The sequence below is a fragment of the Roseicella aerolata genome, assembly GCF_020523605.1.
GTDB classification, from domain to species: domain Bacteria; phylum Pseudomonadota; class Alphaproteobacteria; order Acetobacterales; family Acetobacteraceae; genus Paracraurococcus; species Paracraurococcus aerolatus.
This window is the reverse complement of sequence record NZ_JAJAQI010000011.1, coordinates 1-55,103: the sequence shown is the minus strand read 5'-3', so window position 1 is coordinate 55,103 and position 55,103 is coordinate 1. Positions and strand designations below refer to the sequence as shown.

The 55,103-nt window shown below is 72.7% G+C and carries 52 protein-coding genes; 30 read left to right on the top strand and 22 right to left on the bottom strand.

Annotated elements, in window-relative coordinates; translation table 11 throughout:
• Nucleotides 1-35 precede the first annotated feature (35 nt).
• The 3 genes from LHA35_RS09270 to LHA35_RS09260 all read left to right on the top strand — a co-directional run bounded on the left by LHA35_RS09270 (nt 36) and on the right by LHA35_RS09260 (nt 2,328).
• Entirely contained in the window at nt 36-836 is an 801-nt protein-coding gene (locus tag LHA35_RS09270) for a DUF2272 domain-containing protein (RefSeq protein ID WP_226607400.1), read from the top strand.
• The gene (locus LHA35_RS09265; RefSeq protein ID WP_226607396.1) at nt 833-1,951 is read left to right on the top strand and encodes an NADH:flavin oxidoreductase/NADH oxidase; all 1,119 of its coding nucleotides are present in this window, start codon (nt 833-835) and stop codon (nt 1,949-1,951) included. The genes LHA35_RS09270 and LHA35_RS09265 overlap by 4 nt, the downstream gene beginning before the upstream one ends.
• A gap of 80 nt (nt 1,952-2,031) precedes the next feature.
• A complete protein-coding gene (locus LHA35_RS09260) occupies nt 2,032-2,328 on the top strand; it encodes a DUF1330 domain-containing protein (protein ID WP_226607392.1) in 297 nt (98 codons plus the stop codon).
• Between the two features lie 165 nt (nt 2,329-2,493).
• Here LHA35_RS09260 and LHA35_RS09255 read toward each other — a convergent pair whose 3' ends face one another.
• Nucleotides 2,494-3,237, bottom strand: coding sequence for an SDR family NAD(P)-dependent oxidoreductase (locus LHA35_RS09255; RefSeq protein ID WP_226607389.1), 744 nt, complete (start codon nt 3,235-3,237; stop codon nt 2,494-2,496).
• Nucleotides 3,238-3,410: 173 nt separating this feature from the next.
• Here LHA35_RS09255 and LHA35_RS09250 point away from each other — a divergent pair, with 173 nt between their 5' ends.
• Nucleotides 3,411-4,043, top strand: a complete 633-nt coding sequence (locus tag LHA35_RS09250; protein WP_226607386.1) for a hypothetical protein — start codon at nt 3,411-3,413, stop codon at nt 4,041-4,043.
• Between the two features lie 462 nt (nt 4,044-4,505).
• On the top strand, nt 4,506-5,315 hold the full coding sequence (locus tag LHA35_RS09245; RefSeq protein ID WP_226607384.1) for a S49 family peptidase: 810 nt from the start codon (nt 4,506-4,508) through the stop codon (nt 5,313-5,315).
• A 152-nt stretch (nt 5,316-5,467) separates the two neighbouring features.
• Here the strand turns inward: LHA35_RS09245 and LHA35_RS09240 are convergent, their stop codons facing one another.
• Nucleotides 5,468-5,932: a CAP domain-containing protein gene (locus tag LHA35_RS09240; protein ID WP_226607381.1), complete on the bottom strand. Its 465-nt coding sequence runs from the start codon at nt 5,930-5,932 to the stop codon at nt 5,468-5,470.
• Nucleotides 5,933-6,493: 561 nt separating this feature from the next.
• Nucleotides 6,494-6,898, bottom strand: a complete 405-nt coding sequence (locus LHA35_RS09235; protein WP_226607377.1) for a ketosteroid isomerase-related protein — start codon at nt 6,896-6,898, stop codon at nt 6,494-6,496.
• A gap of 104 nt (nt 6,899-7,002) precedes the next feature.
• On the opposite strand from LHA35_RS09235, the gene LHA35_RS09230 reads away from it, so the two are divergent.
• The 5 genes from LHA35_RS09230 (at nt 7,003) to LHA35_RS09210 (ending at nt 14,099) form a co-directional block, all read left to right on the top strand.
• On the top strand, nt 7,003-7,899 hold the full coding sequence (locus LHA35_RS09230) for a glycine--tRNA ligase subunit alpha (protein ID WP_226607374.1): 897 nt from the start codon (nt 7,003-7,005) through the stop codon (nt 7,897-7,899).
• A complete protein-coding gene (locus tag LHA35_RS09225; protein ID WP_226607371.1) occupies nt 7,899-8,039 on the top strand; it encodes a hypothetical protein in 141 nt (46 codons plus the stop codon). Before LHA35_RS09230 ends, LHA35_RS09225 begins: the two co-directional genes overlap by 1 nt.
• 3 nt (nt 8,040-8,042) lie before the next feature.
• Nucleotides 8,043-10,196 carry a glycine--tRNA ligase subunit beta gene (gene glyS, locus LHA35_RS09220; protein ID WP_226607368.1) on the top strand — a complete coding sequence of 718 codons (2,154 nt, stop codon included), beginning with the start codon at nt 8,043-8,045 and terminating at the stop codon, nt 10,194-10,196.
• An 83-nt stretch (nt 10,197-10,279) separates the two neighbouring features.
• The gene (gene ppdK, locus LHA35_RS09215) at nt 10,280-12,952 is read left to right on the top strand and encodes a pyruvate, phosphate dikinase (RefSeq protein WP_226607364.1); all 2,673 of its coding nucleotides are present in this window, start codon (nt 10,280-10,282) and stop codon (nt 12,950-12,952) included.
• 274 nt (nt 12,953-13,226) lie between these two features.
• Nucleotides 13,227-14,099, top strand: a complete 873-nt coding sequence (locus LHA35_RS09210; RefSeq protein ID WP_226607361.1) for an SDR family oxidoreductase — start codon at nt 13,227-13,229, stop codon at nt 14,097-14,099.
• A gap of 229 nt (nt 14,100-14,328) precedes the next feature.
• Here LHA35_RS09210 and LHA35_RS09205 read toward each other — a convergent pair whose 3' ends face one another.
• The 5 genes from LHA35_RS09205 to ygfZ form a co-directional block, all read right to left on the bottom strand.
• On the bottom strand, nt 14,329-14,703 hold the full coding sequence (locus tag LHA35_RS09205) for a response regulator (RefSeq protein WP_226607359.1): 375 nt from the start codon (nt 14,701-14,703) through the stop codon (nt 14,329-14,331).
• 20 nt (nt 14,704-14,723) lie between these two features.
• On the bottom strand, nt 14,724-15,149 hold the full coding sequence (locus tag LHA35_RS09200; protein WP_226607357.1) for a hypothetical protein: 426 nt from the start codon (nt 15,147-15,149) through the stop codon (nt 14,724-14,726).
• A 207-nt stretch (nt 15,150-15,356) separates the two neighbouring features.
• Entirely contained in the window at nt 15,357-16,082 is a 726-nt protein-coding gene (locus LHA35_RS09195; RefSeq protein ID WP_226607355.1) for a Crp/Fnr family transcriptional regulator, read from the bottom strand.
• Between the two features lie 237 nt (nt 16,083-16,319).
• Entirely contained in the window at nt 16,320-16,781 is a 462-nt protein-coding gene (locus LHA35_RS09190; RefSeq protein ID WP_226607353.1) for a methyltransferase family protein, read from the bottom strand.
• A complete protein-coding gene (ygfZ, locus tag LHA35_RS09185; protein WP_226607351.1) occupies nt 16,778-17,605 on the bottom strand; it encodes a CAF17-like 4Fe-4S cluster assembly/insertion protein YgfZ in 828 nt (275 codons plus the stop codon). The genes LHA35_RS09190 and ygfZ overlap by 4 nt, the downstream gene beginning before the upstream one ends.
• Nucleotides 17,606-17,682: 77 nt before the next feature.
• Between ygfZ and LHA35_RS09180 the strand changes: the two genes are divergently transcribed.
• The 6 genes from LHA35_RS09180 to LHA35_RS09155 all read left to right on the top strand — a co-directional run bounded on the left by LHA35_RS09180 (nt 17,683) and on the right by LHA35_RS09155 (nt 24,783).
• Nucleotides 17,683-18,603, top strand: coding sequence for a glycosyltransferase family 9 protein (locus tag LHA35_RS09180; protein WP_226607349.1), 921 nt, complete (start codon nt 17,683-17,685; stop codon nt 18,601-18,603).
• Entirely contained in the window at nt 18,600-19,433 is an 834-nt protein-coding gene (locus LHA35_RS09175; protein WP_338050854.1) for a glycosyltransferase family 2 protein, read from the top strand. The genes LHA35_RS09180 and LHA35_RS09175 overlap by 4 nt, the downstream gene beginning before the upstream one ends.
• 11 nt (nt 19,434-19,444) lie before the next feature.
• Nucleotides 19,445-20,464, top strand: coding sequence for a glycosyltransferase (locus LHA35_RS09170; RefSeq protein WP_226607347.1), 1,020 nt, complete (start codon nt 19,445-19,447; stop codon nt 20,462-20,464).
• Between the two features lie 35 nt (nt 20,465-20,499).
• On the top strand, nt 20,500-21,561 hold the full coding sequence (locus LHA35_RS09165) for a glycosyltransferase (protein ID WP_226607345.1): 1,062 nt from the start codon (nt 20,500-20,502) through the stop codon (nt 21,559-21,561).
• Nucleotides 21,561-23,333, top strand: coding sequence for an asparagine synthase (glutamine-hydrolyzing) (asnB, locus tag LHA35_RS09160; protein WP_226607341.1), 1,773 nt, complete (start codon nt 21,561-21,563; stop codon nt 23,331-23,333). The genes LHA35_RS09165 and asnB overlap by 1 nt, the downstream gene beginning before the upstream one ends.
• 118 nt (nt 23,334-23,451) lie before the next feature.
• Nucleotides 23,452-24,783: a dihydroorotase gene (locus LHA35_RS09155; protein ID WP_226607338.1), complete on the top strand. Its 1,332-nt coding sequence runs from the start codon at nt 23,452-23,454 to the stop codon at nt 24,781-24,783.
• Here LHA35_RS09155 and LHA35_RS09150 read toward each other — a convergent pair.
• Both LHA35_RS09150 and LHA35_RS09145 read right to left on the bottom strand, forming a co-directional pair.
• A complete protein-coding gene (locus tag LHA35_RS09150) occupies nt 24,683-25,507 on the bottom strand; it encodes a hypothetical protein (protein ID WP_226607335.1) in 825 nt (274 codons plus the stop codon). The genes LHA35_RS09155 and LHA35_RS09150 overlap by 101 nt on opposite strands.
• A 29-nt stretch (nt 25,508-25,536) precedes the next feature.
• Nucleotides 25,537-27,600, bottom strand: coding sequence for a 4Fe-4S dicluster domain-containing protein (locus tag LHA35_RS09145; protein ID WP_226607331.1), 2,064 nt, complete (start codon nt 27,598-27,600; stop codon nt 25,537-25,539).
• Between the two features lie 244 nt (nt 27,601-27,844).
• On the opposite strand from LHA35_RS09145, the gene LHA35_RS09140 reads away from it, so the two are divergent.
• From LHA35_RS09140 to LHA35_RS09085, 12 genes are all read left to right on the top strand, one after another.
• Entirely contained in the window at nt 27,845-28,528 is a 684-nt protein-coding gene (locus tag LHA35_RS09140; protein ID WP_226607329.1) for a biotin/lipoate--protein ligase family protein, read from the top strand.
• Nucleotides 28,525-29,082 carry a DUF6505 family protein gene (locus LHA35_RS09135; protein ID WP_226607327.1) on the top strand — a complete coding sequence of 186 codons (558 nt, stop codon included), beginning with the start codon at nt 28,525-28,527 and terminating at the stop codon, nt 29,080-29,082. The genes LHA35_RS09140 and LHA35_RS09135 overlap by 4 nt, the downstream gene beginning before the upstream one ends.
• Before the next feature lie 253 nt (nt 29,083-29,335).
• Nucleotides 29,336-30,373 (top strand): DUF6352 family protein, encoded by a 1,038-nt coding sequence (locus tag LHA35_RS09130; RefSeq protein WP_226607325.1) that lies wholly within the window; start codon nt 29,336-29,338, stop codon nt 30,371-30,373.
• On the top strand, nt 30,370-30,900 hold the full coding sequence (locus LHA35_RS09125; RefSeq protein WP_226607323.1) for a DUF3305 domain-containing protein: 531 nt from the start codon (nt 30,370-30,372) through the stop codon (nt 30,898-30,900). The genes LHA35_RS09130 and LHA35_RS09125 overlap by 4 nt, the downstream gene beginning before the upstream one ends.
• The gene (locus LHA35_RS09120) at nt 30,897-31,604 is read left to right on the top strand and encodes a DUF3306 domain-containing protein (RefSeq protein WP_226607322.1); all 708 of its coding nucleotides are present in this window, start codon (nt 30,897-30,899) and stop codon (nt 31,602-31,604) included. The genes LHA35_RS09125 and LHA35_RS09120 overlap by 4 nt, the downstream gene beginning before the upstream one ends.
• Before the next feature lie 453 nt (nt 31,605-32,057).
• Entirely contained in the window at nt 32,058-32,648 is a 591-nt protein-coding gene (locus LHA35_RS09115) for a TorD/DmsD family molecular chaperone (protein WP_226607320.1), read from the top strand.
• 13 nt (nt 32,649-32,661) lie between these two features.
• Nucleotides 32,662-32,904, top strand: a complete 243-nt coding sequence (locus LHA35_RS09110; protein WP_226607318.1) for a hypothetical protein — start codon at nt 32,662-32,664, stop codon at nt 32,902-32,904.
• A gap of 28 nt (nt 32,905-32,932) precedes the next feature.
• Nucleotides 32,933-35,869: a formate dehydrogenase subunit alpha gene (locus LHA35_RS09105; RefSeq protein WP_226607316.1), complete on the top strand. Its 2,937-nt coding sequence runs from the start codon at nt 32,933-32,935 to the stop codon at nt 35,867-35,869.
• Between the two features lie 2 nt (nt 35,870-35,871).
• A complete protein-coding gene (gene fdh3B / locus LHA35_RS09100; RefSeq protein ID WP_226607314.1) occupies nt 35,872-36,468 on the top strand; it encodes a formate dehydrogenase FDH3 subunit beta in 597 nt (198 codons plus the stop codon).
• Nucleotides 36,465-37,463, top strand: coding sequence for a formate dehydrogenase subunit gamma (locus LHA35_RS09095; protein WP_226607311.1), 999 nt, complete (start codon nt 36,465-36,467; stop codon nt 37,461-37,463). The genes fdh3B and LHA35_RS09095 overlap by 4 nt, the downstream gene beginning before the upstream one ends.
• A gap of 166 nt (nt 37,464-37,629) precedes the next feature.
• Nucleotides 37,630-38,142, top strand: a complete 513-nt coding sequence (gene mobB, locus LHA35_RS09090; RefSeq protein ID WP_226607309.1) for a molybdopterin-guanine dinucleotide biosynthesis protein B — start codon at nt 37,630-37,632, stop codon at nt 38,140-38,142.
• 6 nt (nt 38,143-38,148) lie between these two features.
• A complete protein-coding gene (locus LHA35_RS09085) occupies nt 38,149-39,396 on the top strand; it encodes a molybdopterin molybdotransferase MoeA (protein WP_226607306.1) in 1,248 nt (415 codons plus the stop codon).
• Between the two features lie 249 nt (nt 39,397-39,645).
• On the opposite strand, the gene LHA35_RS09080 is transcribed toward LHA35_RS09085, so the two are convergent.
• From LHA35_RS09080 to gpmI, 5 genes are all read right to left on the bottom strand, one after another.
• Nucleotides 39,646-40,128 (bottom strand): RNA pyrophosphohydrolase, encoded by a 483-nt coding sequence (locus tag LHA35_RS09080; protein WP_226607303.1) that lies wholly within the window; start codon nt 40,126-40,128, stop codon nt 39,646-39,648.
• A gap of 47 nt (nt 40,129-40,175) precedes the next feature.
• Nucleotides 40,176-41,318: a divergent polysaccharide deacetylase family protein gene (locus tag LHA35_RS09075; protein WP_226607300.1), complete on the bottom strand. Its 1,143-nt coding sequence runs from the start codon at nt 41,316-41,318 to the stop codon at nt 40,176-40,178.
• Nucleotides 41,319-41,453: 135 nt separating this feature from the next.
• On the bottom strand, nt 41,454-42,839 hold the full coding sequence (locus tag LHA35_RS09070; RefSeq protein WP_226607297.1) for a S41 family peptidase: 1,386 nt from the start codon (nt 42,837-42,839) through the stop codon (nt 41,454-41,456).
• Between the two features lie 75 nt (nt 42,840-42,914).
• Nucleotides 42,915-44,126, bottom strand: a complete 1,212-nt coding sequence (locus LHA35_RS09065; RefSeq protein ID WP_226607293.1) for a murein hydrolase activator EnvC family protein — start codon at nt 44,124-44,126, stop codon at nt 42,915-42,917.
• Nucleotides 44,127-44,310: 184 nt separating this feature from the next.
• Entirely contained in the window at nt 44,311-45,837 is a 1,527-nt protein-coding gene (gene gpmI, locus LHA35_RS09060; RefSeq protein ID WP_226607292.1) for a 2,3-bisphosphoglycerate-independent phosphoglycerate mutase, read from the bottom strand.
• A 138-nt stretch (nt 45,838-45,975) separates the two neighbouring features.
• On the opposite strand from gpmI, the gene LHA35_RS09055 reads away from it, so the two are divergent.
• On the top strand, nt 45,976-46,491 hold the full coding sequence (locus tag LHA35_RS09055; protein ID WP_226607289.1) for a pyridoxamine 5'-phosphate oxidase family protein: 516 nt from the start codon (nt 45,976-45,978) through the stop codon (nt 46,489-46,491).
• A 43-nt stretch (nt 46,492-46,534) separates the two neighbouring features.
• Here the strand turns inward: LHA35_RS09055 and LHA35_RS09050 are convergent, their stop codons facing one another.
• The 5 genes from LHA35_RS09050 to LHA35_RS09030 form a co-directional block, all read right to left on the bottom strand.
• Nucleotides 46,535-47,413, bottom strand: a complete 879-nt coding sequence (locus tag LHA35_RS09050) for a 3-hydroxybutyryl-CoA dehydrogenase (RefSeq protein WP_226607285.1) — start codon at nt 47,411-47,413, stop codon at nt 46,535-46,537.
• Between the two features lie 139 nt (nt 47,414-47,552).
• Nucleotides 47,553-48,482, bottom strand: a complete 930-nt coding sequence (locus tag LHA35_RS09045) for an electron transfer flavoprotein subunit alpha/FixB family protein (RefSeq protein ID WP_226607283.1) — start codon at nt 48,480-48,482, stop codon at nt 47,553-47,555.
• Between the two features lie 2 nt (nt 48,483-48,484).
• Entirely contained in the window at nt 48,485-49,234 is a 750-nt protein-coding gene (locus LHA35_RS09040) for an electron transfer flavoprotein subunit beta/FixA family protein (protein WP_226607279.1), read from the bottom strand.
• 169 nt (nt 49,235-49,403) lie between these two features.
• On the bottom strand, nt 49,404-49,598 hold the full coding sequence (locus LHA35_RS09035; RefSeq protein WP_226607276.1) for a twin transmembrane helix small protein: 195 nt from the start codon (nt 49,596-49,598) through the stop codon (nt 49,404-49,406).
• 151 nt (nt 49,599-49,749) lie between these two features.
• Complete coding sequence (locus LHA35_RS09030) at nt 49,750-50,943, bottom strand: MFS transporter (protein WP_226607273.1); 1,194 nt, start codon at nt 50,941-50,943, stop codon at nt 49,750-49,752.
• A gap of 142 nt (nt 50,944-51,085) precedes the next feature.
• Between LHA35_RS09030 and LHA35_RS09025 the strand changes: the two genes are divergently transcribed.
• On the top strand, nt 51,086-53,488 hold the full coding sequence (locus LHA35_RS09025) for a mechanosensitive ion channel family protein (protein WP_226607270.1): 2,403 nt from the start codon (nt 51,086-51,088) through the stop codon (nt 53,486-53,488).
• Between the two features lie 201 nt (nt 53,489-53,689).
• Here the strand turns inward: LHA35_RS09025 and LHA35_RS09020 are convergent, their stop codons facing one another.
• Together LHA35_RS09020 and LHA35_RS09015 are read right to left on the bottom strand one after the other, a co-directional pair.
• On the bottom strand, nt 53,690-54,118 hold the full coding sequence (locus LHA35_RS09020; RefSeq protein ID WP_226607267.1) for a BLUF domain-containing protein: 429 nt from the start codon (nt 54,116-54,118) through the stop codon (nt 53,690-53,692).
• Nucleotides 54,115-54,984, bottom strand: a complete 870-nt coding sequence (locus LHA35_RS09015) for a putative bifunctional diguanylate cyclase/phosphodiesterase (protein ID WP_226607264.1) — start codon at nt 54,982-54,984, stop codon at nt 54,115-54,117. The genes LHA35_RS09020 and LHA35_RS09015 overlap by 4 nt, the downstream gene beginning before the upstream one ends.
• Between the last annotated feature and the right edge of the window lie 119 nt (nt 54,985-55,103).

Below are 55,103 nucleotides of genomic sequence, written 5' to 3'. Positions count from 1 at the left end.
GCGCCTGCGCGACCGGCACGCTATTCCCTGACGGCATGTGCCGCGCCGGCCCCGCCCTGCTCCTCGCCCTCTCCCTGCTCGCCGCCTGTGCCGCCCCGCGGCCGCCGGAGCCGCCGCTGCCCTACCCGCCGGCCGCGCGTGACCGCATGCTGCGCATCGCGCTCAGCGAATGGGCGGAGTGGGGGCGGCTGGAAGTCACCGCCGGCCAACGCCCGCCCTCCAGCCGGGCCGAGAGCGACCCCGCCAATTTCCCCCGTGTCCTGGCCTATTGGCGCGCCCTGCCGGATGACGAGGGCGCCATCGCCAAGAACCGCCGCCGCTACGCCGCCGCCCTGGTGGGCCAGCCGGATGGCGAGACGCTCTGGCAGGAGCCCTTCTGGTCCGCCGCCTTCATCAGCTACGTGCTGCAGGCCGCCGGCATCGACCGCCGCGAATTCCCGCCCGCCCCGGCCCATGCCACCTATGTCGATGCGCTGATCCGCGACGCCGCGCTCTTCCCCGCGACCGCGCCCTTCCTGCCGCGCTCCCCCGCCGAGAGGCCGCCCCGTCCGGGCGACCTGCTCTGCGCCGACCGCAGCGCCACCCCCATCCGGGACTGGCGGGAGCGCCTGGCCGAGGCGGGCCGCTTCCGCCCCATGCATTGCGACATCGTGGTCGAGGCGGGGCCGGGCCATGTGGACGCCATCGGCGGCAACGTGCTGGATGCCGTCACCCGCACCCGTTTCCCAGCCGACGCATCGGGCTATCTTCTGCCCGAGCCGCCGGGCGCCCCCGTCTGGTTCGCCATCTTCGAGAACCGCCTCGGCCGCCTTCCCCCCTGGAGAGAGATCCCATGACCGACCTGTTCGAGCCGCTGGCGCTGCGCGGCGTCACCTTCAAGAACCGCATCGGCGTCTCGCCCATGTGCATGTATTGCTGCGCCGGCGACGGCAAGCCGACCGAGTGGCACCTGCAGCACCTGCTCTCCCGCGCCGTCGGCGGCGCCGGGATGGTGATGACCGAGGCCGCGGCGGTGACGGCCGAGGGCCGCATCTCCCCCGACGATCTCGGGATCTGGGAGGAGGCGCAGCTGCCCGGCCATGCACGGCTCGCGTCCGGCATCGCCGCCATGGGCGCGGTGCCGGCCATCCAGCTCGCCCATGCCGGCCGCAAGGCCAGCCGCAACGCACCGTGGGAGGGCGGGCCGGCCCCCGTCGCCCGTGGCTGGCAGCCGGTCGGGCCGAGCGCCGAGGCCTTCGACGACTACGTGACCCCGCGCGCCATGACCGAGGCCGAGATCCTGGCCACCATCGAGGCCTTCGCCCTGGCGGCGCGGCGCAGCGTCGAGGCCGGCTACCGCTTCATCGAACTGCATGCGGCGCATGGCTACCTGGCGCACCAATTCCTCTCGCCGCTCTCGAACCGCCGCAACGATGCCTGGGGCGGCGATTTCGACGGCCGCGCCCGCTTCGTGCTGGAGATGACCAGGGCGACCCGCGCCGCCATCCCGGACGAGATCCCGCTCTGTGTCCGCGTCTCCCACACCGACTGGGTGGAAGGCGGCTGGACGACGGAGGAGACGGTCGAGCTTTCCTGCCGGCTCAAGGCGCTGGGCGTGGACATGATCGACGTCTCCTCGGGTGGGCTGCACCCGGCGCAGAAGATCGCCCTCGGCCCCGGCTACCAGGTGCCGGGGGCGCAGGCGGTGAAGGCGGGCGCGGGCATCGCGGTGGCGGCGGTCGGCATGATCACCGAGCCGGAGCAGGCCCAGGCGATCCTGACGGAGGGGAAGGCGGACATGATCCTGCTGGCCCGCGCCGTGCTGCGCGACCCCTACTGGCCGCTGCACGCCGCGGCCAAGCTCGGCCGGACGGAGAAGCTGGGCGTGCCGCCGCAATACGAGCGGGGGTGGATGACGCTCGGGAAGATGCACAAGGACCCGGCGATCGCGGAGGCGATGGCGGCGCTGTAGCAGCGAGGGGCTCTGCCCCTCGCACACCCCCGCCAGGGGTCGTGCGACCCCTGGACCCGGCCACAGAAGGGGAGGACAGGATGCCCGCCTATCTCGTCGCCAATCTCCGGGTGAAGGACCCGGCGAAATTCGCGGAGTATCGCGAGAAGGTCACGCCCATGATCGCGCGTTTCGGCGGCCGCTATCTGGTGCGCGGCGGCGCGGTGACGCCGGTGGAGGGCAGTCCGAACCTCGAACGCGTCGTCATCATCGAATATCCGGACATGGCGTCGCTCAAGGCCTTCTATCACAGCGCCGAATACGCGCCGCTCATCGCCCTGCGCCAGGCGGCCTCGGAGGGCGATGTCGCCTTCGTCGAAGGCTACGTGCCCGGCTGAGGGCCAAAGGCGGCGCGCCCCGCGGCCGCCCGCGCCGGCCCATGCAAATGCCCGGATGCGTGACTGTATCCGGGCAAGGGCGCCGCACCTGCGGCAGGCGGCAGAAGCCGCCTCGGCGCGGGCTGCCACTCGCGCTGCAGGGGTCTCCGATAACGGCCGCTGGTATTACAGCATCTGCCCGCCATCGACGACGATGGTATGCCCCGTCACCCAGCGCGCGGCAGGGGAGGCGAGGAACAGCACCACATCCGCCACCTCCTCCGGCGTGCCGAGCCGGCCGAAGGGGATGCCCGCCAGGATGCCATTGTAGAGCTTCGGGTCGCTGGTCTTCCGCGCCTCCCAGGAGCCGCCGGGGAATTCGATCGAGCCGGGCGCCACGCCGTTCACCCGGATGCCCTTCGGCGCCAGCATCGCCGCCTGGCTCTGGGTGTAGTTGATCAGCAGCGCCTTCACCGCCGCATAGGCCGGCGTGCGGGTGGAGGCCATGTAGCCCGAGATGGAGGAGAGATTGACGATGCTGCCCTTGCTCTGCTCGAGGAAGGGCAGGGCCGCGCGGCTGGCGCGCACCGTCGCCATGACATCCACCGAGAGCCCGGCCTGCCAGCCTTCCTCGGTGTCCGGCCCGCCGAAGCCGGAGGCGTTGTTGACCAGAACGTCGATCCCGCCCAGCGCCTCGCCCGCCGCCGCGACATACGACAGCACCGCTTGCTGGTCGCCGAGGTCGCAACTCGCGGCATGCGCCGTCACGCCGAGCGCCGCGATCTCGCCCCGCGTCGCCTCCAGCGGGCCCGCGCCGCGGGCGCAGAGGGAAACCGCCGCGCCGGCGCGCGCGAAGCCGAGCGCGATGGACCGCCCGATGCCGCGGCTGCCGCCGCAGACCACCACCCGCTTGCCCTTGAAATCGAACACCTTTGCTCCTCCTCGGAAGAATGGCGAAGGCTGGCCGAGCCCGGACGCCGCGGCAAGGGGCTGTGCCTTGCGAGGCGACGAGACATGACGATACTCGTCGGTAGGGCAGGGGGCATGGCGTCGGCATCACCGCCACCCTGGATCCTGCCTGCAGCCAGGTCGGGGAGGGTGGGATGGAGCCAGCCTACACGCGCGCGACTATCCTCGAACTGAAGTGGGGCAGCAGCGCCGAGCATCGGAAGCTCGCGCGAATGGCCGGCATGAACGCGCTCGACATCGAGTATATCGCCGAGATCTGTCTGTCCCGTCATGTGATGATCATCATGCGGTCGCCGAAGCGTGCATCCCGCATCTTCGATGGCGGTCTGATCGATCCCAAGCCCCCGGGGGTCAAGGAGAAAACCGATCGCTATACCGGGACCGTCGAGCGTGCGGTACGAAGGGCAGTGGATCCGGTGACCGGAAAGGAAAGCGTGGTCACCAGAACCTACATCTCCGATTATGACCTGATGTCGGTCTGGAAGGGGCCGGGCCGGCCTTATGCCAAGCTGTTCTTCTCGGAGACCGCGCGGGGCGAACTGAGCGCCGAGGCGCTGTCCCTGTTGCGGGAACTGAATCAGGGGCTGATCCGCAAGATCCAGCATGGCGCGAACGACGACTGGCTGAAGGACGGAAAGCCACGCAACCCCCATATTGGGTTTGACTCCTTCATTGTCTGGCGTGTCAACGGCAGTGTCGAGTTCAAGCCGTCCAAGGGCATGCTGCAGCAATTCTACCGGGATAACGGGCTGCACTGGCCATACTGAGGGGACCACGCGCCTACAGGGCCTGCCGGTCGCGCCAAGCTGCCTGCATTTCCTCGCCCGTCAGCAGGTCGGCGTATTGCTGGCCCATGTCAAAGAGGGGCACCTTATGCGGGCCGGGGGCGGGGGGCCCGACGCAACCGGCGACGCGGATCGTCCGGAAATCGTGCTGGAGCGCGTCCGTCACCATCGCCCGACGCAGCCCGAGGTGGTGCGGCCCGCGACCGCCGCCGTGCCCACCCGCCGCATCGGGAGCCACCCGGCCAACTCCGCGCCGAGAAGGCCGAGGCGTTGCGCTTGCGGGGCACCAGCTCATCCGGCGCTGGCGCCGACTCCCCTACAATCTATGAGAGCGGGCTGGTCTCCGTCAGTTGGGTGCGCGGTGGAAGCTGCCGGGCCGGGCAGGCGGTGCCCCGCCCGCCCCCTGGCTTGATGCCGGCCGCGCGCGGCGCATCTGTGCAGGGCATGAAGCTCCCCGCCCTCTTCGACCGCCACCCCCGCATCGCGCTCGTCCGCCTGCAAGGTGCCATCACCCCGCGCCCCGGCTTCGGCGGCGGCATCAGCCTGGCCACCACCGGCCCGGTGCTGGACCGCGCCTTCGCCATCAGGCGGCTGGCCGCCGTCTTCCTCGCCATCAACTCGCCCGGCGGCTCCCCGGTGCAGTCCAGCCTGGTCGCGGCCCGCATCCGGCGCCTGGCGGAGGAGAAGAAGGTCCCGGTTATCGCCTGCGTCGAGGATGCCGCGGCCTCGGGCGGCTACTGGATCGCCTGCGCGGCGGATGAGATCGTGGCCGACCCGGCCTCCATCCTCGGCTCGATCGGCGTCATCGCCGCGGGCTTCGGCTTCCAGGGCGCGCTGGAACGGCTCGGGGTGGAGCGGCGGCTCCGCACCGCGGGCACCGAGAAGAGCTTCTGGGACCCTTTCCGCCCGGAGCAGCCGGAGGATGCCGCGCGGCTGGAGACCCTGCTGGAGGACCTGCATGGCGAGTTCCGCGCCTGGGTCACGGCAAGGCGCGGCGACCGGCTGAAGGCGCCGCCCGAACAGCTCTTCACCGGCCGCTTCTGGCCGGGGCGGAAGGCGGTGGAACTCGGCCTCGCCGATCGGCTGGGCGATGCGGCGGGGGAGGCGAAGCGGCGCTTCGGCGAGAAGGCGCGGCTGATCCCGGTGGGCGGCCCGCGCCCCTCCCTGCTGCGCCGGCTGCTGCCGGGCCTCTCGGCCGAGGCGGTGATCGCGGCGGCGGAGGAACGGGCGGCCTGGGCGCGGTTGGGCTTGTAGGCCGGCGGACCGCGCCACGGGACCTGCCCGGGGAGGCGTGGGGGCGGAACGCTGCCCGAGGGACGGGTGAGGCGCCGGCCGCCCGGCGCGTCACGGCTCCGATGGGGGAAGGGGGCCGGCCATGCCCGGCAAGCCTCCTCCCCCCGGGTGGATCAGATGAACCAGCGATCCGTCTCGGTGGCTTCGGTCGCGGTGGGGCGGCCGAAATTCTCGGTCACGAAGATGGCCGGCATGCCCTTGTAGTCGCCCTGGGTCAGGCCGATGCCGATCTCGGTGAAGTTCGCGTTCAGGATGTTGGCCCGGTGTCCCGGGCTGTTCATCAGGTTGGTGTGGAGCTGCTGGACATCGGACTCGTCGAGCACCGCCGCGCGGGAGCCGGCGATGTAGGCGATATTCTCGCCCGCACTGGTGTAGCCGTAGCCGGACGCCTTCATGCGGTCGAAGGGCGAGCTGCCGTTCACCCCGGTATGCGAGAAGACGTCCTGTGCCACCATCCAGTCGCTGTGCTTGCCGGCGGAGTGGAGCAACTCGCCATCGAAGGTGAGCGGCTTCACGCCGGCCGCGGCGCGCGAGGCATTCACCAGCTTCAGGAAGTAGGTCTCGAGTGTGCTCGGCATTTCGCTCGGCATAGGAACGGGTCCCTTGTTGTTGCTCGTGGCAAGCGAAATCCGCTGCAAAAATATAAACCATAAGTTGATAAAAACAGCGTGCTTACATCTCCGGCGGCTAAGGCCCGGAGTTTTTTTGGATCGATTTCGTTATTGTGCTGGCGTTGTTGATTGGGCGTGTCTTGCGGCGCCCGGCCGTTATTCCTTGCCCACGCAATGCCCTGCGCGTGGTTCCGGACCTCCGCGCCGGCCAGCGGCAGGCCCGATGCGGCCGCGTGGTGCCCGCCTTCGGGCCGCGTGGAACGCGGCGGCGGTCGGTCGGGACCGGTGCCAAGCCTCATGCGCCGGCCAGGCCAGTCCGGCCGGGCGGTCCGGCACCGGCCGCAGGACGGCAAGGTTACCGCACGGCGCCTTGGCCTATGATCGCATGGTGGGATGGGAAGGTGGCCCGGCCCTCCCCTCGTCGCGGCCGGTACCGGGCCGCCGGGGCGGCGCCATTCCGGCCGCCGTGGCAGGCCGCGGACCGCCCGGCCGCCTGGACCCGGGGCCGGACGCGCCTACCCTTGACCCTCAGCCGCCCACCTGCCGGATCCAGTCCGGCAGATTGTAATAGGTGGTCACCCGCTGAATGCGCCCCTCCGCCACCGCGAAGAAGGCGCCGGCTGGCAGGCTGTAGCGCTGGCCGCGGGCTTCCGGCAGGCCGGGCTCGGTCTGCAGGTACTCGCCCTCCACCACGAACTCCGCCGCGGCCCGGCTGCCGCTGCGGTCCACCATGATGACGATGTCCCGCAGCCTCTCCCGGTAGGCCTCGTCCATTTTGCCAAGGAAGGCCCGGAAGGCCGCCTTGCCGGTCTCCCGTGGGCCCTGGTTCACGTCATGCGCCACATCCTCGGCCAGCAGGGCCAGCATGCCCTCCCGGTCGCCGGCATTGAAGGCGTCGTAATAGGCCCGGATCAGGCCCTCGGTCTCGGTCATCAGCCTTGTTCCCGTCTTCCTTCGATTCTGGGGGCCGCCCCCCCCACTATGTTCCGCCGCGCCGGCATGGCAAAAGCCGCCGCATGCAGACCGCCAGCCATGCCATGCCGGGCCCTTCCCGCCCGGGCGAGGCCCCCGCCGGGGCGAAGCCCCCCAGCTTCCAGGAACTGATCCTCCGGCTGCATGCCTACTGGTCGGCGCAGGGCTGCGTCATCCTCCAGCCCTACGACATGGAGGTGGGGGCGGGCACCTTCCATCCCGCGACCACCCTGCGCGCCCTGGGGCCCAAACCCTGGAAGGCCGCCTATGTCCAGCCCAGCCGCCGCCCGGCGGATGGCCGCTATGGCGAGAACCCGAACCGGCTGCAGCACTACTACCAGTACCAGGTCATCCTGAAGCCGAGCCCGGCCGACCCGCAGAGCGCGCTGATCGGCAGCTACCGGGCCATCGGCCTCGACCCGCTGGTGCATGACATCCGCTTCGTCGAGGACGACTGGGAGAGCCCGACGCTCGGCGCCTGGGGCCTGGGTTGGGAGGTCTGGTGCGACGGGATGGAGGTGACGCAGTTCACCTATTTCCAGCAGGTCGGCGGCATCCCCTGCGAGGTGCCGAGCTGCGAGCTGACCTACGGGCTGGAACGCCTGGCCATGTACATCCAGGGCGTCGAGAACGTCTACGACCTGGACTTCAACGGCCAGGGGGTGAGCTATGGCGAGGTGTTCCACCGCGCCGAGGTCGAGTTCAGCGCCCACAACTTCGAGTATGCCGACACCGAGAAGCTCTTCCGCCACTTCCGCGACGCGGAGGAGGAGTGCAAGGCGCTGCTGAAGCAGGGCCTTGCCCTGCCGGCCTATGACCAGTGCATCAAGGCCAGCCACCGCTTCAACCTGCTCGACGCCCGCGGCGCCATCAGCGTGACCGAGCGTGCCGCCTATATCGGCCGTGTCCGGGCGCTGGCGAAGGGTTGCTGCGAGGCGTGGATCGCCGGAGGCAAGGCGTGATGGCCGAGGATGCGACCTTCGGCCTGGACGGCATGACGATCCAGGGTGATGCGCTGGCCGCGCCGAAGGAAATGGCGCGGGAGATTGCGGTGCGTGAGGCATGGGCCGAACACCGCCCCAAGGCGGAAAGCGAGGCCTGAACCATGCCCGAACTCCTGATCGAACTCTTTTCCGAGGAGATCCCGGCGCGGATGCAGGCGCGGGCCGCCGAGGATTTCTGCGGGCTGCTGCAGAAGGCCCTCGCCCCGTTGATGACCGCGGCGCCCCGCCCGCTCTATGGCCCGCGCCGCATCGCCGCGGTGGGCGAGATGGCGGCGCGCGCCGAGACGCCGGGCAAGGAGGAGCGGGGGCCGCGCATCGGCGCGCCCGAGGCCGCGATCGAGGGCTTCCTCCGCAAGCATGGCGCGGCGCGCGATGCCCTGACCCAGGAAGGCCAGTTCTGGGCGCTGCAGAAGCCCGGGCAGGTGATCGAGGCACCGGCGCTGATCGCCGAAAAGCTGCCCGCCCTGCTGCGTGGCTTCCCCTGGCCGAAGAGCATGCGCTGGGGCACCAGCGACTTCGCCTGGGTGCGGCCCTTGCAGCGCATCCTCTGCATCCTCGATGGCCAGCCGGTGATCTTCCCACTGGCGAATGGCGAGGATGCGGTGCACGGCCTCGCCTCCGCCGACCTGACCGAGGGCCACCGCGTGCTGGCCGGCACCGAGCCCTTCGCCGTGCGCGGCTTCGCGGAGTATGAGCGGCTGCTGCGCGACCGCTTCGTCATCGCCGATGCGGCGGAGCGCGAGCGGATCATCGAGGAGGGGATCAACCGCCTCGCCGCCGCCGAAGGGCTGCAGGTGGTGCCGGATCGCGGCCTGCTGGCCGAGGTGGCGGGGCTGGTCGAATGGCCGGTGCCGCTGCTGGGGCGCATCGACGACGCCTTCATGGACCTGCCGCCGGAAGTCATGCGCACCACCATGCGGGTGAACCAGCGCTATTTCGCGCTGCGCCACCCAGATGGGCGGGCGGCGGCGCGCTTCGCCGTCGTCTCCAACATCATCCCGCAGGATGGCGGCGCCGCCATCGTCGCGGGCAATGAGCGCGTGCTGCGCGCCCGCCTGTCCGATGCGCGGTTCTTCTGGGACCTCGACCGCCGGCAGCGGCTGGAGGAGTTCCTGCCGAAGCTCGATGCCGTGGTCTTCCATGCGAAGCTCGGCACCCAGGGCCAGCGCGTCAGCCGGCTGGAATCGCTCGCCGCCATCATCGCCCCGCTGGTCGGCGCCGACCGGGCGCTGGCGACGCGCGCCGCGCGGCTGGCCAAGGCCGACCTCGCCAGCGGCATGGTGGGCGAATTCCCTGAACTGCAGGGCGTGATGGGCCGCTACTACGCCCTGCATGCCGGCGAGGATGTGCGGGTGGCGGAGGCGATCGGCGCGCATTACCGCCCGCTCGGTCCGGGCGATGCGGTGCCGAGCGAGCCGGTCGCGGTGGCCGTGGCGCTGGCGGACAAGCTGGACCAGCTCGCCGGATTCTTCGCCGCCGATGAGCGGCCGACCGGCTCGGGCGACCCCTACGCGCTGCGCCGCGCCGCGCTCGGCGTCATCCGCATCCTGCGGGAGAACGGGCTCAGGCTCGGCCTGGCCGATCTCATCGCCGAGGCATTCTTCCTCTATCCGCAGGCGACCGGCACCACGGCCAGTCCGGAATTCGGCATGGCGGTGGCGACCGAGAAGCTGAAGACCGGCTGGAAGGCGCCGTCCGACAGCCGCCATCCGCCGATGGTCGCGGCCTTCGCTGCCGGGCTTCTCGACTTCCTCGCCGAACGCCTGCGCGTGCAGCTCCGCAGCGAGGGCGCGCGGCACGATGTCGTCGCCGCCGTCTTCGGCGCCGCGCCGGATGACGACCTGGTGCGGCTCCTCGCCCGCTCCGACGCGCTCGCACGCATGCTCGCCACGCCGGACGGCGCCAACCTGCTCTCCGCCTACAGGCGCGCCGCCAACATCCTGCGCATCGAGAACCGCAAGGACGGCCCGCATGACGGGGCGGTGGACCCGGCGCTGCTCGTCGCCGGGCCGGAGCGGAGCCTGGCCGAGGCCGTCGCCGCCACCCGCGCGGCGGTGACCGCCGCCCTGGCCGCGGAGGACTTCCTCGGCGCCATGGAGCGCCTCGCCGGCCTGCGCGCCCCGGTCGATGCCTTCTTCGACCAGGTCATGGTGAACGATCCGAACCCGGAACTCCGCCGCAACCGGTTGCGTTTGCTCAACTCACTCTGCGCCGCCATGGATGCGGTCGCGGATGCCTCCAAAATCGAAGGTTGAAAACTCGCCCGGCTGGTAACGGGCCGTTCACTGGTTTCTGCGCCGAACGGTCAGCCATCCGGATCGCAAGGGGAACATCGCCGATGAGCAAGTGGGTCTACAGCTTCGGCGCCGGCCACAATGAGGGCAAGGCGGAGATGCGCAACCTGCTGGGTGGCAAGGGCGCCAACCTGGCCGAGATGGCGAGCATCGGCCTGCCCGTCCCCCCCGGTTTCACCATCACCACCGAGGTCTGCACCTACTACTACGACCACGGCAAGCAGTACCCGTCGGAACTGCGCGACCAGGTCGGCGAGGCCCTGGCGCGGGTCGAGGCCGCGGTCGGCACGAAATTCGGCGACACCCACAAGCCCCTGCTGGTCTCCGTCCGCTCCGGCGCCCGCGTCTCCATGCCGGGCATGATGGACACCGTCCTCAATCTTGGCCTGAACGACCGGACGGTGGAGGGCCTCGCCGCCGCCTCCGGCGATGCGCGCTTCGCCTGGGACAGCTACCGCCGTTTCATCCAGATGTTCGGCGGCGTCGTGCTCGGCATCGACCACCACCGCTTCGAGGAGATCATCGAGCATGTGAAGCTCGATCGCGGGGTGATCGAGGATACCGAGCTGACCGCGCAGGACTGGCACCGCGTGGTGGATGGCTGCAAGGAGATGGTGGCCGAGGTGAAGGGCCAGCCCTTCCCGCAGCACCCGCAGGATCAGCTCTGGGCCGCGATCGGCGCGGTGTTCGGCTCCTGGATGAACCCGCGCGCCAACACCTATCGCCGCCTGCACGACATCCCGGCGAACTGGGGCACGGCGGTGAATGTCCAGGCCATGGTCTTCGGCAATATGGGCGAGGATTGCGCGACCGGTGTCTGCTTCACCCGCGACCCGTCCACCGGCGAGAACATCTTCTACGGCGAATACCTGATCAACGCGCAGGGCGAGGATGTGGTGGCGGGCATCCGCACGCCGCAGCCCATGTCCAAGGCCCGCGCCAAGCCCGGCGAGCGCAGCATGGAAGAGGCCATGCCGGGTGCCTACCAGGAGCTGGTGAAGGTCCGCGAGACGCTCGAGCGGCACTACACGGACATGCAGGATATCGAGTTCACGGTGCAGCAGAACAAGCTGTACATGCTGCAGACCCGCAACGGGAAGCGCACCGCCGCCGCCAGCCTTAAGATCGCGGTCGACATGGCGCGGGAAGGGCTGATCGACGAGAAGGAGGCGATCAAGCGCGTCAACCCGGCCGCGCTCGACCAGCTCCTGCACCCGACGCTCGACCCAAAGGCGCCGCGCAAGCTCCTCTCCAAGGGCCTGCCGGCCTCCCCGGGCGCGGCCTGCGGCACGGTGGTGTTCAGCGCGGATGAGGCGGAGGCGCGCGCCGCCAAGGGCGAGAACGTCATTCTCGTTCGCATCGAGACATCGCCCGAGGACATCCACGGCATGCATGCCGCCAAGGGGATCCTGACGACGCGCGGCGGCATGACCAGCCATGCGGCGGTGGTCGCCCGCGGCATGGGGCGGCCCTGCGTCGCCGGTGCCGGCGGCGTCACCGTGGACTATGGCGCCCAGGCGCTGGCGGCCGGCGGGCAGATCGTCCGCGCCGGCGAGACTATCACGCTCGATGGCGCGACCGGGGAGATCTTCATCGGTCCCGTCGCCATGGTGGAGCCGCAGCTCTCCGGCGACTTCGCCACGCTGATGGAATGGGCCGACAAGGTCCGGCGCCTGCGCGTGCGCACCAATGCGGAGACGCCGCTGGACGCCGACACGGCGCGGAAATTCGGCGCCGAGGGCATCGGCCTCTGCCGTACCGAGCACATGTTCTTCGACCCGGCGCGCATCGGCGCGGTGCGGCAGATGATCATGAGCGAGACCGAGTCCGGCCGGCGCGAGGCGCTGTCCCGCCTGCTGCCCTTCCAGCGGCAGGACTTCGCCGAGCTCTTCCGCATCATGGCGGGGCTGCCGGTGACGATCCGCCTGCTCGACCCGCCGCTGCACGAATTCCTGCCGCATTCGGAGGCCGAGATCGCCGAGGTGGCAAGCTCGCTCGGCACCGATGTCGTCACCATGCAGCGCCGGGCGCAGGAACTCTCCGAGGCCAACCCGATGCTCGGCCATCGCGGCTGCCGCCTCGGCATCTCCTACCCCGAGATCTACGAGATGCAGGCGCGCGCCATCTTCGAGGCGGCGGTGCAGATCGCCAAGGAGACGGGCAAGGCCCCGGTGCCGGAGATCATGATCCCGCTGGTCGCGACGCGCCGCGAACTGGAGATCACCAAGGCGCAGGTGGACAAGGTGGCGCAGGAGGTCTTCGCCGAGAGCGGGCACCACGTGGAATACTATGTCGGCACCATGATCGAGCTGCCGCGCGCCTGCCTGACCGCCGACAGGATCGCCGAGGTGGGCGATTTCTTCAGCTTCGGCACCAACGACCTGACGCAGACCACCTTCGGCCTGTCCCGCGACGATGCCGGCAAGTTCCTGCCGCTCTATGTCGAGAAGGGCATCATGCCGAAGGACCCCTTCGTCTCGATCGACCCGGATGGCGTCGGCGCGCTGGTGCGGATCGCCAAGGAGAAGGGCCGGGCGGTGAAGCCCGATCTCAAGCTCGGCATCTGCGGCGAGCATGGCGGCGACCCGGCCTCCATCCAGTTCTGCGAGGAAGCCGGGCTCGACTACGTCTCCTGCTCGCCCTACCGCGTGCCGGTCGCGCGGCTGGCGGCGGCGCAGGCGGCGCTCTCGGGCGGCGGCACCGACCGCACGGCCTGAGGCCGCCGCGCCCTGGCAGGGCAGATCCTCGCAGGGCGGGGACGCTCGGAGGCGTGGATCTGCTCTGTCAGGCGATCTCCTGGACCACCCGCAGGCTGCACGGTCAGCCTGCGGATGGCCCGGCCTCCCGGCATGGCCCGGACGCATCGCGTCCGGGCCTTTTTCATGCGGCCGGGCCGTCCCTCGCGGCTGCGTGCCCGCCCGTTCCGCCCGGCATGGGCAACTTGCCCGCCACGGCGCCCGTTCCCGGCGCGACCACACGGGAGATGCGCGCATGCCGAGCGACCAGAAGACCCCCCAGCCGCCGCAGAAGCAGGACAAGCAGCCGGGCCTCGAGACGGAGATGACGCCGCAGCCGCGGGACCGCATGGAGAACTGGAAGGCCAGCGGCAAGCTGCAGGGCAAGACCGCTCTCGTCACCGGCGGCGACAGCGGCATCGGCCGGGCGGTCGCGATCGGCTTCGCCAAGGAGGGCGCCGATGTGGTGATCCTCTACAAGGACGAGCACAGGGACGCCGAGGAGACCAGGCGCCATATCGAGGCGGCGGGGCGCAAGTGCATCGCGATCGCCGGCGATATCGGCGATGCCGGCTTCTGCCGCCAGGCGGCGCAGCAGGCGGCGCAGGCCCTCGGCGGCCGCATCGACATCCTGGTCAACAACGCGGCCGAACAGCATGTCTGCGAGAATTTCGAGGAGATCCCGGAGGCGCAGGTGGAGCGCACCTTCCGCACCAACATCCTCGGCATGTTCTGGCTGACCAAGGCGGTGCTGCCGCTGATGCCGGAGGGCGGCGCGATCATCAACAGCACCTCGATCACCGCCTTCAAGGGCAGCCCGCTGCTGATCGACTATGCCAGCACCAAGGGCGCGATCCTCGCCTTCACCCGCAGCCTGTCGCAGTCGGTCTACAAGCAGAAGAAGATCCGGGTGAATGCGGTGGCGCCGGGGCCGATCTGGACGCCGCTGATCCCGGCGAGCTTCGACGAGGAGAAGACAGCGAAGCATGGCGAGAGCGCCGAGATGGGGCGCGCCGGCCAGCCCGATGAATGCGCGCCGAGCTACATCTTCCTCGCGAGCGATGCCGACAGCAGCTACATCAACGGCCAGACGCTGCACCCGAATGGCGGCACGGTGGTGAATGCCTAGAGCGGATCGCGGCCGGGCGTGAACGCGCGGCCGCGCGAAGCTGCCCTGCAGTCCAAGGCATACGGCGGATGGCGTTCAGGTCTGAACGCCATCCGCCGCAGGGCAGGCGACACGGCCATCGCATTCCGAGGCCGGATCGCCGCGCCGGATGGCACGCAGCCAGGCCGCCGGAGGCGGCGCCGGCGACCGACGCCGCAAGCCAGGCGTCGGTGGTATATGCGGGTGAGTATCAGCCGGAGGCTGGCGCCAGCATCCCGAGCGCCGCCAGCAATTCCTCCGGGTTGAAGGGCTTGTGCAGCATCGGCGCGGCCGCATGCCCGCCCCGCGCGCAGGCTCCGTCATAGCCCGTGACGAACAGGAACGGCACCCCGAGCATGGCCAGCCTGTCGGCCACCGGCATCACCGCCTCACCGGCGAGGTTGATGTCGAGCACCGCGGCGCTCAGCCCGCCATCCCCTCGCGCGGCCTCGATCCGCTGCAGCGCCTCGCCGACCGAGATGGCGGGCCCGATGACCTCGGCCCCTGCCTCGAGCAACTCGTCCTCGATCAGCATGGCGACAATGGCCTCATCCTCGACGACGAGGACACGCCAGGCGCCGGGCATGGGCCGGCCGCGTGGGTTCCTCATGCCCAGGACCCCACCCAGTCCCGGGCCGCCGGTCCTGCGGCATGGCGGCCCGAACCGAAGGCCGGGATCACCTGGCCATTCCGCCTTCCGGCGTCAGGGGCCGGCGTGGAGGCCGCAAGCGCCGGCAACAGGCGGTCCAGGACCTCCAGCGTGCTCCGGACGAGATCCTGCGCCGTCCCGGGCTGCCCGGCGATGCGCTGGCGGTCCAGCGCGGCCACGGCCCGCAGCAGATCCAGATCGTGCCGCGCGCACCGGATCCAGGTCCCGCCCAGCGCCAGCAGGGCCGAGCGCGCCGCAACCTGTGCCCCGATCAGGGTCACATAGGGCAGGCCGCGCTCCAGTCCCAGGCGGGCAATCCTGATCCCCGCCGTGGCGCGGAGCCGGTGATCCCGCGGGGCGTCCGCAAAGGGGCGAATGGACATGCCGGTGTGCCTTCTTCAGGCTGTATGCCTAGCGAGGCGGCGGGCCGCCGCCTGTCCGCTTGCGCACCCTGTGCAATCGCGATCTGGAGAGACGCATCCCAATGCCATGCGGCCGCGGGAAGGCTGAACCTTCCCGCTTGCGCATGCGAGTCCGGCATGGCGCGCCGATGCCCATCGCAGGATGGCCGGACCGTCCCGCGGAGGCGATCAGCCCTCCGCTTCCGGGCCGAGCAGGCGGCGGAATTCCCGCCGGACCATGCCGTAGCATTCGCAGGCAGCCGCCTCGAGGCCGCGCCGGTCGGAGACCGTGATGCGGCCCCGGTCGTAGCGGATCAGGCCGGCCCGCTGCAGCGCGCCCGCCGCCACCGTCACGCCGGCGCGGCGGACGCCCAGCATCATCGCCAGGAATTCGTGGGTCATCGGGAAGTCGTCGCCCCCGGCCCGGTCGTGCGCGATCAGCATCCAGCGCGTCAGGCGCTGTTCCAGCAGGTGGCGGCCGTTGCAGGCCGCGGTCCAGGAGACCTGGGTGCTGAAGGCCCGGGCATAGCGCAGCAGCAGCGCCCGCAGGGCCGGGCTGTGCTCCAGCGCGTCCCGGAAGGCGGCGGCGTCCAGCCGCAGCGCGTTGCCGCCCATCTGCGCCATGGCCTCGAAGGGGCTCTGGTCGGTGCCGTAAAGGAGGGGCAGCCCGACCATGCCCTCCCGCCCGATCATCCCAACCCCGGCGGCATCGCCCCCCTCCAGCATGGCCAGCAAGGAGATCCAGCTGGTCTCAGGGAAGTGGACGGCGCCGATGGGCGCGTCCGGCGCGTGCAGGACATGGCGGAGGGGCAGGTCCACCAGTTCCAGCCGCCGCCGGAACCGGGCGAGATCCTCCGGCGGCAGGGCCGCGAGCAGGCCGTTCCGTGGAACGGACCTGGAATCGGACGGCGCCATCCGCAGCTCCTCCGATCTGGTGTCGGCGGGAGCACTGGCCTCTCTCTGCCGCCCGCGCCGGAGGATCTTGGCAGGTGGTAGGATGGATATGGTGCCGCGGGGTCGGAATGTCGGCGCGGAACCGCACACTGGGGCCGGAGAAAACCCCTGGCCTGCTTGCCGGCGACGCGGCCGGCGCCCGCGCGCCCTCGCCCGCGCTGTCCGGGCCGTCTCGGTCGCGGGGCAGGCGGCAGGGCGCTACACCCAGCGCCGCACCCGCTGCATATAGGCTTCATAGGCTGCGCCGAAGCGCCGGCGCAGATAGGCTTCCTCCCGCGCCACCACCATCCGGTCCAGCAGCAGGAAGCACCAGGCCACCGACAGCCAGGGCCAGAGATCGCCCCAGCGCAGCGCGAAGCCGGTGGCGACCAGCAGGAAGCCCAGATAGATCGGGTTGCGGCTGAAGCGGAAGGGCCCACGCTCCACCAGCGCCTGGTCCGGCTTGTCCGGCCGCGGGTCGGTCCCGGCGCGGAGCATGGTCACCACCGTCCAGATGGACAGCGCGAGGCCGAGCCCCATCACCGCGGCGGAGAGGCCCGGCAGCGGCGCGCTGATCTGAACCGGCAGGATCTGGCGCATCATCCAGCCACCCAGCACCACGCCGCCCACCAGCAGCGGCAGCGGCAGCCGGACGCCGGGGCCGTGGTCCCTGGCGCTCATGCCCTCTCCCGCGCCGGCAGCGCCATCCAGCCCGGGATGCGCGGCACCAGCACCGCCTCCCCGCAGCGCAGCGCCCGGCCATCCAGCGCTTCCAGCCGCAGCTGCGCCAGCCCCAGCCCGTCGCGGCCGGACCGCATCTCGCCCAGCTCCGCGCCCTCCGCCAGCACGGGCGTGCCGGGGGCGGGCAGGGGGCCCTCGACCGCCACGGGCACCAGCCGCCGCTTCAGCAGGCCGCGATACTTCGTCCGCGCCGTCAGCTCCTGGCCCATGTAGCAGCCCTTGGTCCAGGAGACGCCGTGCAGCTCATCGAAGCCGGCCTCCAGCAGCACCGTCTGCTCCGGCACCAGGTCGCGCGAGCCCTCCGGCAGGCCGAGCGCGAGGCGGTGGCGGTCCCAGTCCTCCGGCGAGGCATCCGCGCCCGGCAGCGGCGCGGGGGCGAGGGCGCGCCAGCCCGCCTCCGGCAGGCGCGGGTCGGGCGCGGCGATCACGCCTTCCGGCACCGGCGCCCCGCCCCAGCCGGCATGCACGGCGAACTCGGCCGAGGCATCCCGCACCGTGACCCTGGAGCGCAGCCGGAAGCGCGAGAGCCGCTGGGCGAGCGCCGGGGCCTGCGCCCGCTCGCAATCCAGCAGCAGGCGCTGGTCCCCGGCGAGGACGAGGAAATCCGCCCACCACTTGCCCTGCGGCGTCAGCAGCGCGGCGAAGACCGCGGTGCCCGGGCGGACGGCGGCGACATCGTTGGAGACGAGGCCCTGGAGGAAGGCGAGGCGGTCCTCGCCCGCCACCTCCACCACGCCCCGGTCGGGGAGGTATGCGATCGGCATGGCCGGAAGGTGGGCCGCGCGCCGTGCCGCTGCAACGGGTAGGGCGCGGCGGCGGGACGTGCTACAGGCGCCGCGCCGTGCGCATCCTCTTCATCTCCTCCACCCGGATCGGCGACGCCGTGCTCTCGACCGGGCTGCTGGACCACCTCATCCGGACCTATCCCCAAGCCAAGGTGGTGGTCGCCTGCGGGCCGGTGGCCGAGGGCGTCTTCGCCCGCATGCCGAACCGCGCCTGGACCATCGTGCTGGCCAAGCGCCGCTTCCGCGCGCACTGGATCGCGTTGTGGCGGCAGGTGGCGGGGCAGCGCTGGGACATCGTCGTGGACCTGCGCGGCTCGGCCTTCGCCTGGCTGGTGCGGGCGCGCAAGCGCTACGTCATGCGCGGCGGGCGGCAGCCCGGCCACCGGCTGGCGCATCTGGGCGCGCTGCTGGGGCTCGATCCGCCGCCCCTGCCGGTCGCCTGGTTCGGCCCGGCCGACCGGGCGCGGGCGGCGGCGCTGCTGCCGGGGGAGGGGGCCTGGATCGCCCTCGGCCCCACCGCGAACTGGGACCGCAAGGTCTGGCCGGCGGAGCGCTTCGTGGCGCTCCACCAGGCGCTCACCGCCCCGGGCGCGCCGCTCGCCGGGGCGCGGGCCGTGATCCTCGGCGGGCCCGGGGCGCAGGAGCGGCCGATGGCCGCGCCGGTGCTGGCGGCGCTCGGCGACCGGGCCGTGGACCTGGTCGGCGGCCTCGCCCTGCCGGAGGTCGCGGCGGTGCTGGCGCGCTGCGCGCTCTTCGTCGGCAATGACAGCGGGCTGATGCACCTCTCGGCTGCGACCGGCACGCCGACTCTCGGCCTCTTCGGCCCCTCCCGCGTCGAGGAATACGCCCCGGCCGGCCGCCGCACCGCGACGGCGGTGGCGCCCGGCAGCCCGGCGCTCGACAGCATGGCCGGCCTGACGCTGGAGACGGCCCTGGCGGCGGCGGAGCGGCTGCTGGCCGCGAAGGTGACGGCATGACCATGACCCTTGCCCCGACCGCGCCGGCCGCGGACCGGACGACCCGGGCCGGCCCGCGCATCTCCGCCCTGGTGGTCGCCCGCAACGAGGAAGCGCGGCTGCCCGCCTGCCTGGCCAGCCTCGCCGAGGCGGATGAGATCGTCGTCGTCCTCGACCGCAGCACCGATGACAGCGCCGGCATCGCCCGCGCCCGGGGCGCCCGGGTGCTGGAGGGCGGCTGGGAGCTGGAGGGCGACCGCCGCAATGCCGGCATCGCCGCCTGCGCCGGCGACTGGATCCTGGAGGTGGATGCCGATGAGCAGGTCCCGCCGGAACTCTGGGCCGAGATCCGCCGCGTCGTCGCCGGCTCCGCGCATGCCTTCCACCGCATCCGCATCGACAATTACGTCGGCGATCGCCTCATCCTGCATGGCTGGGGCGGCAGCTTCGGCACCACCCTGAAGCCCATCCTGTTCCGCCAGGGCGCCAAGCGCTGGCGCGGCCAGCGAGTGCATCCCGGCCTCGACTGGACGGGGACGGAGGGCGAGCGGATCACCGCCCATGGCATCAGGCATGCGCTGGACCGCGACATCTCCGACATGCTGCGGCGGCTGGACAGGTACTCCTCCGCCAGGGCGGCGGACCTGCTGGCGGAGGGCAGGATCGGCACCCTGCCGGGCAACCTCCGCCGCTGCGTCTCCCGCATCCTCCGATGCTATGTCGGCCGCAAGGGCTACAGGGAGGGCGGCTGGGGCCTGCTGATCGCGCTCTGCGCCGGGCTCTTCCCGCTGTTCGCGCATCTGAAGGCCAGGCTGGAGCCGGAGCGGCACCGCCCCGCGCCGCGGCCCTGATGCGGATCGTCATGGCGACGGAGGGCCCGCGCCTCGGCGCGGGCGTGCTGGGCGACCGGCCGCTGGGCGGGGTGGAGACGGCCTTCGCCCTGCTGGCCGCCGCCTTCGCCCGGCGCGGGCATGCGGTCGAGCTGCGCGCCGGGACCGCGCCGGCCGTGACGCAGGACGGGCTGTGCTGGGCGCCGCTGGTGCCGGGCGGCGCGCCGGCGGACCTCGTCCTCGCCAACCGCCTGCCACGGCTGTTCCGCGTCATGCCGCCCCCGGGGCGAGGGGGCCGCCGGGTGCTCTGGCTGCACAATCCGGGCGGCTACCTGCGCAAGCCGCGCCATGCCCTGCCGCTGCTGGCGGCCTGGCCGCGGGTGGTGACGCTCGGCCCCTCCCACTCCGCCAGCCTGCCGCCCTGGCTGCCGGTCCGGCCGGTGGAGATCCCGCTCTCCCTCGCGCCGCCCTTCGACAGGCCCGCCGCGCCGCGCCCGGTCCCCGCGCCGGTCGCCATCTTCGCCTCCAACCCGCTGCGCGGGCTCGACTGGCTGCTGGACCTCTGGACGGCGCGGATCCGGCCTGTGTTGTCGGCGGCGGAGTTGCACCTCTATGCCGGCGCGGCCACCTATGGCGGCGATGCGCGCCTGGCCGCCCGCGCGGCGCCGGTGCTGACCCGGGCCGCCGCCCTGGCCGGCCAGGGCGTGCGCCTCTTCGACCCCCTGCCGCGTCCCGCCCTGGCGGCGCGGCTCCGCGAGGCCCGGCTGATGCTCTATCGCGGCGATCCCGGCGAGACCTTCTGCCTGGCCCTGGCCGAGGCGCAGGCGCTCGGCCTGCCGGCCGTCGTCACCCCGCTCGGCGCGGTGGCGGAGAGGGTGGCGGATGGCGAGACCGGCGTGGTGGCCCGCGACGAGGCGGCGTTCGCCGCGGCCGCCCTCCGGCTGCTCTCCGACGATGCGGCCTGGGGAGGCATGCACCGGGCGGCGCTGGCCCGCGGCCCCGGCCCGTCCTGGGACGACGTCGCGGCGCGGTTCGAGGCGCTGGCGGCGTGAGCCCCGACGCCTCCGCCCCGGCGGTTCCGCCTGTCATGGCCGCCCCGCCGCTCCGCATCGCGCATGTGATGGCCGGGGCCGCCATGGGCGGCGCCGAGGCCTTCTATGAACGCCTCACCATCGCGCAGCATGCGGCGGGGGAGGAGGTGCTGGCGGTGATCCGGCAGGAAGCGGGACGCGCGGCAAGGCTCAGGGCCGGTGGCCTGCAGCCGGTGGAACTGCGCATGGGCGGATATTTCGACCTGCTGACCCGGCCGCGCCTCGCGCGCGTGCTGGCCGGGTTCCGGCCGCAGGTGGTGGTGGCCTGGGCCAACCGCGCCGGCCGCTTCGCCGGGGCGGTGAAACGCCGCGGCGGAGCCCCCTGGACATTGGTTGGGCGCCTCGGGGGGTATTACGACCTGAAATACTACCGCCATTGCGACCACCTCGTCGGCAATACCCGCGACCTGCGCGACTGGTTCATCCGCCAGGGCTGGCCGGCCGAGCGGGCGCATCACGTGCCGAATTTCGCGCATGACTTCGCCGGCCTCGCCCCGGCCGCGCTGCCGGCGCCGGCCGGGGCGAAGCGCTTGCTGGCGCTCGGCCGGCTGCATCCGAACAAGGGGTTCGATGTGCTGTTGCGCGCCCTGGCGCTGCTGCCCGGCGTGCATCTCTCGCTGGCCGGCGAGGGGCCGGAGCGGGCGGCGCTGGAGCGGCTGGCGCGGGAACTGGGCGTCGCGGAGCGCCTGGCTTTCCTCGGCTGGCGGCAGGATACCGGCGCGCTGCTGGCGGCCTGCGATGTCTTCGTCTGCCCCTCCCGCCATGAGCCGCTGGGGAATGTGGTGCTGGAGGCCTGGTCGGCGGCGCGGCCGGTGGTGGCCGCCGCGGCGCAGGGACCGGTCGAGCTGATCCGGGAGGGGGAGACGGGGCTGCTGGTGCCGAAGGAAGACCCGGCGGCGCTCGCCGCCGCCATCGCCGGGCTGCTGGAGGATCCTGCGCGCGCCGCGTCCCTGGCCGCCGCCGGCCGCGCCGAATTCGCGCAGAGCCATGCCGAGGCGCCGGTGCTGGCGCGCTGGCGCGAATTCCTGCGGGCGGTCGCACCCGCGGAGGCGCGCTGATGTGCGGCCTGGCCGGCCTCGCCCTGCGGCAGGGGCTCACCCCGGACGGCGCGACGCTGGCGGCGCTGACCCGCGCCCTGGCGCATCGCGGCCCCGACGGCGCCGGGCACCATGTGGCGGGCAATGTCGCGCTCGCCCATGCGCGGCTCGCCATCATCGACCTGGTCACCGGCGACCAGCCGCTCTTTGCCGGGCCGGCCGCCCTCGTCGCCAATGGCGAGGTGTACAACTACCGGGAGCTGCGCGAGGCCAACCAGCTCCGCTGCGCCACGCAGAGCGATTGCGAGCCGCCGCTGCATCTCTGGCGGCGCGACGGCATCGGCTTCGCCGACAGCCTGCGCGGCATGTATGCCATCGCGCTCGCCGACCGCGCGGCGCGGCAGGTGGTGCTGGCGCGCGACCCCTTCGGGATCAAGCCGCTCTACACCGCGGAGGTCGCGGGCGGGATCGCCTTTGCCTCCGAGCCGCAGGCGCTGATCGCCGCCGGCCTGGTGCGGCCGCGCGTGCGCGCCGCGGCGCGGGCGGAACTGCTGCAGCTGCAATTCACCACCGGCGCGGAGACGATCTTCGAGGGCATCTTCCGGGTCCTGCCGGGCGAGACCATGGTCATCGCCGATGGGGCGGTCACCGAGCGGCGGCGGCGCGCGGCGCTGCCGGAGGGCGGGCCGGAAGCCATCACGGCGGAGGCGGCGCTGGCCCGGCTGGATGCGGCGCTCGAGGAGAGCGTCCTGCTGCACCAGCGCAGCGACGTGCCCTATGGCATGTTCCTCTCGGGCGGCATCGACAGCGCGACGGTGCTGGCCATGATGGCGCGGCTGAACGCCCGGGAGGGAACATCCCCGGTGCTGGCCTTCACCGCCGGCTTCGACGTGCCCGGCGCGGCGGATGAGCGGGCGCAGGCGGCGAGGCTGGCGGCCTCGGTGGGGGCGCGGCACGCCACCGTCGCGGTGACGGAGGCCATGGTCTGGCGGCACCTGCCGGAGATCGTCGGCGCCATGGACGACCCGGCGGCCGACTACGCCATCATCCCCACCTGGTTCCTGGCGCGCCGTGCGCGGGAGGAGGTGAAGGTGGTGCTCTCGGGCGAGGGCGGCGACGAGCTGTTCGGCGGCTATGGCCGCTACCGCGCGGCGATGCGGCCCTGGTGGCTGGGCGGCAAGGCGCCGCGCGCCCATGGCAGCTTCGACCGCGTGGATGTGCTGCGGGAGGCGCCGACCGGCTGGCGCGACGGCATCGAGGCGGCCGAGGCGGCGACCGCCGTCGGCGGGCGCAGCCGCCTGCAGGCGGCGCAGGCGCTGGACGTGGCGGACTGGCTGCCGAACGACCTGCTGGTCAAGCTGGACCGCTGCCTGATGGCGCATGGGATCGAGGGGCGGACCCCGCTGCTCGATCCCGGCCTGGCGGCTGCCGCCTTCCGCCTGCCGGATGCGCTGAAGGTGCAGGGCCATACCGGCAAGTGGCTGCTGCGGCAGTGGCTGGCGCGGCACCTGCCGGCGGCCGAGCCCTTCCGGCCGAAGCAGGGCTTCACCGTGCCGATCGGCGCCTGGATCGAGCGGGTGGGTGACCGGCTGGGCCCGCTGGTGGCGGCGCAGCCGGGTGTCGCCGAGATCGCCCGGCCGGACCGGGTGGCGGCGCTGTTCCGCCATGCGGGCGGCGAGAAGCATCGCGGCTTCGCCGCCTGGCACCTGCTCTTCTACGCGCTCTGGCACCGCCGCCATGTCGAGGGGCGGCGGGCGGATGGCGACGTCTTCGAAGTGCTGGCGGCGCGGTAGGCGTCGCCCCGCCGGGCGCGCCGGGGATGCGGCCGCGCGCGGCGGCCGGCATCGTCGGGCAGGACGCCTTGCGGTATAGGAAGCGCCGCCCCGCAGCGCCAAGGAGGACCCAGGGCCCATGACCAGCTACGACCTCATCCTGCGCGGTGGCGCCTGCGTGCTGCCCTGGGGCATCGAGACCACGGATGTCGGCGTGCGGGAGGGGCGGATCGCCGCCCTCGGCGACCTTCGCACCGCGCATGCGGCGAACGAGGTGGACTGCCGCGGCCTGCATGTCCTCCCCGGGCTGATCGACGCGCATGTCCATCTGCGCGACCCGGGCGACCCGGCGGTCGAGGACCTGGCGCATGGCACCAAGGGCGCCCTGCTCGGCGGCCTGACCGCGGTCTTCGACATGCCGAACACCGCCCCCTCCATCACCGACCGGGAGCGGCTGGACTGGAAGCGCGGCTATCTGGAGGGGCGCGCCTGGGTCGATGTCGGGATCTATGTCGGCGCCAGCCAGAAGAATATCGACGAACTCGGCATGCTCGAGCTGCAGCCCAATGTCTGCGCGGTGAAGGTCTTCGCCGGCAGCAGCACCGGCGACCTGCTGGTCGGGGACGATGCCAGCCTGGAGCGGGTGATGCGCAACGGGCGGCGCCGCATCTGCTACCATTCTGAGGACGAGTACCGCCTGCAGGAGCGGAAGCCGCAGTTCAAGTCCGGCATGCCGCACCGCAACCACATGGTCTGGCGCGACGTGGAATGCGCCTTCCTCGGCACCCGGCGGCTGATGGCGCTGGCCCGCAAGACCGGCCGCCCCGCGCATATCCTGCATGTCTCGACCGCGGAGGAGCTGGACTACCTGAAGGACTTCCGCGATGTCTGCACGGTGGAGGTGCTGCTCAACCACCTGACCCAGACCGACGAGGCCTATGACCGGCTCGGCGGCTATGCGGTGATGAACCCGCCGATCCGGGACGAGCGGCACCTGAAGGCGGCCTGGGCGGCGGTCGCGGACGGCACGGTGGATGTGGTGGGCTCCGACCACGCGCCGCACAGCCGCGCCGCGAAGGAACGGCCCTGGCCCGATTGCGCGGCGGGCCTGACTGGCGTGCAGACCATCGTGCCGCTGATGCTCGACCATGTCAGCGCCGGGCGGCTCTCGCTCTCGCGCCTCGCCGACCTGATGTGCGCCGGCCCGGCGCGCGTGTACGGGGTGGTGGGCAAGGGGCGGCTGGCGGCCGGCTACGACGCCGACTTCACCATCGTGGACATGAAGAAGCGGCGCAGCATCGAGGAGAGCTGGATCGTCTCCCCCTGCGGCTGGACGCCCTTCGCCGGCCATGACTGCACGGGCTGGCCGGTCATGACGATCCTCCGCGGCGCGGTGGCGATGCGCGAGGACGAGGTGATCGGCGCGCCGCGCGGGACCGCGGTGCGCTTCGCGGAGGCGCGGGGCGCATAGCGTCTGGTTCGCGGAGCGGATCCACGCCTCCGGGCGGTTCCGCTCCTGGCTCCCCGGGCGGTGCGGGCGCCTCGCCGAGCAGGCCGGCCAGGGCGTCCAGCAGATCGGGGAAGGCGTCGGGCCCCGCTGCTTCGCGCAGCGCATCGCCATAGAGCGTGGCGGCGAGCGATTGCCGGAAGGGCAGGCTTTGGCCCCGTTCCGCGCAGGCCAGGCAGGTTTCCAGCGTGAACTCGTCCGGCGGGGCGATGATGCCGAAGCCCGCATGGAAGGGCCCGGCATCGAAGAGCCGCATGCCGAGGACGGCGCCCTCGGGCGCCGAGGCTTCCAGCGACTCATCCACCAGCCAGAGGCGGCGCCCGCCATCCAGCAGGTCCTCCAGCCAGAGCCCCGCCGCCTCATGCCGCCCGGCCATGCGGAACAGGGAGAACCAGGCCCCGCCCATCCGCTCCGCCAGCGAGCGGTCGGGCGGGTCGAGGCGCCCGGCCCGGCCGGCGAGGAAACGGTCATAGGCCCGGCGGCCGCGCTGGTTCGGCTCGAACAGCGCGACGTCCATGATCATCTCGGCCGCGTCCTCCTGGTCGGGCAGCCCCTCGGCCCAGGGGGCGACCTGGCGGAGGGCGCGCGTCAGGTCGGGCTTGCCGCAGGCCTGCGGCGCCTCCCGCAGCACGCGCTGGATGCCGGCGCGGATCAGGCGATAGGCGGCGAGGATCTCGGAGCGGGTCATCCCAGGTTCCTTCCGTGGGCCGCCGGGCCTTAACTCTCCTCCTGCCGCTCCCGCAGCCAGTCCTCCGTCGTCCTGGTCACCGGTCGTGGCGGGCCGGCATAGGGATCGACGCCGCCCATCGTCGCCTCGATGGCGCGGCAATCCTCGCACATCTCCAGCACCGCCAGCCGCCGTGGGTCGGCGAACATCCAGTGGCCGGAGGCGGTCAGCTTCGCCTTCACCCGCGCGATGCTGCTCTGCGTCCCGAAGGGCTTGGCGCAGCGGGTGCAGAGCGCCGGCGGCTCCTCCTTCACCACCTGCGGCTGTGCGGCGGCCTCGGCGAAATTGAGCCGCGGCTCCAGCGTGATCACCTTCTCCGGGCAGGTCGCGGCGCAGAGGCCGCATTGCACGCAGGCATCCTCGAGGAAGCGCAGCTGCGGCGTCTCCGGGTTGGCGCTGAAGGCGCCGGTCGGGCAGACCATGGTGCAGGCGAGGCAGAGGGTGCAGCCCTCCGTCGCCACCCGCGCCAGGCCGAAGGGCGCCCTCTCCGGCATCGGCACCATCGGCGGCGCGGTGCTGCCCGCGGCGGCATGCAGCCCCTTCAGCGCCAGCCGCAGCACCTCCCGCGGGGTGCCGAGCGGCAGGAACTGCGCCGGCGCCCAGGCGGCGCGCAGCGCCATGGCCGGCGCCAGCGCCTCGCCCAGGGTGAAGGGGTCGTCGGTTTCGATCGCCGCGGCGCGGGGGAGGGCAGCCGCCAGCCCCAGCCCGTCCAGCGCCGCCCCCACATAGTCCAGGTTGCGGAACAGCCCCTCCGCCCCATGCCCGCGCCGCGCCGGCAGTAGCGCCCGCACGCCCGCGGCGCCCCAGGCGAAGGCGGCGGCGAGGCTGGTCAGGTCGAGCTGCGAGACCTCGTTGACGCGCAGCGGCAGCACCCGCGCCGGCAGCCCCTCCCCATGCCGCGCCAGGGCGTCGATCAGCGGCTCCCCGTGCTTGGCGTCGTGCAGCAGCACCACCGCGTCGCGCCCGCCCGCCTCGGCGAAGCCCAGCAGCAGGGCACGCAGCCGGGCGAGGGTCGTCGCGGGCGGCGGCAGGGCGTAGGTGGCGGCGCCGGTCGGGCAGACCGCGGCGCAGGCGCCGCAGCCGGCGCAGATCTCGGCCGAGATCACCACATGGTCCAGGGCGCGGCCCGTCGCCGCGTCCTGCCCCGGCGTGATGGCGCCGGTCGGGCAGAGCTCGAGGCAGCGGGTGCAGCCCGTCCGCTTGTTGCGGCTATGGGCGCAGAGCCCGGCCTCGAACTGCACGAAGCGCGGCTTGTCGAACTCCCCGACCAGCCCGGCCGCCTCGGAAAGCGCGCGCTCGACCGCGGCGGGGTCCGAGGGGTCGGCGCGCAGATAGCCCTGCCGCACCTCATGCGCCGGGAAGAGCGGCGTCCCGCCGGTCAGGTCCAGGATGATGTCGCAGCGGCTCCGCGCCCCGTCCTTCGCCGGGCCCCAGCGATACTCGGCGCGGGAGGCAGGGGAGGGCGCGGCGAAGCCGTCCACCACCACCTCGAAATTCCCCAGCCAGCCGGTCGCCGCCCTGGCCCGGCCGCGCAGCACCGGGAAGGCGGCGGCGCGGGCCGGCTGCACCGGCGCCTGGCCCGTCAGCAGCACGGTCAGGTCCAGCCGGTCCGCCAGCCGCTCGGCCGCCGCGATGGCCGCGGCGTCCTGGCCGAGGACCAGCGTCACCCCCTCGCTCTTCAGCGGCACCAGGGGCGTCGCGGGCAGCGGCACCGCGGCGGCGGCCAGCAGCGCGGCCATCTTCGGCCCGGCCGAGGCGCCCTCCTTCGCCCAGCCCGCCTGCTCCCGCACATTGACGAAGGCGAGCGGCGCGGTGGCGCCCGCCGCCTCGGCCTCCTGCGCGAAGAGCGGCGCTTCCTGGGTGCAGGCGACGGTCACCGGCCGCCCCTCGCCCAGCGCGGCCATGAAGCGGTCGAGCTGGGCGCGGCAGAGCTGCTCGGCGGTGCGCAGCTCGGCCCCTCGGGCCGCGCAGCCGCGGGCGAGGGCCTTGCCGTCCAGGACCATCGTGTCCTCGCAACTGCAGACGAAGGCGATCCGCTGGTCCTGCTGGGTCATTCGGGTCCCGGTCCTGGGCGAACCCGCCCGGGGTTCGCGCGTCGAAAAGAGGGCCCGCGCCGACCCCTCGAAGGCCGAGACCCTCGGCCGGGGGCTGCGCGCGGTGCCAGGTGCTCCTGCCCCCCGCGCGGAACAGGCGCGGAGGCATCTTCCTGTTGCCGCCGCCTGGGCGCGGCGGGGTGGCGCGCATATATGCCCCCGGCCCGCCGCTTGCGAGGGAGATGCGCCCATCCCGCCCCAGGACATGCCAGACCTGCCCACCGTCTTCGCCCCCGTCCCGCTGCGGGAGGGTGGCGACGCCATGGCGCGCGCCATCGCCCTGGCGCCGGGGCGGGGCGCGGGCACGCTCGCCTGGGTCCGCTCCGCGGCCCGGGCCGAGGCGGCGGTGGTGCTGGAGCCGGAGATGCCGCTGGCCGCGGCGCGGCTGGCCTTCCTCGCCGCCGCCAACGCGCTGGCGGATGCCGTCGGCGCCTTCGGCCCGCCCGAGATTCCGGTGGAATTCGCCTGGCCCGGCCGGCTGCTGGTGAACGGCGCCGGCTGCGGGACGGTGCGCCTGGCCGCCCCGCCCGGCGCGGCGGAGGACGCCATGCCCGACTGGCTGGTGGTGGGGGTGGAGGTGCGGCTGACGCTCAGCCTGCCGCTGGAACCGGGCGAGGTGCCGGACCTGACCGGCCTGCTGGAGGAGGGGTGGGAGGCCCTGTCGGCCACCGAACTCACCGCCGCCTGGGCGCGGCACCTGATGGCCGGGCTGGATGAGTGGCAGGCACGCGGGCCGAAGCGCCTCTCGGAACGCTACCTGGCGCGGCTGTGGGACGAGCGGGACCTGCCCGGCCTGCGGCGCGGCATCGATCCCGCGACCGGCGACCTGGTGCTGGAGCGCGACGCCGCGCGCGAGCGCCGCACGCTTGCGGAGGCGCTGCGCGCATGACGAGGCTGCCCCGCACCCTCCGCCTCGACCCCTCCGACCAGGTGGTCTTCACCCGCGCCGCGGAGCCGGGCGAATGGGCCGTGCCCGGCGGCTTCGCCTTCTGGGACGAGGACCCGGCCGGGATGACCGGCAAGCGGAAGCAGGAATTCCGCGCCGGCTTCCTCGGCCTTGCCTCCTTCGGTTGGTCCACCCTGGTCGAGGTCGCCGAGGCGACGGCGGCCGAGCGGGAGGCAGCCGTCGCCGCGCTCGCCGCCCATATCCGCGCCGCCTATGGCGCGCCGGACGAGGCGGCGGCGCGCGCCGCGGCGGAGGAGGAGATCATCTTCGCCGCCTCGCTCTGCGACCATCCGCCCGGGACGGTGCTGGCGCTGACCCGCAGCCTGGAGGAAGGGCCGAGGGGCCAGGAGGTGCGCGAGCGCTTCCGCACCCTGCACCGCCGCGCCGCCCCGCACCGCGATTTCGGCTCCCTGCCGGTCTTCGCCGTGGTGGAGGTGGAGGGCGAGGAGCCGGTGGACCGCCCCGACCTCACCGCGCTCGGCCGGGAGGGGGGCTGATGCGGCACCGCCCGTCCGGGCCTCTTCTGCCGGCGCGGCCGGCCGCGGTCCCGGGCGGCACCGCGCGCAGGGCCTGCCGCCGCGCCGGCGCCCCTGCCTGGCGGCCCGGCGAAGGTCGCGGCGGGCTGCCGGCGAGGGTGCTTGGCAGGGGCCGCCGGAACCCGGCCGATGGTGCCGCGGGGCGGCCCGCCCTGATCGCCCGGCAAGGCCGGTGCGCGGCCCCGGCAATTCCTCAGCCCTTTCGTGGGATTCCATGACCACCGCCATTGCTCCCGGCGAGTTCTGGCTCGCCTCCGGCCACCTCTTCTGCGATCGCGACGCGGCGGGCCGGCTGGTGCCGACGCCCGATCTCTGGCGCGCCTTCCTCGCCCGGCCGGAACTGGTGCCGCCGGAGGAGGCCTGCGATGCCGAGCTCGCCCTGCATACCGGCCTGCTCGCCGACCCGCTGCGCCCCATCCCGCCCGGGCAGATCGCCGCGCTGGCGGATGCCGATGCGCGGGAGAACTGGCAGGTCTTCCTCGGCTTCCGGGACCGGGTGCAGGCGCAGCCGACGCTGGAGGCCGCCTGGCTCAGCCTGTTCCGCGGCAATGTGGCGGGCATCCCGCCGCTGTTCCTGCAGATGCTGACGCATCTGGTCGCCCGCGCCGCGCTGGAGGGGGAGGGGGATGCCTTCACCCTGCGCGCCGCCGAGCTGTTCTTCCGCCCGCAGCGCGCCGCCATCCACCAGGGCGCGACCCTGCTGGCGGATGAGGAATATCTCGACGCCCGGGCCGGCGACGGCGATCTCGGCACGATCGGTCGGTTGCTGACCGAGGCCGGGGCGAAGCCGCGGGAGGTGGAGCTGGAGGTGCTCTCCGAGGCGCTCGCCCCCGGCTACCACGCGCGGTCGGACGCGCATGACCTCGCCCTCGACATCGCCGAGGACCGGCCGGGCCAGCACGGCCTGGCCCGGGCGCTGGAACGCTTCATCCGCCATGTGATCGGGGAGCAGGTCCGCATCCGTCCCGTCCCGGTGATCGAGGACCGGAACTGGACCTGGCATGTCGGGCTGGACGCGGAGGCCACGGCCATCGCCAATGATCTCTGGCACGGCAAATCCGTGAAGCAGGCGCGGCTCGCGCGCATTCTCTGGCTGGGTGTCCTGGAGTTCGCCGACATGTCCCGGGTGCTGCCGCGGGCGGCGGGCAAGCCCGTCTATCTCGCCCTGGCGATGGATGCGGCGCAGCGCGTCCGCATGAAGCCGCAGAACCTGGTCGGGCTGCCGCTGAAGGCACCGGAGGCGGGCGCATGAGCAGCCGGCTGGAAGTCCCGGGCACCATCCGCATCCCCGTCGGGGTGCTGGCCGAGCGCCGGCCCGGCGTGACCCCCTGGGCCGAATGGTCCTGGCGCGCGGTGGAGGTGCTGGAGGCGGCGCCGCCCGTCCCGCCCTGGACCGTGCTGCGGGAGGAGGCGGGCCGCACCCTCTTCTTCGCCGGCACGGCGGAGGTGGCGCTGCACCCGACCGACACCTCCAACTACCGCGACAACCTGACCGCTGCCTCCCCGCGGGTCTGGGTGGTGCTGCGGCCGGTCGAGGCCGCGCCCGGCTACGCCCTCCACCTCGTCACCCTCGATCCGGGCGAGGCCGAGACCTATGCCGATTCCGGCGAGGACCTGCTGGAATCCCTGCCCCTGCCCGCCGGCCTGCGCGCCGTGACCGAGGCTTTCGTCGCCGAGCACCATGTCGAGCGCGGCTTCCACAAGCGCCGGCGCGACCGGGCCGATCCGGAGGCGCTGGCGCGCCGCGGCCGGCGGGCGGAGGAGGAGGGCGCCGGATGAGCGAAGGCGAAGGCTTCCTCGCCCGCTGGTCGCGCCGCAAGCGGGCGGCCGCGGCCGGCGTCCCGCCGGCCGCCACGCCCGCCGTGGCGGAGCCGCCCGGCGCTGCTTCGACCGAGGCGGCGGGACCACCCGGGGCTGCGCCGGCCATGCCGGCCGAGGCGGCGCCTCCGCCCCTTGAGAGCCCGGCGCCCGCCGAGGCCGCGGCGGAGTTCGACCCCGCCAGCCTGCCGCCGGTCGAGAGCCTGACCGCGGAGAGCGACATCTCGGCCTTCCTGCGGCCCCAGGTGCCGGCGGCGCTGCGCCATGCGGCGCTGCGGCGGGCCTGGACGCTCGACCCCGCCATCCGCGACTTCATCGGCCCGGCCGACTATGCCTGGGACTACAACGCCCCGGATGGCGTGCCGGGCTTCGGGCTGGAACTCGGCGGCGATGTGAAGCGGCTGCTGGCCCAGGCGATCGGCCTGGCGGAGGAGCCGGAGGAGAGCCCGGCGCCGGAGGATGCGCCGGCCGCCGAACCGGCCACCCTGGCGGAGGCTCCGGCGCTGCCGGAACTGGAGCCTGAAGCGGAAGCTGAGGCGGAACCGGAGGCGGAGCCCGAGGGGCCCGCCCTGTCTGCCGGGACACCGGGGGAGGAGCCGGCTGCCGCGGCCCCGCCGGCCTTGCCCCTGCCCCTCCGCCGGCATGGTGGCGCCATACCGGTCTGATAACGCCCGCATGGCAGGCGGGCCCGTGCCCTGCCCCAGGCGGCGGCGCCCGGCGCCGCGCCACCCGGCGCGGGATGTCCGGCCCTTCCCCCGCGTGCAGGCATGGGATCGGTCCGCCGGCGCCGGACCCGCCCTCGTGGAACCGGGCCGTGCAGGCGCGGGGTGGCGCAGGACTCCGGCGGTCCGGAGCGGCATGACGACGCGGCACCCCCGTGGCAACCGGCCGGCCGTCCGGGATGCGCACCGGCGCGGCATCCCCTGATGTTTGATATTCGCAACATTCTGTTGGGCGAGATGTCGTTGCGATGGGCGCGCTGGCATGCGACAGCGCGCGGGCCGGCCGGTCGGGGTTTCTCGCAGTTGCGAAACGGCCCCCTGGACAAGCCCGAGCGGCATTGTCAGTTATCGCCGCAGGGCAGCCTGTATCGTTTGGGGTTTGTGACGCGTAAGACGATGACGGCCGGGGACACGCAACGCGATCTGGTGGATGTGGAGCGCGCGCAGCTTTTCGCCCTGATCGGGCGGCTGCTGGGCGGCACGCCGGATTCGGACCTGTTGCGGCGACTGGCCGCGCTGGCGGGCAATGCCACCCCCATCGGCCAGGCGATCCGCGGCGTGGCGGAGGCCGCCGGGGCGGCCGAGCCCGCGGCGCTGGAGCGCGAGTATTTCGACCTCTTCATCGGCGTCGGGCGGGGCGAGCTGCTGCCCTATGCCTCCTACTACCTCACCGGCTTCCTGCATGAGCGGCCGCTGGCCGAGCTGCGCGGCGACCTCGCCCGGCTCGGCGTCGCGCGCAGCGAGGGTGTCTCGGAGCCGGAGGACCACATCGCCTTCCTCTGCGAGACGCTGGCCGGCCTGATCGCCGGACGCTTCGGCGACCCCGCGGAGGCCGGGCCCTTCTTCCAGCGCCACATGCGGCCCTGGGCGGCGCGCTTCTTCGCCGACCTGGAGGGGGCGCAGGCGGCGCGCTTCTACCGATCCGTCGGCACCCTTGGGCGCGTGGCGGTCGAGATCGAACAGGCGGCCGCCGAGCTGCCGAGATGACCGGGGACGAGTGATGAGCGGGACGAAGGACGGGCCGAAGGGCCAGGACATGCCGGCGCGGCGCGGGCTGCTGCGCGCGCTCGGGATCGGCACCGCCGCGGCGGCGGCGGGCGCCGGCACCGCCGCGGCCCAGCGCGCGGATGCCGTGCCGGCGCGGGACGCCCGCAAGGAGACCGCGGCCCAGCGCCTGGCCGCGCGCTACCGCGCGACCGACCACGTCAAGGCCTTCTACCGCACCAACGCCTACGAGCACTGAGCTCCAAGGACAACAGGAACAAGCCGGGATGCTGATCAAGCGCTCAGACGGGCAGGCGGCGCGGCAGCGCCTTGCCTCAACCTATCAGGGTCTTTCCTCGGGCGGGCTCGACCGCCGGTCCTTCCTGCGCCAGGCCGGCATCGGCGGCGCGGGCCTCGCCGCGCTCGGCACGCTGGGCGCCAGCCGTGCCGAGGCCTCGGGGGCCGCGACCGGCGTGCTGGACCACGCGCGGCCGGTCGCGCGCGTCAAGAATGTCTGCACCCATTGCTCGGTCGGCTGCAGCGTGATCGCCGAGGTGCAGGACGGCGTCTGGGTCGGCCAGGAGCCGGCCTGGGAGAGCCCGATCAACCGCGGCACGCATTGCGCCAAGGGCGCGAGCGTGCGGGAACTGGTGCATGGCGACCGCCGCCTGAAATACCCGATGAAGCTGGTGGGCGGGCAGTGGCGGCGGATCACCTGGGACACCGCGCTCGATGAGATCGCGGCGAAGCTGACCGAGATCCGCGGCCGCACCGGGCCCGACAGCGTCTTCTGGCTGGGCAGCGCCAAGTTCACCAACGAGGCCGCCTATCTCTACCGCAAGCTGGCCGCCTTCTGGGGCACCAACACGGTGGACCACCAGGCGCGCATCTGCCACAGCACCACGGTCGCGGGCGTGGCGAATACCTGGGGCTACGGCGCCCAGACCAACAGCTACAACGACATCCGCAACGCCCGGACCATGATCATCATGGGCGGCAACCCGGCGGAGGCGCATCCGGTCTCGCTCCAGCACGTGCTGTCGGGCAAGGAGATCAACCGGGCGAACCTGATCGTCATCGACCCGCGCTTCACCCGCACCGCGGCGCACGCCACCGAATATGTCCGGCTGCGTCCGGGAACCGACATTCCGCTGATCTGGGGCATGCTCTGGCACATCTTCCAGAACGGCTGGGAGGACAAGGAGTTCATTCGCCAGCGCGTCTACGGCATGGAGGAGATCCGCGCCGAGGTCGCGAAGTGGACGCCCGAGGAGGTCGAGCGTGTCACCGGCGTGCCGGGCGAGCAGCTGAAGCGCGTGGCGCAGATGTTCGCCACGCAGAAGCCCGCGACCCTGATCTGGTGCATGGGCGCGACGCAGAAGACCGTCGGCACCGCCAATGTCCGCGCCTACTCGATCCTGCTGCTGGCGACCGGCAATGTCGGCAGCACAGGGACGGGCGCCAATATTTTCCGCGGCCACTGCAACGTGCAGGGCGCGACCGATCTCGGCCTCGATGTCACCACCACGCCGGGCTATTACGGACTGGACGAGAATGCCTGGCGCCACTGGGCCCGCGTCTGGGGCGTGGAGTACGACTGGCTGCTCTCCCGCTTCGGCTCCAAGCAGCTGATGGAGACGCCCGGCATCCCGACCACGCGCTGGTTCGACGCCGTGCTGATGCCGGGCGAGCGCGAGAAGACCGACCGCGACGGCCAGGCCTATGTCGCGCAGCCGCACAGCCTGAAGGCCATGATGGTCTTCGGCCATGGCGGCAACACCGTCACCCGCATGCCGGAGATGGTGAAGGGTCTCGAGAAGCTCGAGCTGCTGGTCGTCGCCGACCCGCACCCGACCACCTTCAGCCAGATCTCGAACCGCCGGGACGGCACCTACCTGCTGCCGATCTGCACCAGCTTCGAGATGGATGGCAGCCGCACCGTCTCTAACCGCTCCCTCCAATGGGGCGCCAAGGTGGTGGAGCCGATCTTCGAGAGCCGCAACGACTATGACGTGCTGCATGCGCTGACGAAGCGCCTCGGCTTTGCGGACCGGATGTTCGCGGGCATCGAGGTGAAGGACGGGAAGGTCGTCGCCGAGAGCATCTTGCGGGAGATGAACCGCGGCCTCTGGTCGATCGGCTATACCGGCCAGTCGCCGGAGCGCCTCAAGCTGCACATGCAGCACCAGGACAAGTTCGACCTGGTGACGCTGCGCGCACGGGACGACGCCCCGGCCGAGATCCGCGGCGACTATTACGGCCTGCCCTGGCCCTGCTGGGGCACGCCGGAGCAGCGCCATCCCGGCACGCACATCCTCTACAACACCAACCTGCATGTGAAGGATGGCGGCGGCACCTTCCGCGCCCGATTCGGCGTGGAGCGCAACGGCCAGACCCTGCTGGCCGAGGGTTCCTACAGCAAGGGCTCGGAGATCCAGGACGGCTATCCGGAATTCACGGTGGCGGTGCTCAAGCGCCTCGGCTGGTTCGAGGAGCTGACCGCGGCCGAGAAGGCGAGCCTGGAGAAGCATTTCGGCGCCAATATCGACCGGGCGAGCTGGGCCACCGACCTCTCGGGCGGGATCATCCGCGTGGCCATGGAGCATGGCTGCGTGCCCTACGGCAATGCCAAGGCCCGCGCCGTCGCCTGGAACCTGCCCGACCCGGTGCCGGTGCACCGTGAGCCGATCTACACCGCGCGGCCGGACCTGATCGCCAAATACCCGACGCTGCCGGACCGCCGCGGCTTCCGCATGCCGCATCTCGGGCAGAGCGTGCAGGTGCGCAGCAACACGGTGGCGAAGGACTTCCCGATCATCCTCACCAGCGGGCGGCTCGTGGAATACGAGGGCGGCGGCGAGGAGACGCGGTCCAACAAGTGGCTGGCCGAGCTGCAGCAGGACATGTTCGTCGAGATCAACCCGGCCGATGCGGCGGAGCGAAAGATCCGCGACGGCGCCTGGGTCTGGGTGACGGGGCCGGAGAGCGGCGCGAAGACCCGCGTGAAGGCGCTGGTGACGGAGCGCGTGGCGAAGGGTGTCGCCTTCATGCCCTTCCATTTCGGCGGCTGGTTCCAGGGCGAGGACCGGCGGAAACACTACCCCGCCGGCACCGATCCCATCGTGCTGGGCGAGAGCGTGAACACCGTGACCACCTATGGCTATGACCCCGTGACCTTCATGCAAGAGACGAAGGTCACCCTCTGCCAGATCCGGAGCGCTTGATCATGGCGCGGATGAAGTTCCTGTGTGACAGCGACCGCTGCATCGAGTGCAACGCCTGCGTCACCGCCTGCAAGAACGAGCACGAGGTGCCCTGGGGCATCAACCGCCGGCGCGTCGTCACCATCAATGACGGCAAGCCGGGGGAGCGCTCGATCTCCATGGCCTGCATGCATTGCACGGACGCGCCCTGCGCGGCCGTCTGCCCCGTCTCCTGCTTCTACACGACCGCGGATGCGATCGTGCTGCACGACAAGGACCTCTGCATCGGCTGCGGCTACTGCTTCTACGCCTGCCCCTTCGGCGCGCCGCAATACCCGAAGGTCGGGAATTTCGGCGGCCGCGGGAAGATGGACAAGTGCACCTACTGCGCCGGCGGCCCGCAGCAGGACAATTCGGCGGTCGAGTACGTCCAGTACGGCGCCAACCGCATCGCGGAAGGCAAGCTGCCGCTCTGCGCCGAGATGTGCTCGACCAAGGCGCTGCTCGCCGGTGACGGCGACATCATCGCCGGCATCTACAAGGAACGCGTGCAGCGCCGCGGCTACGGCTCCGGCGCCTGGGGCTGGCGCACCGCCTATAAGCAGGACCTGACGGTATGATCCGCCATCTTCCCGCGGCGCTGCTGGCGCTGACGCTCTCGGCCGGCGCCGTCCAGGCGCAGGCCCCCACCCCGTCCCCCGGCCGCGGCACCGTCTCGGCCGAGGAGATGGAGATGCAGCGCATGCTGCAGGGCGGCCGGATCGAGGGCCGCGTCTCCATCCCCGATGCCCGTGCGGCCAGCCTGATCCAGCCGCAGGGGCGGGAGTGGCGGGAATTCCACAACCGCACCCTCGCCTGGGTCGGCGGCGTCGCCGTGCTCGGCATCCTCGGCCTGCTGCTGGCCTTCTTCGGGGTGAAGGGCCGCATTCCCATCCCGGGCGGCGCCTCCGGCCGGACCATGACCCGCTTCTCCCTGCTGGAGCGGGCGAATCACTGGATGGTGGCCACCTGCTTCATCATCCTGGGCCTGACCGGCCTCAACCTGACCTTCGGCCGGCACCTGCTGCTGCCGCTGCTGGGGCCGGAAGCCTTCACCGCGGCGAGCCTCTGGGGCAAGGTCGCGCACAACTACCTCGCCTTCCCCTTCACCCTCGGCATCACCGTCATGCTGCTGCTCTGGGCAAAGGACAACCTGCCGGAGCGGCGCGACATCGACTGGCTGAAGCTCGGCGGCGGCTTCTTCGGCAAGGGCCATCCGGTCGCCGGGCGGTTCAATGCCGGGCAGAAGATGGTCTTCTGGATCACGGTGCTGGGCGGCGGCCTGGTCGCGGCCTCCGGCTATGTGCTGATCTTCCCCTTCACCGTCACCGATATCGCCGGCATGCAGCTGGCCCATATGGTGCACGGGATCATCGCCGTGCTGATGATCGCGGCCATGCTGGCGCATATCTATATCGGCTCGGTCGGGATGGAGGGGGCCTTCGATGCCATGGGCTCCGGCCAGGTGGACTACAACTGGGCCAAGGAGCATCACGGTCTCTGGGTCGAGGAAGAGGTCGAGAAGGCCCGCCAGACCGTCCTGCCGCCCGGCGCCCGCGCCGCGGGCGGCGACTGATCCAGGCCCTCCCCCGCCCCGGCGGGGGAGGAATGCGGCAGGGGGCTGTCACCGGGCCCCCGCCTTGCCCCCGGCAGGCGTCTCCGCTGCCAGCCGGGGAGAGAAGGCCGGGCCACCCCGCCGCCTTTCCTTCGCGCCGCGGCGCTCTTCCCTATAATGGGTCACCATGAAGCTCATCGGCCTCGCCGGCTGGAGCGGGGCCGGCAAGACCACGCTCCTCATCCGGCTGATCCCCTGCCTCGCCCGCCGGGGCATCGGCGTCTCCACCCTCAAGCACGCGCATCATCGCTTCGATGTCGATACGCCCGGCAAGGATTCCTGGGAGCACCGGCAGGCAGGCGCGCAACAGGTGCTGGTCAGCTCCGCCCATCGCTGGGCGCTGATGACGGAACTGCGCGGCGGGCCGGAGCCCGACCTGCGCTTCCTTCTCTCGCGCCTCTCGCCCGTGGATCTCGTGATCGTCGAGGGCTTCAAGCGCGACACCCATCCGAAGATCGAGGTCCACCGGGCGGAAAACGGCAAGCCCTGGCTGCACCCGGAGGACCCGCATATCGCCGGCATTGCCGCCGATATACGGCCGCCCGCCACCGATCTGCCCTGGGCCCCCCTGGACGATGCGGAGGGCATCGCCGATCTGGTGGAGCGGTTCGCCGTGGATGCCGCGGCCTGGATGGGATGAGGCGGTTTGGCGCAGCTCTCGGATGACTGCTTCGCCTTCGGCGGTCCGCTGCTCTCGGTCGAAGCCGCCGAGGCGCTGATCGCCGAGCGCGTCCCGCCCGTGGCGGGCGAGGAACAGGTGGCGCTGGCCGCCGCGCTCGGCCGGGTGCTGGCGCGCGACCTGCGGGCGCCGCTGCCGCTGCCACCCTTCTTCAACAGCGCGGTGGATGGCTATGCCTTCCGCCACGCCGACCTGGCCGCCGAGGGCCCGACGCGGCTGCGGCTGGAAGGGCGGGTCGCGGCCGGCCAGGCGGCGCCCTCTCTGCCGTCGGGCGCCGCCGCCCGCATCTTCACCGGCGCCCCGATGCCGCCCGGCGCCGACACGGTGCTGATGCAGGAGGATGCGGGGCAGGAGCCGGGCGCGGTGCTGGTCCCGCCCGGCCTCAGGCCCGGCGCCAATGCCCGCCCGGCGGGGGAGGATGTGGCGCAGGGCGCCATCGCGCTGCCCGCCGGGCGGCGGCTGCGGGCGCCGGAGATCGGCCTTGCCGCCGCGCTCGGCTGCGCCGCGCTGCCGGTCGTGCCGCGCATCCGGGTCGGCGTCTTCTCGACCGGGGATGAGCTGGCCTCGCCCGGCAGCGCCCTCGGCTCGGCGCAGACCTATGACAGCAACCGCTTCACCCTGCTCGCCCTGCTGGCCCGGCTGCCGGTGGAGGCGATCGATCTCGGCATCCTGCCGGACCGGGCGGAGGCGAGCGCCGCGGCGCTGCGCGCGGCTGCCGGCAGCCACGACCTGCTGCTGACCTCGGGCGGCGTCAGCACCGGGGAGGAGGACCATGTCCGCGCCGCCATCGAGCAGGGCGGCAGGCTGGTCTTCTGGCGGCTGGCGGTGAAGCCCGGCCGCCCGGCGGCGATGGGAGTGGTGGGCGGCACGCCGGTGCTGGGCCTGCCCGGCAACCCGGTGGCGGCGGTGGTGACCTTCCTGCACCTGGCCCGGCCCCTGGTGCTGCGCCTGGCGGGGGCATTGCCGGAGCCGCTGCCGCGCTTCCCGGCACGGGCGGAGTTCCGCTACCGCAAGAAGGCCGGGCGGCGCGAATATGTGCGGGTGCGGCTGCAGCCGGGCGGGGAGATGCCGGTCGCCGAGAAATTCGAGCGGGAGGGGGCCGGGCTGCTGACCTCCCTCACCGAGAGCGACGCCTTCGCCGAACTGCCCGAGGATGTCACGGCCGTGGCGCCGGGGGATGCGGTGCGGGTGCTGCCCTTCGCGGCGCTGTTCTGAATGGAAACCGGCGCCGCCAGGAAGGCCGCGCCTGGCTTTCAGGCCCGGCGAGACGGTCCTGCCGGTGGCAGACCGGCGTCACGCCTGAGGTTGCGATGAAAGCGCCCGCAGATTCCTGCGGCGGAAATGGGCTTACCGACCGGCAGACGTCTCGATGTCTGCCGGTCGGTATCGCGCGCAGGGTTGGGTTGGCGGCTGCGCGCTGGGCAACGAGCCATGCCTGCCGGCATTCATGCTGGCCGGTATGGGCTACCGCGCCGCGAACCGCGCGAAATCCCGCGCCAGCACCTCATAGATCTCCCGCTTGAAGGCCACCGCCAGCTCCGGCAGCTCCGCCAGTCTCGCCCAGCGCCAGGCATCGAATTCCGGGTGCGGGTCCAGGTCCAGCCGGATGTCGCTGTCCTCGCCCAGGAAGCGCAGCGCGAACCAGCGCTGCTTCTGGCCCCGGTACTTCCCGCCCAGCGCCTTGCCGATCAGCCCGGGCGGCAGGTCGTAGGTCAGCCAGTCCGGATGCTCGGCGATGATCTCCGCCCTGGCGGTGCCGATCTCCTCCTCCAGCTCGCGGAAGATGGCGATGCGCGGATCCTCGCCGGCATCGATGCCGCCCTGCGGCAGTTGCCAGCCGCCGGCCGCGCCTTCGGCATTCGGCAGGTCGGCGCGGCGGGCGACGAGCACCAGCCCGTCCTTGTTGAACAGCAGGGCGCCGACGCAGAGGCGGTAGGGCAGGTCCATGGGTCAACTCCGAAGCGGCGCAGCCATACCGCGGCGCGCGCCCGCGGTCAGCGGCCCCGCGCCGGCTCCACCTCCGGCCGGCGGAGCATCGCCGTGACCGGCGCCAGCACCAGCCCGCGCGCCTCCACGCTGCCGGCCCAGGCCGCCACCCGGTCCACCAGCACCGGCGAGGCCTCCCCCGCATAGCCCAGCGCCGTGCCGTGCTCCCGCGCCAGGGCCTCCAGCGCCGCCAGCTTGCGCTCGATCTCGCTGCGGGTCGCCGGCTCATCCACCACCAGATCGACGCCGCGGCCCCAGGCCCGTTCCGGCCCGCGCACCGCGCCCGGGCGCGGATCGACATAGAGCAGGCCCCGGGCATAGAGCGTCGTCTGCAGCGCGCCCATGGCCTCGCCCAGCTGGGCGTAACGCTCCCCCCGCATGGGCCCGAGCGCGCCGATCGCCCCGGCATAGCCCGTGAAACGCGAGAGCGCCCAGAGCAGCCGGTCGTGATTCTCCGCAGGATTGAGGCCGGTCAGCAGCGCCCGGTCGCCCGGATTGTTCAGCGGGTAGCCGGTCGGCTCCAGCGGCAGCGCCAGCAGCACCTCCATCCCCTTGGCGCGGGCCTGGTCCAGCAACCGCTCGACCCGTGGGGCATAGGGGCTGAAGGCCAGGGTGACGGTGCCGGGCAGGCGGCGGATCGCCTCCTCCGTCACCGCGGCATTCATGCCCAGCCCCCCGATGACGAGGCCGATGCGCGGCCGCGGGTCCTGCCGGTCGAAGGGCCGGCCATAGGTGCGGATGGCGGTGCGGCCATCGGGCCCGATGCGCGGCAGGCGGCCATGCGGGCCATTCTCGATCAGCGCGGGATCGACGGCCGGGGTGGGCCGGCCGGGCTGGGCGCTGCGATAGGCGGCCTCCAGGATGGGGGAGGGCTCCGGCGCTGCAACCTGGGCGGGGCCGGCCTCCGCGCCCGCAGCAGATGGGGGGACGGCGCCCGTGGCCGGCGGGGCCGTGGCGGCCGGGGCCGCCGCCCCGGCCGGTGCGGGGGAGGCCGCGGGCGGCGCCTGCGCCGCCAGGGGGACAGGGGCCGGCAGGCCCGGCGGCGGACCAAGCCAGGCGAGCAGGCCGGCGCCACCGGCGAACAGGGCCATCACCAGGACCCAGAAGGCCCCGAGGCCGCGCCAGCCGGTGAGGTCGAGCCGTGGGAGCACGGTCGGTCTTCCTTCGCAGAGGGGGCGCGCCGCTCCTGCGGCACGGCACCACTCTACCCGCTTATCGCCTAAGCGGAATCAAACCCGTGAGTGTTTCCACCCACGGATGATGCGCCTGTGGCTGCGCCGGCCCCTTCAGCGTGCCGCGCGGCGTCCCGGGGCCTGGGCCTGCACCGAGGCCAGGTTGCGCAGCAACTGCACCGCCTGCTGCAACTGGTGGTCGGTTTCCGGCTTGGTCGGGTCGAAGGCCGGGGCGCCTTCCGCCGGCAGCCGGACGATGCGCTCGGCGATGCCGCCCGGCAATTCCAGCTTCGGGATGGCGGCGCCGGCGGGCTGCTGCACCCCGCCCTCGTTGCGGAGGGCGCGGCGGAGGTCGGCCTCGCGCTCGCGCGGGATGCCGGCGGTCGCCTGCTCGCGCTGCGCCAGCACCTCGATATCCGGCTCGATGCCCGTCGCCTGGATGGAGCGGCCGGAGGGCGTGTAGTAGCGCGCCGTGGTCAGGCGGATGGCGCCGTTGCCGGGGATCGGCATCACGGTCTGCACGCTGCCCTTGCCGAAGGACTTCACGCCGAGGACGATGGCCCGGCGGTGGTCCTGAAGGGCGCCGGCCACGATCTCGGAGGCCGAGGCCGAGCCGCCATTGATCAGCACCACCAACGGCAGGCCCTGAGCGATGTCGCCCGCCTTGGCATTCCAGCGCTGGGCATCCTCCGACCGGCGGGCGCGGGTCGAGACGATCTCGCCCTGGTCGAGGAAATCGTCGGTGACCTGCACCGCCTGGTCCAGCAACCCGCCCGGGTTGTTCCGCAGGTCGAGCACCAGGCCCTTCATCCCGCCCGGCCCGGCCTGCTGCCGCAGGGTCTGCAGCGCCCGCCGCAGCCCGGCATCCGTCTGCTCGTTGAAGGAGGTCAGGCGGATATAGCCGACGTCGTTGCCTTCCATGCGGAAGCGCACGACCTGCGGCCGGATCACCTCCCGCGTCAGGGAGAGCTCGAGCGGCCGGTCCGCGCCCTCTCGCCGGATGGTGATCCTGATGGAGGTGCCGCGCTCCCCGCGCATCTGCTCCACCGCCTCCTGGAGGGAGAGGCCCTGGACGGAATTGCCGTTCAGATGGGTGATCAGGTCGCCGGCCTTCACGCCGGCGCGGAAGGCGGGCGTCTCGTCGATCGGGGAGATGACCTTGATGTAGCCGCCTTCCTGCGTGACCTCGATGCCGAGGCCGCCGAACTCGCCCCGCGTCTGCACCTGCATGTCGCGGTAGGAGCGCTGGTTCAGGTAGGAGCTGTGCGGGTCGAGGCCCGTCAGCATGCCGTTGATGGCGTTCTCGATCGCGTCGCGGTCATTGATCGGCTCGACATATTCGGCGCGGACCCGTTCGAAGACATCGCCGAACAGGTTGAGCAGCCGATAGGTATCGGCCCGGCCGCCATCCTGCGCCCAGGCTGCCACCATGGGACCGACCACGATCCCGGCCGCGAAGGCCCCTGCCACCGCCGCCACACTCCGAACCCTGCGCTTCATGCGGCCAACCTGCTTCCCTGCGTTGCGGCCCTCCGGGACCGCGTTCCAAATCACCTGGCGACGAATCTGGCCGCCTCATCCCCTGGCGGCAAACCAATTCCTGGGGTCCACCGGCCGTCCGCGGTGACGCAACTCCAGATACAGCGAGGCCCGGCCCCCCGCGGCGAGCGTCCCCACCGGCTCCCCGGCCAGCACGCGCTGCCCCGGGGCGGTATCCAGCCGGTCCAGGCCGGCCAGCACGAAATGGTAGCCGCCGCCGCAATCCACAATCAACAACAGCCCGTAGCTGCGAAAGGGCGAGCCGAAGACGACCCGTCCGGCGCAGGGGCTGACCACGCGGGCGCCGGGCAGCGCCGAGAGGGTCATCCCGCGGGCCGGCCCGCCTTCCCCCGAGGCGCCGAATTCGCGCGTCACCTGGCCGGCGACCGGCATGGGACGGCCCCCGCCACGGGGGGAGGGCTCGTCCGGCTCGGCGGCGGGCGGCCGGGCGACCGCCTCCTGCCTCCGGGGCCGGGCGGCCTCGCGCGCGCGGGCGGCGGCCTCGGCCGCCTCGGCGGCTCGCGCCTCCGCCGCCTCGCGCCGCTGCCGCTCCGCCTCCCGCCGCGCCTCCTCCCGCCGCAGCCGGGCGAGGGCGCCTTCCAGGCTGCTCGCGCGGGCGGCGGCCTCCTCGGCCCGGCGCGCCGCCTCCGCCTCGGCATCGCGGGCGCCGGCGCGGCGGCGGCGGGCCTCGGCCAGATCCTCCTCCAGCGCCTCGGCCGCGGCGCGGGACTGGGCCTGGGCCGTGCGCAGCTCGGCGGCCTCGGCCTCGGCGGCAACTGCGCGGCGGGCGGCCTCGGCCCCGGTCGCCCGCAGCGTGGCGGCCTCGGCCGCCATCTCCCGCGAGAGGCCCTGCAGCACCAGCAGGCCGCGCAGCGCATCCTCGGGCGGGCCGGGGGTGGCCAGCAGGGATTCCGCCGGCCAGAGGGCAAGGCGGAGCATCACCGGGAGGGCATGGCTGAGGGCAGCCGCGCGCTCCTGCAACTGGGCTTCGGCCGTGGCGGTGGCGGTTTCCGCGGCGCGGAGGCGCTCCTCGGCCTCGGTCAGGCGCCGCTCGGCGGCCTGGGCGCGGCGGGCGGACTCGACCCGGCGCTCGGCCAGTATTCGCTCCTCGGCCGCGGCGGCCTGGGCGGCCTGGGCGGCGGCCTCGGCGGCCTCGCGCTGGGCGGCGGCGGCGCGCTGGGCGTCCTGGACGGCCTGGGGGGTGGGCGACTGGGCAAGGGCGGAGAAGGCCAGGAGAGCCGCCAGCAAGGGGGGCGCTGCCCCTGGAAGGCGCCAGCGCCTTCGCTGGGGCGCCGCACCCTCCCGCCCGCGGGGCAGGCGTCCCCCTGGTCCCGGCCCGAAACCCGCAGTTGACCCTGCCGGCTCAGACCGGTCCAGGCCGGGTTCCGGCCTGGCGGGGGGAGTTCGAGAGGGGCAGCGCCCTCCTCGGGCTCTATTCCACAAGCGGCCTGCCTGTCATGGCCGCCGGCTGCGGCAGCCCCATCAGTCGGAGCAGCGTCGGCGCCACATCGGCCAGCCTGCCGTCATGCAGCCTCGCGCCCTGCGGCCCGCCCGTCAGCAGGACCGGCACCGGGTTGGTGGTGTGCGCCGTGTGCGGCCCGCCCGTCTCGGGGTCCCGCATCATCTCGCAATTGCCGTGATCGGCCGTGACCAGCAGGGCGCCGCCCTGGGCCTGCATCGCCGCGGCGATGCGGCCGAGCCCGGCATCCACCGTCTCCACCGCCCTGATCGCGGCCGCCAGGCTGCCGGTATGACCGACCATGTCGGGATTGGCGAAATTTAGCACGATCAGATCATACTTGCCGGTGTTGATCGCCTCCACCGCCTTCTCGGTCAGTTCCGGCGCCGACATCTCCGGCTGCAGGTCATAGGTTGCGACCTTGGGGGAGGGGACCATGATGCGGTCCTCGCCCGCATAGGGCCGCTCCTCGCCGCCATTCAGGAAGTAGGTGACATGCGGGTATTTCTCGGTCTCCGCCATGCGGAGCTGGGTGCGGCCGGCGCGCGCCACCACCTCCCCCAGGATGTCCGCCATGGACTGCGGCAGGAAAAGCGTGCCGAGGAAGGGATTCAGCGCCGTCGAGTATTCCGTCATGCCGGCGGCCGCGGCGAAGCGGATGGTCCGCTTGCGCGCGAAGCCGGTGAAGGCAGGATCGAGCAGGGCGCCCAGGATCTCCCGCACCCGATCGGCGCGGAAGTTGAAGCAGAGCATGCCGTCGCCGTCCTGCATGCCCCTGTAATCGCCGATGGCAGTGGCGGGGACGAACTCGTCCGTCACATCCTTCGCATGCGCCGCCTCCACCGCCGCGACCGGGTCGGCGGCGCGGGCGCCCTTGGCCGAGACCATGACGTCATAGGCCTGGCTCACCCGCTCCCAGCGGTTGTCGCGGTCCATGGCGTAGTAGCGGCCGGTGACCGTCGCGACCCGGACGCCCGGCAGGCCCGCGATATCGGCCAGCAGCGTGCGCAGATAGTCCGGCGCGGCGCGCGGCGGGGTGTCGCGGCCATCGGTGAAGGCATGGATCGCGACCGGCACGCCGGCGGCCGAGAGCACCTTGGCCAGCGCCGCCGCATGCTTCTGGTGGCTGTGCACCCCGCCCGGGGAGAGCAGGCCCATCAGGTGGCAGGTCCCGCCCGAGGCCTTGAGCCGGGTGATCAGCTCCGTCAGCGCCGGCAGCGAGGCGATCGAGCCGTCCGCCACGGCGGCGTCGATCCGCGGCAGGTCCTGCATGACGACGCGGCCGGCGCCGAGATTGAGGTGACCGACCTCGGAATTGCCCATCTGCCCGCCCGGCAGACCGACATCCTGGCCGGCGGTGTGCAGGAAGGCGCGCGGCCCGGCCTCCCACAAGGCGTCGAAATTCGGGGTGCGGGCCTGGCGCACGGCATTGTCCGCCGGGTCCTCGCGCCAGCCCCAGCCGTCCAGGATGACGAGCATGACGGGGCGCGGCTGCGGCATGGGGATATCTCCTCGGCTGGCCCGGCCTTACCGCCGGTCCCCGCGCGGGGCAAGCACTGGCCGGAACCGCCCCGCCGCCCGGCCGTTGCCCCCGCGATGCCTTTTCCTGGAAAGGCCCAAGGACAGGAGAGCGAGAGGATGGTGGAGACCCGCAGCGACGCCGAGGCCAAGCGCAAGGTCTGGGAGATGATCAAGGATATCGGCACCACCATGATGGTGACGATGGACGAGCAGGGGCGCTTCCGCGGCCGGCCCATGCGCGCCTCCCAGAAGGAGTTCGATGGCGTGCTGTGGTTCTTCACCGAAGGCCACAGCCCGAAGACCGGCGAGGTCTCGCAGGACGAGCGCTGCCTGCTGGCCTATTCGGACCCGAGCAGCCAGAACTACGTCTCCATCTACGGCACGGCGGAGCTGGTGCGCGACGTGGCGCAGCAGAAGAAGCTGTGGTCCGAGCCGCTGCGCACCTGGTTCCCGGGCGGGGCGGAAGACCCGAAGGTCGCGCTGCTGAAAGTGACCTGCGAGGGCGCGGAGTACTGGGACAGCCCGTCCAGCACCCTGGTGCATGCCTATGGCTACCTGAAGGCGGTGACGACCGGCGAGCCGCCGCATCCGGGCGCGAACGACAAGGTGGATTTCTCCAAGCAGGCGGGCTGAGCCGCCATCCGGGGCGCCCGGTCGCCGGGCGCCCCGCGCCGCCTCAGCGCGTCGGCGTCGGCGGGTTGGTCGAGTAGTCGTAGAAGCCCTTGCCCGACTTCCGGCCGAGCCAGCCGGCCTCGACATATTTCGCCAGCAGCGGGCAGGGCCGGTATTTCGGGTCGCCCAGCCCCTCATGCAGCACCTTCAGCACGGAATGGAGGGTGTCGAGCCCGACGAAGTCGGAGAGCTCGAGCGGCCCCATCGGGTGGTTGGCGCCGAGCTTCATGCCCGCATCGATGGCGCGGACATCGCCCACGCCCTCCATCAGGGCGAAGATCGCCTCGTTCAGCATCGGGCAGAGGATGCGGTTGACGACGAAGGCCGGGTAGTCGGCCGCCGCCACCACCGTCTTGCCCATCGTCTCGGCCAGCGCCGTGACGGTCGCGACCGTCTCCTCCTCGGTCGCCAGGCCGCGGATCACCTCGACCAGCTTCATCATCGGCACGGGGTTGAAGAAATGCATGCCGACGAACTTGCCCGGCCGGTCGGTGGCGGCGCCGAGGCGGGTGATGGGGATGGAGGATGTATTGCTGGCGATCAGCGCCTCGGGCCCCAACTGCGGGCAGAGACTCGCAAAGATCTTCTTCTTGATTTCCTCGTTCTCGGTCGCCGCCTCGATCACCAGGTCGCAATCGGCGAAGAGCTTGTAATTGGTGCCGGCGGTGATCCGCTCCAGCGCCTGCTCCTTCGCCCCGGCCGGGATCGTGCCCTTGCTGGCCTGCCGGTCCAGGTTCTTCGCGATGGTGGACAGCGCCTTGTCGAGCGCCGGCTGGTGGATGTCCACCAGCACCACCGGCACGCCCGAGAGCGCCGCCACATGCGCGATGCCGTTGCCCATCAGGCCGGCGCCGATGACGCCGAGTTTCTGAACCTTGGCCATGATGTCTTCCCCACCTTGCCTGTCTTGCATCGCCGGCGCCGCTTCCGGAGGGGCCGGCCGTTCCGCTTCGGGGCCGCGGACAAGAAAAAGGCCGCCGGACGCTGGCTGGCGTCGGCGGCCTCCTCTCCCCGGGCGAGCCCTACTTCTTGGCCAGCTCGGCCTCGAATTCCGGCATCACCTTGAACAGGTCGCCGACCAGGCCGTAATCGGCCACCTGGAAGATCGGCGCTTCCTCATCCTTGTTGATGGCGACGATGACCTTGCTGTCCTTCATGCCGGCCAGGTGCTGGATGGCGCCCGAGATGCCGACCGCGATGTAGAGGTCCGGCGCCACGATCTTGCCGGTCTGGCCGACCTGGTGGTCGTTCGGCGCGTAGCCGGCATCGACCGCGGCGCGGGAGGCGCCGACCGCGGCGCCCAGCTTGTCCGCCACGCTCTCGATGATGTGGAAATTCTCGGCCGAGCCCATGGCGCGGCCGCCCGAGACGACGATGCGGGCCGCGGTCAGCTCCGGCCGCTCGGACTTCACGATCTCGGCACCCAGGAAGGTCGCGAGGCCCGGATCCTCCGCCGCCGGCGCGGCCTCGACGGCGGCGCTGCCGCCTTCGGCGGGCACAGGGTCGAAGCTCGCGGCGCGGACGGTGATGACCTTCTTCGCATCGGCCGACTTCACGGTGGCCAGCGCGTTGCCGGCATAGATCGGCCGGACGAAGGTATCGGCATCCACCACGCCGGCGATGTCCGAGATCACCTGCACGTCGAGCAGCGCGGCGGCGCGCGGCATCACGTTCTTGCCGGCGGCCGAGGCCGGGGCCAGCAGGTGGGAGTAGCCGGGCGCGAGGGCGACCAGCAGCGCCGCGATCGGCTCCGCCAGCCCGTTCGCGTACTGCGCCGCGTCGGAATGCAGCACCTTGGCAACGCCCGGCAGCTTCGCCGCCGACTGCGCCGCCTCGGCCGCGCCGAGGACCAGCGCATGCACCTCACCCAGCGTCTGCGCCGCCGCCACCGTGCTGCGCGTGGGCTGCGTCACGGCCGACCCGTCGTGGTCGACCAGAACCAGGACCGCCATGATCAGATCACCTTCGCTTCGTTGCGCAGCTTCTCGACCAGCTCCTGCACCGAGCCGACCTTCTTGCCGGCCTGGCGCTTCGGCGGCTCCTCCACCTTCACCACCGTCAGGCGCGGGGAGACATCGACGCCGAGATCGGCCGGCTTCAGCGTCTCGATCGGCTTCTTGCGCGCCTTCATGATGTTGGGCAGGGAGGCGTAGCGCGGCTCGTTCAGCCGCAGGTCGGTGGTCACGATCGCCGGCAGCTTGAGCTGCAGCATCTCGAGCCCGCCATCCACCTCGCGGGTGATCTTGAGCCCGCCATCGGCCGGCTCGACCTTCGAAATATAGGTGCCCTGCGGCCAGCCGAGCAGCGCCGCCAGCATCTGGCCGGTGGCGTTCATGTCGTCGTCGATCGCCTGCTTGCCGAGGATGACGAGATCCGGGCTCTCCTTGGCGATCACGGCCTTGAGCAGCTTGGCCACCGCCAGCGGCTCCAGCACGCCGTCATGCTCGATCAGGATGCCGCGGTCCGCGCCCATGGCGAGGGCGGTACGGATCTGCTCCTGGCAGGCCGAGGGGCCGGCCGAGATCGCGATGATCTCGGTCGCCACGCCCTTCTCCTTCAGGCGCACGGCTTCCTCGACCGCGATCTCGTCGAAGGGATTCATCGACATCTTGACGTTCGCGGTCTCGACGCCCGTGCCGTCCGCCTTCACGCGGACCTTCACGTTGTAGTCCACCACCCGCTTGACGGGGACGAGGAGCTTCATCGCCTCTGCCGTTTCCTAGCTTTGTTGCTGTGCCCCGCGGCCCGCCGGGCGGCCGTGGGTTGGTCTCCGGCGCTCGGGCGGCAGCCGCACCCGGAGGGCGGTGGCCCGCCCCGCGCAAACCCGGCGGCAAAATAAGGCGGGGCGGCGCAGCCTGTCAAAACGGCGGCCCTCAGTGCCGGGTGAGCAGGAGGAGGAGCATGAAGAGCACCAGTGTCACCCCCTGCAGGATCACCCGCCAGCGCATCAGCGTGTTGGAGCGCCCCGCGTTCCCCTCGGACCGCGTCAGGCCCAGCATGCCGGCCAGCATGACCCCGAGGGTGGCCAGCATCGCGACGCCGACGAGGATGGTGAGAAATGTCGTCATGGGGTCCATCTAGAAGGCTCGGGGAAAACCGCAATGCGGGGCGGCGGCGCCTACAGCGGATTGCGTTCATATCTGAACGCAATCCGCTGTAGGTCTTTGTTTTTCGAGCAGATTCACGCTCCCGGGCGTTCACGTCCGTCCGCGATCCGCTCTAGTCCCGCATGGCGCGGAGCACCAGGAAGGCCAGCGCCGCCGCCGCGACGCAGAGACCGAACGCCGCGGCATAGCCGCCGGTCGCCTGGATGGTCAGCGACATGGCGCTCGGCGCCACCAGCAGCGTCAGCCCCATGGCGAAGCCCATGGCGGAGGTGGCGCCACCCACCCGGCCGCGCGGCGCCACCCGGGCGATCTCGGCCAGCAGCAGCCCGGTCCAGCCCACCGCCGTCGCCCCCATGGCAAGGCCGAGCCCGATCACCGCCACCGCCGGCCAGCCCGGCCCGCCCAGTGCGAGGCCGAGGGCCGCGAGGCCGGCGCCGGCCGAGAGCAGGCACAGCACCGGCCGCGCCCCGAAGCGGTCCGCCGCCAGCGCCCAGAGGATGCGCCCGGCGATGCCCGCCACCTGGCCGAGGGCGAGGCGCGCCCCGGCCTCCACCAGCGGCGTCCGGAGCGTCTCGACCTGCCAGACCACGAAGAAGGTGAAGAAGGCGAATTGCCCGATGCCGAGGCAGCAGGCGGTGATGGTCAGCGCCCGCAGGCGGCGCTCGGTCCGCAGCAGGGCGAGGCTCGCCAGCGCCTCCCGCCAGGGGCTCTCGGCCGTGGCGCCGGGGTCGCGGTCGGCATCCAGCGTGGCGCGCAGCGGCTGCAGGGCGAGCGCCAGCAGCAGGGCGAAGCCGGCGATGGTCAGCACCCCCGCCCGCCAGCCGAAGGCGCTGCCGACCAGCGGGGCGACGGCCGCCACCAGCATGGCCCCGGCCGGCACGCCGGTCTGCTTCAGGCTGAAGATCAGGCTGCGGATGCGGTCCGGGGTGCGCGCCGCCAGCACATGGCTGCCGGCCGGGGTCAGCGGCCCGTGCCCGATGCCGGCCACCACGGCCGAGGCGATGAGCGCCAGCGGGTGCCCCAGCACCGCCAGCGCGATGCCGATCCCGATCACCACCAGGCAGCCCTGGGAGACCCGGATGCCGCCATGGCGTCGCAGCAGCCCCTGGGCGAAGGGGCCGGAGAGCAGCGCCCCGCCATAGGCGAGGGAGGTGTTGAAGCCGGCGAGGCTCGCCGGGATGCCGAGCTCCGCCGCGATCGGCGGCGCCAGCACGGGCAGGGTCAGGAAGGCGCCCATCCCGGCCAGGTGCGTCCCCAGCAGGGCGAGCATCACCAGCCAGATCGAGGGGCCACGGGTCTCGGGCATGCCGGGGTATGCTGGCGCCATCCCGGCATGGCGTCCACCCGGGCTGCTCGCGGCAAGGTGAGATCTTGCGGAAGCGTGACGGACCATGGCGGCGAGAGTCCGTGCTTGACCCGGCGGGGGTCATGGGCTTGCTCCCCGCCACATGAGACTTCTTCGAATTCTGCTCCTGGGCCTGGCCCTGCTGCCGGGGCTGGCGGGTGGCGGCGCGCTCGCGCAGCCGGCCGGACTGACCCCGGCGGATCTCGACCGCGCGGCGGCGCTGCTGCGGGACGAGGCGCGGCGGGCCGAGCTGCTCCGTACGCTGGAGGCGCTGGCGGCCGCCGGCCGGGCGGCCGCCCCGGGCGCTGCCCCGGCGGCGGCGGCTCCCGCCCCGTCCCGGGCCCCCGGGCCGGCCGCCCCCACCCCGACCAACGCCCCGGCCGCCGAGGGGGCCGAGGCGACGCCGCCGCCGGCGCCCGCCCCGGCCGCGTCCGCACCCGCCCCGGCGCCCGCCCCGGCGCCGGCCGAGCCGGCCCCGGCGGCCGAGCCGCTGATCGCCCCCAATACCGTCGGGGCGCAGCTCCTCGCCGGCCTCTCGGGCCGCATCGGCAGCCTGTCCGACTCGGTGCTGACCGCCATCCGCTCCATGGCCGACCTGCCGGCGCTCTGGGCGGCCGCGACCGGGATGCTGCGGGATCCCGTCTCCCAGACCCGGCTGATGGATGCCGCCTGGAAGCTGCTGGTGCTGCTCGGCCTCGGCCTCCTGGTGGAGTGGCTGGTGGTGCGCGCCGTCACCCCGGCCCGGCGCTGGCTGGATGCGGCGGCGCCGCCGGTGAACGGCACGCCCTGGACCTGGCTGAAGCGCGTGCCGCTGGTGGTCGGCCGGCTGCTGCTGGACCTGCTGCCGATCGCGGGCTTCGGCCTGGCGGTCTACGGGCTGTTCGGGCTGATGCAGCCGCTGCCGACCACCCGGCTGGTCGGGCTGATGATGGCGCATACCTACATGGGCGCGCGGGCGGCCTTCGCCGCGGCGCGCATGCTGCTCTCTCCCGCCTCCAACCACCTCCGGCTCATCCCCTGCTCGAGCGAGGCGGCGGCGGCCGGCATCCGCTGGCTGCGGCTGCTGCTGATGGTCGGCGTCAGCGGCTATGCCCTTGCGGAGGCGGGGCTGCTGCTCGGCCTGCCCTGGGCGGCCTATGACGCCATCCTGAACCTGACGCTGCTCCTCATCTCCCTGCTGCTGGCACGCGTCGTGCTGCAGCAGCGGGAGGCGGTGGCCGCCGTGCTGCGGGCCGACCCGTTGCCGGAGGGCGAGGAGGCGACGGGGACGCGGCTGCTGCTCCGGGGCGCGCGCGACCAGCTGGCCGATATCTGGCACGTCGTGGTCATCCTCTGGCTCGTCGCCTCCTGGGTGGTCTGGGCCCTGGCGCTGGAGAACGGCTTCCAGCGGCTGGCGACCGGCACGGTGCTGACCGTGCTGGTCGTCGGCCTGGCCAAGGCGCTGGATGAGGGGATCCTCTGGTCGCTCGACCGCCTGCTGAACCCGGGGCCGGAGATGGCGAGGCGCTTCCCCGGCCTCTCCGCCCGCGCGGCGCAATACGTGCCGGTGCTGAAGACCCTGGTCTCCATCCTGCTGGGCTTCGCCGCGCTGGTGCTGCTGCTGGAGATCTGGGGCTTCAACAGCCTGGACTGGTTCGACCAGGGCATGCTCGGGCGGCGGCTGGTCGATACGCTCGCCTCCATCGCCATGACGCTGGTGCTGGCGCTGGTGGTGTGGGAGGCGGCGAACACCGCCATCCAGAACCGGCTGACGCGCCTTTCGCGCGACAGCCAGGCGGCCCGCAGCGCGCGGGTGCGCACCCTGCTGCCGATGCTGCGGACCGTGCTGGGCGCCGTGATCCTGGTCTTCGTGGTGCTGAACTCGCTCTCCCAGCTCGGCCTCAATGTCGCGCCGCTGCTGGCCGGCGCGGGCGTCGTCGGCCTCGCCATCGGCTTCGGCTCCCAGAGCCTAGTGCGGGACGTGATCACCGGCATCTTCCTGCTGCTGGAGGATGCGGTCGCGGTCGGCGACGTGGTGCAGCTCGGCGGCCTCACGGGCGTGGTGGAGCATCTGTCCATCCGCTCCATCAAGCTGCGGGCGACCGATGGCAGCGTGCACATCGTGCCCTTCAGCGCGGTGACCACCGTGACCAACATGACCCGCGATTTCGCCTTCGCGGTGCTGGACGTGACGGTGGCCTATTCCGAGGACACCGACCGGGTGGTGCAGGCGCTGAAGGATATCGGCGCGGAGATCCGGGCCGAGGCCAAGTGGAAGCCGCTGATCCGCGACGACATCGATGTCTGGGGCATCGACAAGCTGGCGGATTCCGGCGTGATGATCCGGGCGCGGGTGAAGACCGAGCCGGCGGCCCGCTGGCCGGTGGCGCGGGAGTTCAACCGGCGGATCAAGCTCCACTTCGATGAGCTGGGCATCCGGATCCCGCGCCCGCAGCCCATGGTGATGGTGGAGCGCCCGCCGGAGCCGCGGCCACCCGATCCCGACCTGGCCCGGGCGGCGCAGTAGCCGCCGGGGCAGGCGAGGCCGGGAGGAGGCCGGCACGGGCGGCGGCGCTCTCGCCCGTCCTGGGCGGGCCGCATCCCGCCGCCCGTGCGGCGCGGGTGTTCAGGCCAGCAGCCAGGATCGGGCCCCCCCTCCCGCGCCGCGGACTGGCGTCACGCCTGGGCCTGCGGCGAAAGCGCCCGCAGAGTCCCGGGGCGGTCGGGTTCAACAGGCGGGCACGGCCGCCGCCGTGACCCGCCCGAGCGCACCATGCAGCAGGTCCAGCATCGCCGGGGAGGCGGTGCGCGGCGCCGCCTGCAGCGCCGCGAAGCGGATATCCGTCCGACGGCCGGCATAGGCCATCGACCAGCCGGCGAAGTCGCGCGCCGGGACCGGCCCGGCCTCCAGCACCACCGCCTCGGCATGCCGCGGATCGCACTGGATGCGCTCGAAGATCTGCTCCACCCCCTCCTGTGGGCCCTCCAGCGCCTGCACGAAGGCATCCGCGCTGAACAGCAGCGCGCCGGTCACCCCGCGGGCGGCGTTGTTCCGCCGGGAGACCTCCAGGATCCGCGGGATCTCCCCGGCCAGCGCGGCTTCCTCCAGCAGGCAGCGGCTCGCATAGACCAGCCGGAACAGGCCTCTCCCGCTCATGCCGCCTCGCCCAGGCCGTGATCCGCGCCGGCGCCGCCGAGCCGGCGGATGATCTCCGGCACCTCCCCGGCCGGCACCGGCCGGCCGAGCAGGTAGCCCTGCGCCTCGGTGCAGCCATCGGCGCGGACGCGCTCCAGCTGGGCCGGCGTCTCCACCCCCTCCGCCGTCGTCCGTATGCCGAGGCTGGTGCCGAGCGCCGCGACGGCCCGCACCACCGCGGCGTCATCGGCGAAGCTGCGGTCGATCTTCACCCGGTCGAACGGGAAGCTGCGGAGCTGCGAGAGGGAGGAATAGCCCGTGCCGAAATCATCGAGCGAGATGCGCAGGCCGAGCATCTTCAGCGCCTGGAGCTGCGCCATCGTGCCCCAGCCGCCATCCTCGAGCAGCGCGCTCTCAGTCACCTCCAACTCCAGCCGATCGCCGGGCAGGCCGGAGGCCGCAAGCGCCGCCTGCACGCTACCGACCAGCCGGCCATTCTGGAATTGCGGCGGCGACACATTGACCGCCACCCGGAGCGGCGCCGGCCAGCGCGCGGCTTCCGAGGTCGCCTCCCGCAGCACCCATTCGCCGATGGTGCCGATCAACCCGATCTCCTCGGCCAGCGGGATGAACTCGGCAGGTGGCACCAGCCCGAGGCCGGGCCGCTGCCAGCGCAGCAGCGCCTCGAACCCCGCCAGGGTCCGGGTGCCGAGATCGAGCTGCGGCTGGTAGTGGAGCGTGAACTCGCCGCGCGGCAGGGCGGCCCGCAGGCCGAGTTCGAGCGCGCGCCGCGCCTCCGCCCGGTCCTGCAATTCGGGGACGAAGAAATTGAACCGGCCCCGCCCCTCGCCCTTGGACTGGTAGAGGGCCAGATCGGCGCGCGTCATTAGACCTTTATTGCCCTGACTGTGCATAGCCGCAGTGTTGGAAGTAGGCGGCGCACTCGCTCGGACTGAAGCGGTCGAGGAGACTGCCGATGGTATCCCAGAGGGTGCCGACGGTCCTG

What these genes read in the sequence shown, in the direction of transcription:
- LHA35_RS09115 (WP_226607320.1), top strand. Translation starts at nt 32,058, where the DNA reads ATGACGGCCGGGGACACGCAACGCGATCTGGTGGATGTGGAGCGCGCG.
- mobB (WP_226607309.1), top strand. Translation starts at nt 37,630, where the DNA reads ATGAAGCTCATCGGCCTCGCCGGCTGGAGCGGGGCCGGCAAGACCACG.
- LHA35_RS09205 (WP_226607359.1), bottom strand. Translation starts at nt 14,703, where the DNA reads ATGCCCGGCGCCTGGCGTGTCCTCGTCGTCGAGGATGAGGCCATTGTC.
- LHA35_RS09135 (WP_226607327.1), top strand. Translation starts at nt 28,525, where the DNA reads ATGACGAGGCTGCCCCGCACCCTCCGCCTCGACCCCTCCGACCAGGTG.
- LHA35_RS09250 (WP_226607386.1), top strand. Translation starts at nt 3,411, where the DNA reads ATGGAGCCAGCCTACACGCGCGCGACTATCCTCGAACTGAAGTGGGGC.
- LHA35_RS09225 (WP_226607371.1), top strand. Translation starts at nt 7,899, where the DNA reads ATGGCCGAGGATGCGACCTTCGGCCTGGACGGCATGACGATCCAGGGT.
- LHA35_RS09270 (WP_226607400.1), top strand. Translation starts at nt 36, where the DNA reads ATGTGCCGCGCCGGCCCCGCCCTGCTCCTCGCCCTCTCCCTGCTCGCC.
- LHA35_RS09165 (WP_226607345.1), top strand. Translation starts at nt 20,500, where the DNA reads ATGGCCGCCCCGCCGCTCCGCATCGCGCATGTGATGGCCGGGGCCGCC.
- LHA35_RS09030 (WP_226607273.1), bottom strand. Translation starts at nt 50,943, where the DNA reads ATGCCCGAGACCCGTGGCCCCTCGATCTGGCTGGTGATGCTCGCCCTG.
- LHA35_RS09095 (WP_226607311.1), top strand. Translation starts at nt 36,465, where the DNA reads ATGATCCGCCATCTTCCCGCGGCGCTGCTGGCGCTGACGCTCTCGGCC.
- LHA35_RS09055 (WP_226607289.1), top strand. Translation starts at nt 45,976, where the DNA reads ATGGTGGAGACCCGCAGCGACGCCGAGGCCAAGCGCAAGGTCTGGGAG.
- LHA35_RS09245 (WP_226607384.1), top strand. Translation starts at nt 4,506, where the DNA reads ATGAAGCTCCCCGCCCTCTTCGACCGCCACCCCCGCATCGCGCTCGTC.
- ygfZ (WP_226607351.1), bottom strand. Translation starts at nt 17,605, where the DNA reads ATGCCGATCGCATACCTCCCCGACCGGGGCGTGGTGGAGGTGGCGGGC.
- LHA35_RS09145 (WP_226607331.1), bottom strand. Translation starts at nt 27,600, where the DNA reads ATGACCCAGCAGGACCAGCGGATCGCCTTCGTCTGCAGTTGCGAGGAC.
- ppdK (WP_226607364.1), top strand. Translation starts at nt 10,280, where the DNA reads ATGAGCAAGTGGGTCTACAGCTTCGGCGCCGGCCACAATGAGGGCAAG.
- LHA35_RS09195 (WP_226607355.1), bottom strand. Translation starts at nt 16,082, where the DNA reads ATGGCGCCGTCCGATTCCAGGTCCGTTCCACGGAACGGCCTGCTCGCG.
- LHA35_RS09140 (WP_226607329.1), top strand. Translation starts at nt 27,845, where the DNA reads ATGCCAGACCTGCCCACCGTCTTCGCCCCCGTCCCGCTGCGGGAGGGT.
- LHA35_RS09265 (WP_226607396.1), top strand. Translation starts at nt 833, where the DNA reads ATGACCGACCTGTTCGAGCCGCTGGCGCTGCGCGGCGTCACCTTCAAG.
- LHA35_RS09175 (WP_338050854.1), top strand. Translation starts at nt 18,600, where the DNA reads ATGACCATGACCCTTGCCCCGACCGCGCCGGCCGCGGACCGGACGACC.
- LHA35_RS09080 (WP_226607303.1), bottom strand. Translation starts at nt 40,128, where the DNA reads ATGGACCTGCCCTACCGCCTCTGCGTCGGCGCCCTGCTGTTCAACAAG.
- LHA35_RS09045 (WP_226607283.1), bottom strand. Translation starts at nt 48,482, where the DNA reads ATGGCGGTCCTGGTTCTGGTCGACCACGACGGGTCGGCCGTGACGCAG.
- LHA35_RS09110 (WP_226607318.1), top strand. Translation starts at nt 32,662, where the DNA reads ATGAGCGGGACGAAGGACGGGCCGAAGGGCCAGGACATGCCGGCGCGG.
- LHA35_RS09130 (WP_226607325.1), top strand. Translation starts at nt 29,336, where the DNA reads ATGACCACCGCCATTGCTCCCGGCGAGTTCTGGCTCGCCTCCGGCCAC.
- gpmI (WP_226607292.1), bottom strand. Translation starts at nt 45,837, where the DNA reads ATGCCGCAGCCGCGCCCCGTCATGCTCGTCATCCTGGACGGCTGGGGC.
- LHA35_RS09070 (WP_226607297.1), bottom strand. Translation starts at nt 42,839, where the DNA reads ATGAAGCGCAGGGTTCGGAGTGTGGCGGCGGTGGCAGGGGCCTTCGCG.
- LHA35_RS09040 (WP_226607279.1), bottom strand. Translation starts at nt 49,234, where the DNA reads ATGAAGCTCCTCGTCCCCGTCAAGCGGGTGGTGGACTACAACGTGAAG.
- glyS (WP_226607368.1), top strand. Translation starts at nt 8,043, where the DNA reads ATGCCCGAACTCCTGATCGAACTCTTTTCCGAGGAGATCCCGGCGCGG.
- asnB (WP_226607341.1), top strand. Translation starts at nt 21,561, where the DNA reads ATGTGCGGCCTGGCCGGCCTCGCCCTGCGGCAGGGGCTCACCCCGGAC.
- LHA35_RS09050 (WP_226607285.1), bottom strand. Translation starts at nt 47,413, where the DNA reads ATGGCCAAGGTTCAGAAACTCGGCGTCATCGGCGCCGGCCTGATGGGC.
- LHA35_RS09190 (WP_226607353.1), bottom strand. Translation starts at nt 16,781, where the DNA reads ATGAGCGCCAGGGACCACGGCCCCGGCGTCCGGCTGCCGCTGCCGCTG.
- LHA35_RS09200 (WP_226607357.1), bottom strand. Translation starts at nt 15,149, where the DNA reads ATGTCCATTCGCCCCTTTGCGGACGCCCCGCGGGATCACCGGCTCCGC.
- LHA35_RS09105 (WP_226607316.1), top strand. Translation starts at nt 32,933, where the DNA reads ATGCTGATCAAGCGCTCAGACGGGCAGGCGGCGCGGCAGCGCCTTGCC.
- LHA35_RS09120 (WP_226607322.1), top strand. Translation starts at nt 30,897, where the DNA reads ATGAGCGAAGGCGAAGGCTTCCTCGCCCGCTGGTCGCGCCGCAAGCGG.
- LHA35_RS09020 (WP_226607267.1), bottom strand. Translation starts at nt 54,118, where the DNA reads ATGAGCGGGAGAGGCCTGTTCCGGCTGGTCTATGCGAGCCGCTGCCTG.
- LHA35_RS09035 (WP_226607276.1), bottom strand. Translation starts at nt 49,598, where the DNA reads ATGACGACATTTCTCACCATCCTCGTCGGCGTCGCGATGCTGGCCACC.
- LHA35_RS09240 (WP_226607381.1), bottom strand. Translation starts at nt 5,932, where the DNA reads ATGCCGAGCACACTCGAGACCTACTTCCTGAAGCTGGTGAATGCCTCG.
- LHA35_RS09210 (WP_226607361.1), top strand. Translation starts at nt 13,227, where the DNA reads ATGCCGAGCGACCAGAAGACCCCCCAGCCGCCGCAGAAGCAGGACAAG.
- LHA35_RS09260 (WP_226607392.1), top strand. Translation starts at nt 2,032, where the DNA reads ATGCCCGCCTATCTCGTCGCCAATCTCCGGGTGAAGGACCCGGCGAAA.
- LHA35_RS09125 (WP_226607323.1), top strand. Translation starts at nt 30,370, where the DNA reads ATGAGCAGCCGGCTGGAAGTCCCGGGCACCATCCGCATCCCCGTCGGG.
- LHA35_RS09230 (WP_226607374.1), top strand. Translation starts at nt 7,003, where the DNA reads ATGCCGGGCCCTTCCCGCCCGGGCGAGGCCCCCGCCGGGGCGAAGCCC.
- fdh3B (WP_226607314.1), top strand. Translation starts at nt 35,872, where the DNA reads ATGGCGCGGATGAAGTTCCTGTGTGACAGCGACCGCTGCATCGAGTGC.
- LHA35_RS09235 (WP_226607377.1), bottom strand. Translation starts at nt 6,898, where the DNA reads ATGACCGAGACCGAGGGCCTGATCCGGGCCTATTACGACGCCTTCAAT.
- LHA35_RS09025 (WP_226607270.1), top strand. Translation starts at nt 51,086, where the DNA reads ATGAGACTTCTTCGAATTCTGCTCCTGGGCCTGGCCCTGCTGCCGGGG.
- LHA35_RS09170 (WP_226607347.1), top strand. Translation starts at nt 19,445, where the DNA reads ATGGCGACGGAGGGCCCGCGCCTCGGCGCGGGCGTGCTGGGCGACCGG.
- LHA35_RS09155 (WP_226607338.1), top strand. Translation starts at nt 23,452, where the DNA reads ATGACCAGCTACGACCTCATCCTGCGCGGTGGCGCCTGCGTGCTGCCC.
- LHA35_RS09150 (WP_226607335.1), bottom strand. Translation starts at nt 25,507, where the DNA reads ATGACCCGCTCCGAGATCCTCGCCGCCTATCGCCTGATCCGCGCCGGC.
- LHA35_RS09015 (WP_226607264.1), bottom strand. Translation starts at nt 54,984, where the DNA reads ATGACGCGCGCCGATCTGGCCCTCTACCAGTCCAAGGGCGAGGGGCGG.